Raw genomic sequence first — 50,849 nt, 5'->3', positions numbered from 1 at the left:
GCCGCCAGCGTTCAATCTGAGCCATGATCAAACTCTTCAATTTAAGATTTTGTTCGGCTCAATGAATACTGAACATTCCTTTCGCTAATAAATAGCAGAAGTAATGTTTGAATTGACTGTGCTGAATCTTTCGATTCAATGGTCACTTCGTATCATTGAAACCTAATTTGAAGCCTAAGCTTCTAATTGGATTATCATCAACGAGTGCCCACACAGATTGATAGGTCTATATTTTTAAAGAGCACACTTCGAAGTTCTCTTCAAAGTGGACGGCTATTTTAGCTAGATAACTTATCGTGTCAAACACTTTTTTAAGTTATTTATCTGCGAGTTAATTTTAACTCACTAACCGTAGTTGTTTAGGTTCCGCTTCACTTGCTTTCCCGTGACAACGGAGGCGCATTATAGGGAGTTCATTAAAGAACACAAGTGCATTTTTTAAAAAAACTCACCTTTTTAGTTTATTCGTATAGAAAACAGACAAAAGACTCTAAAAAACTATAGAAAAGGGGCCAAACGGCCCCTTTAGTGTGATTTTTATCTCAATTTTACTGTATCCATACAATTATTGATGAGCACAAATTTGGTCATTAGTAACAATTAGCTGCACTGTCTTGTCTGGAACGATTTCACCAGAAAGAATTGATTTGGCTAACGGGTTCTCGACATTCTGCTGAATTGCACGTTTTAAAGGACGCGCACCATACACAGGATCGAAACCAACTTGAGCGATCAAATCGAGTGCTTTGTCGGAAACTTCTAGTTGATAGCCTTTCTCCTCTAGTCGTTTCGCCAAACGTTCCAATTGAATAGAAGCAATGGACTTAATGTGCTCTTGACCAAGTGGATGGAACACCACGATTTCGTCAACACGGTTCAAGAACTCTGGGCGGAAGTGTTTGCTAACCACATCCATCACTTCACTCTTGATACCTTGATAGTCTAATGTTGCGAAATTCTCTTGGATACGAGATGAGCCCAAGTTCGATGTCATGATCACAACCGTATTACGGAAGTCAACAGTACGACCTTGACCATCCGTTAAACGCCCATCATCGAGAACTTGCAGCAGAATGTTAAATACATCCGGATGCGCTTTCTCTACTTCGTCTAACAAAATTACCGAATACGGCTTGCGACGAACCGCTTCAGTTAAGTAACCACCCTCTTCATATCCGACATAGCCTGGAGGAGCACCAACCAACCTTGCCACTGAGTGTTTCTCCATGAACTCAGACATATCGATACGGACCATCGCATCTTCACTGTCGAACATAAAGCTCGCAAGCGTCTTACAAAGCTCTGTTTTACCCACACCAGTTGGACCTAAGAATAAGAAGGAGCCAATTGGTCGGTTTGGATCAGAAAGCCCAGCTCGACTACGACGAATGGCATTCGATACAACAGAGACCGCTTCGCTTTGACCTACCACACGATTATGCAGCACGTCTTCCATGCGAAGTAGTTTCTCTTTTTCCGCTTCTAGCATCTTGGATACCGGAATACCGGTTTGCTTAGAAAGTACTTCTGCAATCTCGTTGTCGGTTACTTTATTACGCAATAGCGTCATTTCCTGCATTTCAGCTTGGGTTGCAAGATCTAACTGCTTCTCAAGTTCAGGAATACGACCATATTGAAGCTCCGACATGCGGTTTAGATCACCAGCTCGGCGAGCAAACTCCATGTCCATACGAGCTTGTTCAAGCTCAGACTTAATATGTTGAGTACCAGAAAGAGCTGCTTTTTCTGTATTCCAAACCTCTTCTAGTTCAGCGTACTCACGTTCTTTTTCATTGAGTTCTTCATTAAGCGCTTTCAAACGCTTTTCACTCGCTTCATCGTGCTCGTTACTTAGTGCTTGCTGCTCAATTTTGAGTTGGATGATTTTACGCTCAAGCTTATCCAAGGACTCCGGCTTAGAGTCAATTTGTAAACGAATGCTTGAAGCCGCTTCGTCGATTAAGTCGATCGCTTTATCCGGCAACTGACGGTCGGAGACATAGCGATGTGACAAACTCGCCGCAGCAACAATCGCTGGGTCGGTAATTTCGACGTGATGATGAAGCTCATAACGCTCCTTCAAGCCACGTAAAATCGCCACGGTATCCTCAACGGTCGGCTCATCCACCAGCACTTTTTGGAAACGACGTTCTAATGCTGCATCTTTTTCGATGTACTGACGATATTCATCCAATGTTGTTGCGCCAACACAGTGCAGCTCACCACGAGCTAATGCCGGTTTTAGCATGTTGCCCGCATCCATTGAGCCTTCACCTTTACCAGCACCGACCATAGTGTGTAGTTCATCAATGAAGAGGATGACGTTGCCTTCTTCTTTAGCAAGTTCATTCAATACTGATTTTAAACGCTCTTCAAATTCCCCACGGTATTTCGCGCCAGCAACCAGTGCGCCCATATCCAGTGATAGCACACGGCGACCACGCAGACCTTCAGGTACTTCATTGTTAACTATGCGCTGCGCTAAGCCTTCAACAATTGCTGTCTTACCTACGCCTGGTTCACCGATAATCACAGGGTTGTTTTTAGTACGACGCTGCAATACCTGGATAGTACGACGGATTTCATCATCACGGCCGATAACCGGATCCAATTTACCTTGCTCTGCACGTTCGGTAAGGTCTATGGTGAACTTTTCCAATGCTTGACGAAGCTCTTCTGCATTCGGATCATTGACCTTTTGACCACCTCTGATCTTTTCGATTGCCTGGCTGACTTTTTGCTCTGTTAAGCCGATCTCTTTGAGCAATTGCCCCAATGGTCCGCGATCTTCTAAAGCGGCAAGCAGGAAGACTTCAGACGAGATATAGGAGTCTTGACGCTTTTGCGCCACTTTGTCACACAGGTTAAACAATGTGCCCATCGAGCTAGAGAGCTGAACATCCCCACCGATGCCACTGACTTTTGGTAATCGATCTAACATTTCACTCAATTTAGAGCGTAAATGCGTTACGTCCACATCCAGCATAGTAAGCAATGGACGAATTGGACTGCCATTTTGATCAAGCAAAGCCACCATGAGGTGAACTGGCTCGATATATTGATGATCGCGCCCTAACGCTAGTGATTGAGCATCAGAGATAGCGATTTGAAACTTACTTGTGAATCGATCAAGACGCATATCTACCTTCCTAACCTCAACTAAAGGAAATTCTTTTGACAGTTAGAAAGATGGATACTCAGGAGGGGAATTTCAAGGGAGTGAATGAATAAAGATAGCTTTGCAAAAATAGTAGTATGCATCTTAGCACTTTGGTGCTTATAGCTAGTCTTCGATCCAAATAAAGGTTGCTTGTCGACCAGTCTTACCATCACGGCGATAAGAGTAAAAAGAGGCTTTATCTTGGTAAGTACAAAGTCCAGAATCAAACACTTGTGTCACACCAGCCCGGTTTAGACGTTGCGTTGCCAGCACCGACATGTCAGCAAACCATTTACCGTCGATATCGCGTGGAGCAAATGCTTGATTCGCCTGTGAATCAAAATCAACAAAAGCTTGCAGAACATCTTCACCCACTTCGAAGGCTTGAGGGCCAATGGCGGGGCCAAGCCACGCTATCACTTCACCAGAAAACAACGCTAACGCATTTTCGACAATGCCATTTGCTAAGCCGCGCCAACCTGCGTGAACAGCGGCTACTTGCGTACCTTGTGTATTAGTCAATAATACAGGTAAACAATCGGCGGTCATCGCTGAACAAACAACATGGCTTGAAGAAGTAAATACACCATCCGCATCAAGCACCTGTGTTGTTGGTTCATTTGCTTGAGCCACAACGGTTGAATGCGTTTGGTTTAACCAGATTGGCGCATTTGGCATGCTTGCCTGTTGCGCCAACCAAGCTCGGTTCTTCTCTACTAAAGACAAATCATCCCCAACGTGAGTACCTAAATTTAGCCCTTGGTAAGGGCCTGTCGAAAATCCGCCTATGCGTGTTGAGGCGAAAGCTTTGACATTTTTAGGCGCTGGCCAGTTCGGAATGATCGTCTTCATATTAGAATTCTTCCGGTAAGCCGTGCTCTTCTGTATCTTGACGAAGCGCTTCAGTCATCACAACCATGTCATCAGGCACTGGAGCATGAAACTCAAGAACTTCGCCCGTAATTGGGTGCTCAAAGCGCAGCATTACTGCGTGCAATGCTTGGCGATCGAAGCCCCGGATCATTGCCGTTAGCTCTTCAGACGCACCTGTCGGGATGCGAGCACGTCCACCATATGCAATATCACCGAGCAGCGGATGCTGAAGATAAGACATGTGCACACGAATCTGGTGCGTACGACCCGTTTCTAGACGCAAACGAATACGCGTGTGTTCGCGGAAGCGTTCAGCAACACGGTAGTGCGTTACTGCTGGTTTGCCCATTGGTGCCACCGCCATAAGCGTGCGCTTAGTAGAGTGACGACCAATAGGTTGATCCACTTTACCGCCCGCAGTCATACGACCAATAGCGATCGCTTCGTACTCACGAGTAATATTACGTTTTTGCAGTGCGCGAACCAGACGAGTTTGTGCAGGAACGGTTTTCGCCACCACCATCAAACCCGTTGTGTCTTTATCCAAACGGTGCACGATACCTGCACGAGGTACTTCTGCAATATCAGGGTAATGATGCAACAACGCATTAAGCACAGTGCCATCAGGCGTACCAGCGCCCGGATGAACCACAAAGTCACGAGGTTTGTTGATAACGATAATATCTTCATCTTCATAGACGATATCTAGCGGGATATCTTGCGCTTCCCAGCGTTCTTCATCTTCTAACTCGGCTTGCAATGTAATTTCCTCGCCACCCATTACTTTGGTACGAGGTTTAGTGACAACTTCACCATCAACTTGAACTTTCCCATCAAGCAGCCACTCTTTTAGGCGCGAGCGAGAGAAGTCCGCGAATAATTCGGCGATAGCTTGGTCTAAACGTTGACCTAACTGGCTATCTTTTACGGTATTTGTTAATACAATCTGCTGAGCCATATCGAACTTTTTTAAAAACTGTGAGACTAATGCTCACGACTGTGAAAAAATAGACTATTACGTCATTGTATCTGTTACTAGAAAGAAAGTAACGGCAGCTTAAGAAATATTTAGATTCAAGGAACAGACTCCTGATATGAAACGTCAGACTTTAACAGGCCTTTTAGCGGTATCCCTTCTGTTTGGATGTGCAAGCAAAGAAGAAATCGTTCCTGATGTGCCGCCTTCGGAACTGTATGCAGACGCACAGATTTCTCTTCAAAGTGGTAATTGGCTTTCTGCAATTGAGAAACTGGAAGCATTAGACTCACGTTACCCATTCGGTGCCTACTCTGAACAGGTGCAGCTTGACCTAATCTATGCGTACTACAAAAACGACGACCTTGCTTTGGGCTTGGCAACCATTTCTCGCTTTATGCGTTTAAACCCAACCCATGAAAAGATGGATTGGGTGCTGTACATGCGAGGTCTAAGCCACATGGCGCAAGATCGTAACTTTATGCATGATTTATTCAGCGTAGATCGAAGCGATCGCGATCCTGAACCGGTAAAAAAAGCGTTTGATGACTTCAAAAAACTACTTCAACGCTACCCGAATAGCCCATATGCAGAAGATTCACAAAAACGTATGGTTGCGCTGAAAAACCGTCTAGCGAACTATGATTTAGCGACTGCTGACTTCTACCTTCGCCGTGAAGCTTGGGTCGCTGCTATTAATCGCAGCCAAGAGCTACAAAAAGCGTATCCAGACACAGAAGCTGCACGTAAGTCACTGACTATCCAGCTAGAGGCCTACAAGCAACTTGGTTTGGAAGACGCCGTAGCAAGAACTGAAAAGCTTATAGAGCTCAACCCTGTGAAGTAATTGAACTTGCTTTAAACTGAACCGCCACCGTTTTTACCGTGGCGGTTTTTTATTACTCTCAATAGTATATTCAGCCCTTTCTTGATGATCTTCCTAGCTCCACATATGCTTAAAGTTCTCCTCCCCCTTTATAAAAAGGATGTGAACGTGACGATATCTAAGCTTTGCGCAGTTATGCTGCTCCTATTGTCTGCTTCCGTTTACGCACTGCAAATCTCGCCGCTCAAACAGCCTCCTTATACCGGAGACCTCGATGTCATCAAGGAGAAGAATGTACTGCGCGTCTTAGTTTCTGCTGATTTAGGCTTTTACTACATTGAGGGCGGCACACCAAAAGGCATAGGCGCGGAATTGCTGGCGCATTTCGAAAAAGACCTTCGTAAACTCAAACCAAAGCTTAACGTACAAATTATTCCTGTTGCCCGCGACCAGCTACTGCCAGCCTTAGAAAACGGTTCAGGTGACTTAGTTGTCGCCAACCTGACTATTACCGACACGCGCAAACAGAAAGTGGAGTTCAGTTCACCCATCCTCACTGGTATTCAAGAGTGGGTAGTGACAAACAAAAGCACACCAACGATGACGAAAATCGAACAATTGAGCGGCAAAGAGATTTGGGTGCGCGCCAGTTCTAGCTACTTTGAAAGCATTCAGACACTAAATAAGAAACTAAACAAAAAAGGCTTACCGCCTGTTATCGTGCACTTTATTGAAGAAACACTTCAAGATTATGAGCTGGTCGGAATGCTCAACAATGGTTACGTCAAAGCCATTGTTCTCGATAGCCATAAAGCCAAGCTTTGGCTGAAAGTGATGGATGATATTCGGGTGCACAAAAAAATCCCTATCCGCAAAAATGGCAAAATTGCTTGGGCAATGCGAGAAAATAGTCCCAAATTAAAAGCCGTCGTGAATAAGTTCATCCAGAAGTCTCGCTCTGGGACACTACTCGGTAACGTTATTTACGGCAAATACATCGATAACACGGGATGGTTGAACAGAGCTCTTAACCCTAAGAAAATTGCTCAACTAGAAAAACTCGCGGCGCTATTTTCACGCTATGGTGAGAAATACGATATCGACTATTTACTGATCGCTGCAATCGCTTACAAGGAATCAGGATTTAATAACGACCTAGTTGGAAGCCGAGGTGCCGTTGGCATAATGCAAGTCCTACCCAGCACCGCTCAAGATCCGAATATCAATATCAAAAATGTTCGACAATTAGAAAACAACATTCATGCTGGAGTGAAATACTTAGCTTTTTTGCGTAAGCAGTACTTCAGTGATCCTGATATTACTGCACAAAATAAACTCTACTTTACATTGGCGGCTTACAATGCGGGCCCCGGCAATGTAGAGCGTATTCGTAAGCGTGCAGCCCAACAAGGTTACGATCCTAATGTTTGGTTTAATAACGTGGAAGTCGTTATGCGGAAAAGTTTAAGCTCAACGGTTGGGTACGTCACAAGCATTAATCGCTACTACATAATATACAAACAACTAGAAAGTTTGGACCAAGTCAAAAGTTTAGAAGGGGTTTCACTAGCCCCAAAAGACCCCATTTTCATGATACCGCTACGAAAAGTCAGCCAAATGCCAGACAGTAAAAAGCCGCTTGTACAGCAAGCGGCTTTTTAAATGGATTCATTGGAGAGACTCAGTGATCGTCATCACACCTTACGTGTAGTTAAATTTTAACCACCTCAAATATTAGGCCGTAAAACTTCCCTAAAAACGAGGCCGTTTTCAGCTGAGTACTCTATCCAATCTACGGATTTACTAACCGATAACAAGCAATTTCACGATAAATCTCAGAAGTTCTTGAGTGAGATCACATTCATTTTTCATCATAAAAAACCCGAGCAAAATAATGATCTGAATCACATTTTTTTATGCTTAAAGCGGTAATCTGAACTCAACCCATGAGGGATGCAACAGAGGAAAAACACTTATGACAATGAATATCACTGGCAAAAACATCGAAATCACCTCTGCAATCCGAGCTCATATTGAGAGCAAATTTAAAAAACTGGAGAAATGGCAAGTAGACCTAATTGGTTGCCAAGCAACTTTCAGTGAGGAACCAAACAAACAGAAAAAATTCGAAGCGGTTATCAAAGTTCCTAAAGGCCAGCTCATTGCCTCAGCAACTCACGAAGATCTTTACGCAGCTATCAACGAAGTGGAGCAAAAACTAGAACGACAATTGAACAAGCTGACCCACAAACCTGAAGCTCGACGTGCAAGTAAGCCTGAGCTAGTGGAAGAAGAAGAGTAAACTGAACAGATTGAGGAAATAGCGCCGAAAGGCGCTATTTTTTTGCTTGACGCTCTCCCCAGCCTTGCTTATTGTGTTTAAACACTCATAAATTAAGCACTATTTATGCATTTAACCTCACTGTTTATTTTTGACTTCTTTTTCCTCCCATAGTTGGAGGGGCGAACTCGTTTGTGAAAGAAAAGTCAAAAACAAACAGAAAGCCTCCCAAATCGGGAGGCTTTTTTATAAGGAAAGAATTGATGACTGACCAACCTATTTCCCTCGAAGAAATTCGTTTACGCTTGAATGAGTTGGATGACCAACTTCTCAGCTTATTGTCTGAGCGCCGTAAACTCAGCATTGAAGTAGCCAAAAGCAAAGTACAAACCTCAAAGCCTGTTCGCGACGCCGTCCGTGAACAGCAATTATTGGTCAAGCTGATTTCTAATGGCCAAGATAAATACGAACTTGACGCGCAGTACATCACCAAACTTTTCCATACCATCATTGAAGACTCAGTTCTGCTTCAACAAAGTTATCTGCAAAATCTCGTTAACCCACAGCAAAGCCGTAAGCCACTTGCTCGCGTCGCTTTTTTAGGAGCCAAAGGCTCTTATTCGCACTTGGCAAGTCGCGAATACTTCAGTCGTAAAAATACGGAGCTTATCGAGCTCAACTGCGAGCACTTTAAAGAAGTGACTCAAACGGTTGAATCTGGCCATGCTGATTATGGCGTTCTGCCAATCGAAAACACCAGCTCTGGCTCTATTAATGAAGTGTATGACTTACTACAACACACGACGCTTTACATCGTTGGAGAGCTAACTCAACCAATCGAACACTGCTTGGTTGCGAAAAAAGACATTCGTCTGGAAGATATTAAAACGCTGTATTCTCACCCTCAGCCACACCAACAGTGCAGTGAGTTTTTAAGCCGTATGAAAGGGGTAAAGCTGGAATCCTGCGCGAGCACAGCAGATGCAATGCAGAAAGTCCAAGAGATGGATCGTGATGATGTGGCTGCAATTGGTAATGCATCAAGCGGTAAGCTATATGGCTTGCAAGCAATTCAAGGCAACATCGCAAACCAAACCGAAAACCATACTCGCTTTATCGTGGTTGCTCGTAAACCGGTTGAAGTTTCTACTCAGATTCCAGCAAAAACCACATTGATCATGTCGACCTCCCAAGAGGCAGGCTCATTGGTTGAAACACTATTAGTGCTGCAACGTTACGGCATCAATATGACCAAGCTGGAATCACGCCCAATTATGGGGAACCCGTGGGAAGAGATGTTCTACGTAGACTTGACATCACATCTTGCTTCGACAGAAATGCAACAGGCACTTGAAGAGCTAACAAAAATCACTAAGCACTTGAAAGTATTAGGCTGTTACCCGAGTGAGAACGTAAAGCCTACGCAAGTAAAATTGAGTTAATAGACACCAGTGAGTAAAAAGATCATGGCAACCCAAAAAGTCGTAATCGCATCGCTAAACCCAGCCAAAATTAATGCAGTTCAAAGTGCATTTCGTAATGCATTTCCGCATCAAGAGTTCAACTTCGTTGGCATCAGTGTACCGAGTGAGGTCGCAGATCAGCCCATGACGAATGAAGAAACTCATCGTGGTGCGCTAAACCGCGTTAAAAACGCAAAAGTAGAGATGCCAAACGCGGATTACTATGTCGGTCTCGAAGCGGGAATTGAAGCAAACGTGACGTTTGCTTGGATGGTGGTTGAGTCAGAGACTCACCGCGGTGAATCTCGTTCTGCAAGCTTAATGTTGCCGCCAAAAGTCTTGGAAAAACTCAAGGATGCGAATGAGTTGGGAGATGTAATGGACAAAGTGTTTGGTACTGATAACATCAAACAGAAAGGTGGCGCTATTAGCCTACTAACCCAAAACCAGCTAACTCGAAGCTCGGTCTATCACCAAGCCTTGATTCTGGCTTTGATTCCATTCACAAACCCTGAGCACTTTCCTTCAAATTTATAACACTCAGCCTATTCTCTAGATACGCAAAAGGGCGGATATTTCCGCCCTTTGTAATACGTTATCTTAGTCAATTGTAACACCAAGGCCTAAAAGCAAATTGGATATACTGTCTACTTAGATACCGCAACTTGTTCTAACAAGACTTTCAACTTGTCTTTTTCTTCATCAGATTTCGACTTTAGTTCGTTAGAGCCACGAGTAATGGTGGCAATGCCCACACCAAGCATCTGACTGATCTGACGTTGAGATAATTCTCCTTTAAGAAGTTCGTTAATTATATTAACGCGTGATATTAATGACTCTCTCTCATCACGTGACATCAGCATAGTTAACAGCATGTCATCTTGCTGGGTGCCCATACTTGTTCGAATTAGCTCAATAATCTGTTGCCAGTCTTTGTACTCGGGTTCGTGCGACATCAAGTTACCTCACTCAATACTTGGTATTGATCTCATGTTGATTCAAGAACGCGCCATCGATACCCAAAAGATCACGATAGTATGTTTCAAACATCAAGATGTTTTGTACATAACCGCGCGTCTCTTTAAATGGAATTGCCTCAATAAAGGCATAAGCATCCACTTTTCCTTGGGTACGCTCTCGCCACGTTTTTACTCTGTTAGGACCTGCATTATAAGCAGCAAGAGCAAAAATACGATTATTATCGTAATCCTCTAATAAACCTTGCAAATAATGGCTACCAATTTCGATATTTTTTCCTACATTGTAGAGATCCTGCGTACCTTGATAACTCAACTTATATTTACGTGCCGTGTACTTCGCCGTCGCAGGCATGATCTGCATAAGACCACGAGCGCCAACTGGAGAGCGGGCTTCAACATCTAACGCACTTTCCTGTCGAGCGAGAGACATCATCGTGACGGGATCAATGTTGTGCTTTTTCGCATAAAAGTTAAACCACCAGCGGTGTGCTATTGGGAACCTAAGTTCGATATTATCCCACATCTGCGCTTGAATGCTCGCGGTCACCGTTAGGTGATGCCAACGTTTAAATGATGCATAAGCCGCCAACATCGCCTTTTCATCTTTTCCTACGCGGCGCAGTAAGTGTGCCCATTCACTCTTCGCTGCTGCGATTTTATCCGTCGCGATCAACTCTTCGATACGAGCTAACGAGTCTTGATAGGGTTGAACAACTTTCTTATCCAACTTAACCGTATGCGTTGGGTATTTGATTGATTGTCCGATTGCATTGGCGGCAGCCACACTGTAGAAGTTTCGTTGCCCAAGCAGAGTTGCTAAACGCTGTTTCCCCGCGATGTCATCACCTAACGCTATTTCACTTCTTCCAAGCCAATATTGCCAGCGTAGCGTGGCTTGTTCTTCTTTATTTAGAACAGCAATCCACTCTTGTACGCCTTTCCAATCTGCATTTTGAATCGCTAAGCGGATGCGCGTTTCAATCAACGGTAAGTACTGACTGGTTTTCGTTTTATCATCGCGCCATTTAGCTAATGACTCAGACTCCGTACGAGTCAATCGAAATGCAATATAGTCGGCAAGTTCTTGCGCTTTTTCTGGAGAAAACTTCTGTCCTTTAATGACGGCATCGTACGCACCTTGTGCTTGGCTAGTGTTCATACGAGCCAACTTTTCTAACGCATATTCACTTTGCGCTCGATTAAAATCATTCGCAGGTTTTTTCTTCGCGAATTCCGCAACACTTGAAGGATTATCAAACAACGCTTTCATTTCTTTGGCTTGTTGCTTTGCCTGCGCTGATTTAGGCAGTTTGAGCAAGTAACTCATCAAACCGCCATTACGAGCATCAAACGCCAGTAACATACGCTGTAGAATCAGTTCATCGGTACGCTCACCCGCCTTGTCCCATGCCGCAAATAATGGGTCACACTCATCAGCAATGCTGATGCCACGTAACCACATATGTTCAGCCCCTTTAAATGCCGCGACTTTCTTGCCTTGCTTTAACTGGGCGACGTAGAAAATACATTGGTAACGCTCACCACTAGGAATGACTTTTTGAAACTCAGTAATAGTTTTCCAATCTTTTTGCTTATAAAGATGATTGAGGTATGGAGCGCGAACTCGACGAGAAAATGGAAAAGACTCGTGCTCAGAAATAAACTCGTTTACCTGTTGTGGTGACTTTTCCGGTAACTGTCTAATAAAAGTGCGGTAATCCACATAAGGCGTTAGTGGATAGTCAGAAATTTTAGGACGAATCGAAAGGTATCCATCGATGTCATTTTTATCTAATAAATCTTGAGCTTGCTCATATACTTCGCGCTGCTTTTCCAAACTCAGCGCAGCATTAGCACTCAAACTCATAGCACACAACGCGGCGGCGCAGCATACGTTTTTAGCCAATTCAGATACGTTGAATCTCATTTGTGTCATTTTCCCCAGACATATACTGCCCTAAAGCCTAGTTTTGTTAGAGTTCATGTGATGTTAAGGCAATTTTCACACATGCATCTATTTACACAGAATGCAGATGTCCATGTAAAGCAACTTAGTGTATTAAAAATTGTACTCGTCAAACTTTTAAGACGATGGAGACAAAGCGTTTCTAACTCGCATAGAAAACACTTCGTCATTCTTAACGAATAACAAAAGTGTATACCCTAACCGTGTAAGTTTCCGGTCAGCTCAAAATAAGAAATCCATTCGTTAGGGAAATTCTTGCAATGCGGTAACAAAAACAAAGCAGTTGGTATAAAATGATGGGTTTGAATGACAGTTAATTTAGGAACGATCGGCAATGGCTGAATACGTATATACCATGTCGCGGGTGAGCAAAATTGTGCCACCTAAGCGTCAAATTCTTAAAGACATCTCTCTGAGCTTCTTCCCTGGTGCGAAAATCGGTGTTTTAGGTCTGAACGGTGCAGGTAAATCCACACTGCTACGTATCATGGCAGGTATCGACACGGATATCGACGGTGAAGCGCGTCCACAACCTGGTCTAAACGTAGGTTACCTACCTCAGGAACCAGTATTAGACGAATCAAAAACCGTTCGTGAAGTTGTTGAAGAAGCGGTTGCTGACGTTGCTGACGCTCTGAAACGTTTGGACGCAGTCTACGCAGCTTACGCTGAACCAGATGCAGACTTCGACGCACTTGCAAAAGAGCAAGGCGAGCTAGAAGCCCTTATCCAAGCGAAAGATGGTCATAACCTAGAAAATGCGCTTGAGCGTGCAGCAAACGCACTACGTTTACCTGAATGGGACCAAAAAATTGCGCACCTATCAGGTGGTGAACGCCGCCGTGTGGCTATTTGTCGCTTGCTACTTTCTAAGCCAGACATGCTATTGCTTGATGAACCTACCAACCACCTAGATGCAGAATCAGTTGCTTGGCTAGAGCGCTTCTTAGTGGATTACACAGGTACCGTAGTGGCCATCACCCACGACCGTTACTTCCTAGATAACGCTGCGGGCTGGATCTTAGAACTGGACCGTGGTGAAGGTATCCCATGGGAAGGCAACTACACCTCATGGCTGGAGCAAAAAGACGCTCGTCTACAACAAGAAGCCTCCCAAGAGAGTGCTCGCCAAAAGACTATCGAGAAAGAGCTTGAGTGGGTACGTAAAAACCCTAAAGGTCGTCAAGCGAAGTCAAAAGCACGTATGGCTCGCTTTGAAGAACTGCAAAGCTCTGATCACCAAAAACGTAATGAAACCAATGAACTGTTTATCCCACCAGGTGAGCGTCTAGGTGATAAGGTTATTGAAGTGAAGAACCTGACCAAGTCATTTGACGGTCGTGTTCTGATTGATGACCTGTCATTCAGCATCCCTAAAGGTGCGATTGTTGGTATCATCGGTGCGAACGGCGCAGGTAAATCGACGCTATTCAAGATGTTAAGTGGTACTGAACAACCAGACTCGGGCACAATTGAGATGGGCGATACAGTAAAACTGGCATCGGTCGATCAGTTCCGTGACAGCATGGACGATTCTAAAACCGTATTCCAAGAGATCTCTGAAGGTGCTGATATCATTAAGATCAACAACTTCGAAATCCCAGCTCGCGCATACTGTTCACGCTTTAACTTTAAAGGCAGTGACCAACAAAAGATTATTGGTGAACTATCGGGTGGTGAGCGTAACCGTGTCCACCTTGCGAAGCTGCTTAAAGCGGGCGGTAACGTGTTGCTACTCGACGAACCAACCAACGACCTTGACGTTGAAACACTGCGTGCTCTAGAAGAAGCATTACTAGAGTTCCCTGGTTGTGCAATGGTTATCTCGCACGACCGTTGGTTCCTTGACCGTATCGCAACCCACATCATTGACTACCGTGACGAAGGCCAAGTTAACTTCTACGAAGGTAACTACACAGAGTACATGGATTGGTTGAAGAAAACATTGGGTCCTGAAGCCGCAGAACCACACCGTATCAAATACAAGCGCATTGCGAAGTAATCGCAACCCACAAAGTTTGATTGTAATTTGTACAAAGGCCGCTATCATAGCGGCCTTTGTTTTCTTTGTTATAAAAAGAGCTCATTAGCCCGTCTCGTTCGTTAAGAACATGACATAGCACTTACGTCACTCTGTAGCGATCTCGACACTTTTCAAACAACAATCGAACATTTTTTGTTCGTATTGATATACTATTCAATTCTGTTTGACGACCTGACGAGAATATTCATATGACAGAGAGACGACGCTTTTCACGTATTCTCCATCAAGCTCCAGCTAAGATAGAACAACGTGACTTGGCAATTGAAGCTAGGATTCAAGATCTTTCCTAGCATGGTTTACTCATGAAAGTGGAAGAGACTGAGGCTTTGGATCCAACCCTTCCAGTCCATGTGACTTTTTCATTTGATCAATCCGAACAAGTGATTACGTTAAAAGCGCAAATTGTGAATGTCTCTAAGTGTGAGATTAGGTTGAAGATCGCTAAGATAGACATCGAAAGCATTAGCCAACTAAAACGATTTATAGAATTGAATGTAGGCAATAACGACCTTCTGAATCGAGAGTTAGAGCACCTCTCAGGTTTTTAGGAGAAAAATAAATGAACGCCTATTTAAGTAACAATAACTATGTCTAAAAAAATCATCATGCAGATCCCGACGAAAGACGGCGATCAGCAGTTCTATTTGGGCCGCAGTTCGGTCCTAGCAGTATTTGCTTCAGTATTGGCATTACCCGCCGTCGTTGGTGGCGCGTGGTACCTTAATCAGCAGCAGATGCACAATAAAGACGAACTAACACAAATCATCGCCAAACTGGAAAGTGAAAAGGCCGAAGTGACGGCTCTTTACGAAGAGCAGCTTGATACCAATCATTCACTTTCCCAGTCTTTGACTGACAAAAACAATCAAATTCAGCTATTGGGCAAACGGGTATTCGACGTTGAATCGGTTTTAGGTCTCGCAGACGAAGAGTTGATGATCGATGAGAACAGCATGGGGTTAGAGGAGCGAATTGACGCAGCCGCTATCGATTCTGCTGTTCGAGCGACGATGTTCCGTTTGATACCAAATGACAGTCCAGTCACATACCAACGTATTTCTTCTTCTTACGGCAGTCGTATTAATCCGATTTCAGGTAAGAGGCATGTTCATACTGGTATCGATCTGACTTGTAAAAGAGGAGAAGAGATCCTGGCACCGGCTGACGGTGTGGTGGAAACCGTTCGCCCGAGCAATCGTGGTTATGGTAACTATGTCACCATTCGTCACTCATTTGGCTTTATGAGCTCCTTTGCTCATCTACAACGCTTCAAAGTGAAAAGCGGTCAGTTTGTTAGTAAAGGCGACATCATTGCTCAATGCGGTAACTCTGGCAACTCCACAGGGCCACACTTGCACTATGAAGTACGCTTCCTCGGACGAGCACTCAACCCTCAATACTTAATGGAGTGGACGCCAGAAAACTTCAATGACGTCTTTGAAAAAGAGAAAAAAGTGAAATGGGGACCTTTGGTTCAATTGATTGATAACGTTGTACGTCTACAAGTCAATTTAACCAATTCACCCTATCGCGATACCAGTATCAACACAGTATCAAGTGAAGATACGAGTAATACTGCGACGAACTGATTTGTCCATCAACACGAAAAAGAGCAGCTTACGCTGCTCTTTTTGTTTCGGACTCTGCACGGCTAAATGACCCGTGATTAGCCGCGATGAATATTATCATTCGCCTGTTTGAGTAAGTTTTGGCTCTCATTCATAAATTGTTGAGAATAAGTACCAAACCAATCACTCACCTGCTTAAAGCTTTCGATGAATCGCGCTTTGTCTCTGCTATCCAGAATCGCTACCGCATCACCTAAACGCTGATGGAATCGCTTGATCATATCGATATTCTCTTGAGAAGAGAAAATGATATCACCGTACAAATTCGGATCCTGACCAAACAGTCGTCCCACCATCGCCAATTCAAGGCGGTAGATTGGCGAGCTTAACTTCAACAACTGATCGATGTTCGGGTTCTCTTTGCTTAGGTGCATACCGTAAGCAAACGACGTGAAGTGGCGCAACGCCTGAATCAACGTCATGCCATGATCGTGCTCTTGTGCATCGATTTGGCACAAGCTTGCGCCCCAAATTCCAAACTGTTGCAATAGCCATTGGTAATGCTCGTGACCACGACCATCACAGTACACAATAACCTGCTTGGCAAGGCTCGGAACATCTGGGCCAAACATTGGGTGTAAACCAACTACAGGACCTTGGTGCACATTCAACATTGCTTGCAGAGGCTTCGACTTGATAGAAGTCAGGTCACACAGAATACAGTCTTGCGGCAAGTTCGCCAGTTTTTCGATCACCCCTTCCGTTAGATGAATCGGCACCGTGACCACGACTAAACCCGCGTTGTCTAGAATCTCATCCGCATGATCCCAGTCTTTACTGCCGAGAACTTTGACCTGGTAGCCCGACAATTTGAACATACGCCCAAACAGGCCACCCAATTGACCATTACCACCAATAATAACAACTGAGCGTAAATCAGGGTTCAAACACTTAAAACCGGAATCTTTCTCGCTGGCATAAGACTCACGCATTGTTCGACGCAGAATATCTTCAATAAGCTGTGGAGGAATTCCCATTTTTTCAGCTTCAGCGCGACGAGAAGCTAACATCGCCGCTTCGCGGTCTGGAGCATAAATTGGCAAACCATGTTCGCTTTTTACTTCCCCAACTTTCTCTACGAGCGCTAAACGCTGAGCCAATAGCTCCAACATTTGCTTGTCGACTGCATCAATCTGATCGCGTAATGCGTTAAGTTCAACTGCCATTGATGTTCCTTAAATCCTGTATTAATTAGCCTTTAGACGATTTTCTAAGAAAGGCACTAGCTCTTCATGTGCATGACGTAATAGTGCCTCAGTTGAATCCCAATTGATACATGCGTCAGTGATAGATACACCGTATTTCATCTCTTCAAGAGCTAAGTCAGAAGATTGATTTCCTTCATTGATATGGCTTTCAATCATAAGACCGATAATAGATTTATTGCCTTCACGGATTTGATGAATCACATCCTCCGCGACTAATGGCTGGCGACGGTAATCTTTACGTGAGTTGGCGTGACTGCAATCCACCATTAATGAAGCATCAAGACCAGATTTCGCCATCTCTTGCTCACACTCAGTGACGGATACCGAATCGTAGTTAGTTTGCTTGCCGCCACGTAAGATCACATGTCCATTAGCATTGCCCTGGGTGGTTAATAGTGCGACTTGTCCCTCACGATTAATTCCCATAAAACGGTGGCTAGAGGACGCAGCTTGCATCGCGTTAATTGCGGTTGCCAAACTGCCATCCGTGCCATTCTTAAAACCGATTGGCATAGACAGGCCGCTTGCCATTTCACGGTGAGTTTGTGACTCCGTCGTACGAGCACCGATGGCTGCCCAGCTAAAAGTATCCGCCAAGTATTGTGGGCTAATTGGGTCTAGAGCCTCAGTCGCGAGCGGGATTTCCATCTCTGCCAGCTCCACCAGAAGTTCGCGTCCAACATGCAGACCGTGTTCAATATCGAAACTGCCGTCTAGGTGTGGGTCATTGATCAGGCCTTTCCAGCCGACCGTGGTGCGCGGCTTCTCAAAGTAAACACGCATAACAATATACAGTTGGTCACTTAGTTGTTCAGAGAGTGCTTTAAGGCGCTTTGCGTAATCCTTCGCCGCTTCTACGTCGTGGATAGAACATGGACCGCATACAACAAGCAGGCGGTGATCCTTCTTGTGAATAATATTAGCGATAGTTTGACGAGACTCTTGAATAAAGCGACGTGCTTTTTCACTCAAAGGAAGCTTGGTTTTTAGTTCCTCCGGAGTAATAAGAACCTGTTCTTCGATAATATTAATATTGCTCAACTCACTTTTCTGCATAACTCTAACCTGTATATTTATTTTTACACCCAACCAAACCCTTGGTGAGACAACTAAGCTTTAACGACAAGATAACAGGCTAAAAAAGAAAAACAAGCGTACATAATAAAAAACATTTAGTGTAAACTAAAGTTTACAGCTAAATAAAAAGCCAAAGCATAATTAACTTTGGCTTCTCATCGCCGTTTTGAATCTTTTACAAGAGGTTTAGCTAGTCAAGCGTTTCATCGCTTCACTCGCCGCTTTCCACTCTTGAGATAGCTTAAGTTCGCTTGGAGAAAATGACTGTTTTTTCAGTAATGCATCCGCGAGTGGCACGGTTGAAACCGGTAAGTTGTCTAATACTTCAACGTGCGCTTCTCGTTTATTACACATTAACAACATATCGCAGCCAGCTCTCAATGCTTGAGCACCTCGCTCGGCTGGGCTGCCCATAATCGCAGCGCCTTCCATGGTCAAGTCATCCGAAAAAACCAAACCTTTAAAACCCAATTGCTGACGCAGAACCTGTTTTAACCAGTATTCAGAACCGCTGGCTGGTTGAGCATCATAATGTGGGAAAATCACGTGAGCAGGCATCATGGCATCTAAAATACCGGCATCAATTTGCGCTTTGAAGATCGCCATATCTTGTTCAAAAATATCACTGCGCTCGTCGTATGGTGTTTCTAGATGTGAGTCTGCAATCACGCCACCATGTCCAGGGAAGTGTTTGCCTGTCGTTGCCATGCCAACACTCTTCATTCCTTGCATATAAGCAGTGCTATAGCGAAGAATGGTATCGGCATCTTCACCGAATGCACGGTTACCGATCGCTTTACATTGATGGCCTTGGTCAAGTACCGGGGCAAAGCTTAAATCAATATCATGGGCAATCAGCTCTGCTGCCATTAACCAACCGCCCATACGAGCAAGCTCTTCACCATTTTGATGTTTAGCGTACTCATCAGCAGCAGGAATTAATGAGAAACCTTCACGAAAGCGCTGCACTCGGCCGCCTTCTTGATCCACACCGATCAAAAACGGGCGCTTAGCCGCCTTTCGGATGGATTGAGTAAGTGCTTGAAGCTGTTCGCTATCATGATAGTTGCGAGCAAATAGAATTAAGCCACCAACCGTAGGATGCTCCAAGATTTCTTTGTCTTCAGCGGTCAGTTCATACCCCGCAACGTCAACCCATAACGGTCCCATGTTTTCTCCTCAAAATCGGCTGAATATCTCGTATTCGATGAGGTTATTCGCTTCAGATTTGCTTTACAATAAGTGAATGAAGAATTGACGAGATCGGCTATGAAATTTAACGAACTGTACATTGGTGTGATGTCTGGAACGAGTATGGATGGTGTTGATACCGCTCTAGTTGAAATAAGCGATGAGCACGTTCGCCTGATTGCGCACGACGACTACCCAATGCCCGCAGCGCTAAAAGACATGCTGTTATCTGTTTGTACCGGTCAAGGAACAAATTTAAAAACCATAGGTGAACTTGACCACCAGCTCGGCCACCTATTTGCAGATGCCGTGTTACAGCTGCTCAATAAGTCTGGTTACGTCGCAGAGCAAATTCGTGCGATTGGTAATCACGGTCAAACAGTGTTCCATCAGCCTACCGGAAACTTGCCGTTTACCACTCAATTGGGCGATGCCAACATTATCGCGGTCAAGACAGGCATTGATACGGTAGCGGATTTTCGTCGTAAAGACATGGCGCTAGGTGGACAAGGTGCCCCACTCGTCCCTGCTTTCCATAAATGCATTTTTGCGATGCAGGATTCCACAACTGTGGTGCTTAACATTGGAGGCATTGCCAATATCTCGGTACTGCATCCAGAACAACCAGTCATTGGCTATGACACAGGCCCGGGCAATATGTTGATGGACGCATGGTGTGCGCTGCATACTGGGCAAAGCTTCGACGAAGATGCACAATTTGCACTTAAAGGAACGGTAAACGCTACTTTGTTGACTCAATTACTCAAAGAAGCTTACCTCGCCATGCCAGCCCCTAAAAGTACCGGACGAGAACTGTTCAATATTGACTGGCTGCATCAACAACTGGCCCATCACAATTTACCAATCGAAGACGTACAACGTACACTTTGCGAGTATTCTGCAATTACCATTGCCAACGAAGTCGACAAGTTTTCTCATGGCATCACACCTCAACTATTGGTCTGTGGCGGTGGAGCAAGAAACCCACTTTTGATGCAGCGACTAGCTAAGTTATTGCCACAATGGAGCGTTGCGACAACGGCAGAAAAAGGCGTTGATGGCGACTACATGGAAGCAATGGCGTTTGCTTGGCTTGCGCAGCGCCATATTCACGGCCTCCCTAGCAACTTACCGGAAGTTACGGGGGCAAGTCGTCTCGCTTCACTGGGTGTACTCTATTCAAAAAATTAAGGGCAATAGATCCTAAACAAAAAGGCTTAATTCATTATGACGAACGATGCACTTATCGCAGCTTTATCCCATCTGGTATCTGAAGGGCGAAATCCAGACACCATGGACATCGACTTGCTGCCTTCTCTCGATATTGTTCAACGCATCAACCAACAGGACAAACTCGTTCCTCTTGCCGTTGAAAAAGTATTGCCTGAGATCGCTGAAGCCGTTGATAAGATCACGGAAGCATTTAAGGTCGGAGGTCGGTTGTTTTACATCGGTGCGGGTACCAGTGGTCGACTTGGCGTTTTGGACGCTTCAGAATGCCCACCAACTTTTGGCACAGATCCAGAGATGGTCGTTGGTATTATTGCCGGTGGAAAAGAGGCAATGTTCCGTGCAAAAGAAGGGGCGGAGGACGACCCAGCATTGGGCGAGCAAGATCTTAAAGAGAATACGCTAACACAACGCGATGTCGTCGTTGGTATTGCGGCAAGTGGACGAACACCTTACGTGATTGGTGGCTTAGAGTATGCGAACGAGCTTGGTGCCACCACTGTAGCACTATCTTGTAACCCTGACTCTCCGATTGCAGATATTGCTGATATTGCGATTAGCCCCGTTGTTGGACCTGAAGCGTTAACGGGATCCACTCGCTTAAAATCAGGGACGGCACAAAAACTCGTACTAAACATGCTCACTACCGCAAGCATGATTCGCCTGGGCAAAAGTTATCAGAACTTAATGGTAGATGTGAAAGCGACGAATGCAAAGCTAGTTGCAAGAGCGGCTCGTATTGTTATGCAAGCAACAGATTGTACTAACCAAGAGGCTAAAACGGCGCTCAAAGAAACGAACTACGACGCCAAGTTAGCGATTTTGATGATTTTAACCGGGCTGGATAGAGAAAGCGCGACTGAGCAACTGAACGCCAAGCAAGGATATTTAAGAAAAGTCGTGATCGCGCAAACTAATCAATCTTAATCAATAAAGCGCCTCACTTATTTAAAAGTCAGGCGCCTTTTATGGCTTAATTTAGTAGTTCAATCGTTCAATGTGAGTAATACCGACTTTACCTTCAAGGTCACTGAACATATGAACCATTGCTGGGTATGGTTGTGCTCCAGGGTAGACAACTTCTGCATTACAGAAAAACGCATAGTTTTGTCCGGCTACGACTTGAGTAGCCACAACCAAAGGGGAGTATTTGACACCGACAAACCCCTCGATACCTTTAGCAAATACTTCTTTATTCTCTGCTGTGAGTTCATGAAATGGACTCCAGCCACCAGCCATTTGCGTTGACATAATGTGATTCCTTTTTTTGCTGTGCTCACTATCAAGCAATATGAACATAGTTTAATAAGGAAGATTTTGCCACATTTATGTGATGCAGACAGTGTAACAACGGCTTTATTGACTATTAATTTGAGTATTCATTCCAACCACGTTGCCATTCCATGCGGAATTTTTGCGCTTGCTCAGTACCTTCACAAACCCCTTCGTAATACTGACCAGATAACCCCATTTGATACGCAAAAGCAGGATTACAGTACTCACGTAAACCTTCTAAATAACCTTGGTCGTAGTCACTTTGCTTAACACTACCCAACTCACGAAGCTCGCTCATCGTGCGCGATGTGTGTCCGGTTATGCCATCTTGATATCCGATCTGATGCCAATCTCCCGACTTGGCAAGATCTGCTGTCGTTGCTGTGCATCCTGCAAGTAAAGCCAGTGCCAGACCTACCGTTACCTTTTTCATGGTTCTTCCTTAAGTAATTGTTTTCAAAAATAAGCTTACCACTAATTATTGGCGCTTGCCGCTGAGCTTGCAGATTTAACCACTGATGACTCAAATCAGCCGCTCAAGACTGTCATCAACCTTTCGCCATTTTTAAAAACCGCTCAAGCAGCATATCGACCACTCAGTGCTCTATTCGACCACTCATCTACTAACCGAATGCATTTAACACAAGTGACGCATAACATGCATCCTGAGATTAAAAAATTACCCTACCCAACTAAGACCAAGGACAATTGCTATGATGTGGTTTCTAACCTGTGTCGCAGCCCTAATCGGCGGATACTTCATCTACGGCGCTTTCGTCGAGAAGATTTTCGGCATCAATGAAAAACGCCAAACGCCAGCTCACACCAAATCGGACGGTGTTGACTTCGTTCCAATGTCAACAAAGAAAGTTTACCTAGTTCAACTACTTAACATCGCAGGTGTTGGTCCAATTTTTGGCCCGATCATGGGGGCACTATACGGTCCTGCGGCGATGCTTTGGATTGTAGTCGGTTGTATTTTTGCTGGTGCAGTACACGATTACTTCTCAGGCATGCTTTCAGTGCGTAACGGCGGTGCATCTGTACCTACCATTACAGGTCGCTACCTAGGTAATGGCGCAAAACACTTTATGAATATTTTTGCCATTGTCCTATTACTTCTAGTTGGCGTAGTGTTCGTTTCAGCCCCTGCTGGCATGATTACTAACCTCATCAATGATCAAACAAGCTTGAGCGTAAGCATGACTACAATGGTTATTGCTATATTTGCTTACTACATCATTGCGACGATTGTTCCTGTCGATAAAATCATTGGTCGTTTCTACCCACTGTTTGGCGCCCTACTTATCTTTATGTCTGTTGGCCTAATGACAGCCGTTGCTTTCTCTAGCGAACACACAGTAATGGGTGACTTCCAAGTTTCGGACATGTTCTCTAACCTCAACCCAAATGACATGCCGTTATGGCCTGCATTGTTCATCACTATCGCATGTGGCGCTATCTCTGGCTTCCACGCAACTCAGTCTCCACTGATGGCGCGTTGTATGGAAAATGAGAAAAACGGTCGCTTCGTATTCTACGGTGCAATGATTGGTGAAGGTGTTATCGCGCTAATTTGGTGTGCTATCGCTCTGTCTTTCTTCGGCTCTCTAGACGCTCTATCCGAAGCTGTGAAAAACGGTGGTCCTGGTAACGTGGTATACAGCGCATCATTTGGTCTGCTAGGTGTGTTCGGTGGTATCCTTGCGTTCCTGGGGGTGGTTATCCTACCAATTACGTCTGGCGATACAGCGTTCCGTTCAAGCCGCTTGATCCTTGCTGAATACTTCAACATGGAACAAAAAACGCTACGTAACCGTCTACTGATGGCACTTCCACTGTTCGTTATCGGCGGTATCTTAACTCAAGTAGACTTCGGCATTATCTGGCGCTACTTCGGTTTTGCAAACCAAACAACAGCGGTAATGATGCTTTGGACTGCGTCCGCTTACCTACTGCGTCACAACAAGCTGCACTGGATTACCACTATCCCAGCTATCTTCATGACCACGGTATGTGTCACGTTCATCTTAAACAACAGCTCGCTAGGTTTTGGTCTGCCAATGCAACTATCAACTATCGTAGGTATTGTGTTTGCCCTAGCTGTGACAGGTTACGTTATCAAAACCTCTAAGGGTAAAGGTGAAACTGAACTGGCTGACGAAGAGAAACCACAAGCCGTATCAGAAACAGCGTAATACTCGTCACATCTGAGTGACTAAGATAGGAGCCTGCCAATTGCAGGCTCTTTTTGTTTTATACCCAAGTCACTTTAAGACTCAGAAAGCACAGCGCAGCATCATTTACTTAGCTGTTCTTATCTATCTGAGCCAAGCATCTTGAGGTTACTTAGGTATACAATAACAACATTGATTCTAGGTTAGGTTCACTATGGAACTGGTCATCTCCCTTTTACAACAGATGTGTGTGTACTTAGTTTTGGCTTACATGCTAAGTAAAACGCCAATCATCTTACCTTTGCTGAGTATTTCTTCGCGCTTAAGCCACCGCCTAATTTGTTACGTACTCTTCTCTGGCTTTTGTATTCTCGGCACCTATTTCGGTCTGCACATCAACGATGCTATTGCCAATACTCGTGCGATCGGCGCAGTTATGGGCGGGCTGTTTGGTGGACCTGTTGTAGGTTTCGCCGTCGGATTTACTGGTGGCATCCATCGATACTCTCTTGGTGGTTTTACCGACCTAGCCTGTGCAATTTCAACCACCGCCGAGGGCGTAATTGGTGGTTTGCTCCACGTTTACCTTATCAAGCGAAATAAAGGTGCATTGCTGTTTAATCCAAGCGTTGTATTCAGCGTCACGTTTGTTGCAGAAGTGGTGCAAATGATTTTGCTGCTCGCCGTCGCGAAACCTTTTGATCAAGCCTATGAACTGGTGTCCGCTATTGCAGCGCCTATGATCATCGCGAACTCATTTGGTGCGGCGTTGTTCATGAGTATCCTGCAAGACAGAAAAGCAATCTTTGAAAAGTTTTCTGCGACGTTTTCGCGTCGAGCGCTCACCATTGCTGATCGCTCAGTGGGAATTCTAAGCAACGGCTTCAACACCGAAAACGCAGAGAAAATCGCACGTATTATTTACGAAGAAACCAAAGTGGGCGCTGTCGCGATTACTGACCAAGAAAAAATCTTAGCGTTTGTGGGCATTGGCGATGATCACCATAAACCAAACACGCCGATTTCATCGCAAAGCACATTAGACTCCATGGAGAAAAACGACATCATTTATCTTGATGGCGCGGAGCGTCCATACCAATGCTCCATTGCAAAAGATTGCAAGCTCGGATCTGCGCTGATCATCCCACTGCGTGCAGGGAAAGAGGTCATTGGTACCATAAAGCTGTATGAACCGAAGCGTAAATTGTTCTCGACGGCCAACATGTCGATGGCGGAAGGAATAGCCCAGCTTCTATCTAGCCAAATCCTTTATGGCGATTACCAACAACAACAAGCCTTACTCGCCCAAGCAGAAATAAAATTGCTTCACGCTCAGGTGAATCCACACTTTTTGTTTAATGCCCTCAATACTATTAGTGCGATTACTCGTCGTGACCCTGACAAAGCGCGCGAGCTAATCCAAAATCTATCGCACTTCTTCCGCAGCAATTTAAAGCAGAACATTAATACCGTGACGTTAAAGGAAGAGCTTGCACATGTGAACTCGTACTTGAGCATCGAAAAAGCGCGTTTTACGGACCGCTTAGAGGTTGAAATCGATATTCAACCTGAATTGCTGGACATCAAATTACCAAGCTTTACACTCCAGCCTTTGGTTGAGAATGCCATTAAGCATGGCATTTCAAACATGCTTGAAGGTGGTAAAGTTCATATATACAGCGAAGCACACCCACAAGGTCACTTGATTACCGTCGAAGACAACGCAGGCAGTTTTGAGGCGCCAAAAGAAAACCACTCAGGGCTAGGTTTAGAAATTGTGGACAAGCGTCTCACTAATCAATTTGGACGTGATGCAGCGCTAAAAATTACGTGCGAGCCACATCAATTTACTAAAATGAGCTTTATCATTCCCCCAAAATCATAAAAGCACGCTGAAGCAATAAAGGTAATGTTGGATGTTAACCGCACTCGTCATTGATGATGAACAGTTTGCTCGTGAAGAGCTAGCAGAGTTACTGGATGAAACAGGCCAAGTTGAGGTCGTGGGCGATGCCTCAAACGCAATCCTCGGCCTAAAAAAAATCAATGAACTTAAGCCTGATGTGGTGTTTCTCGATATCCAAATGCCTCAAGTCACGGGGATTGAACTACTTGGGATGCTTGATCCAGAAACCATGCCTTATGTGGTTTTTGTCACGGCTTATGATCAGTATGCGATTCAAGCATTTGAAGACAATGCCTTTGATTACTTGCTCAAACCTGTCGACCCATGCCGGCTAACTAAAACGGTAAAACGACTAAACAAAGTCATTAGCCAATCCGCCCTAACGCAACAACTGTCTGCTATTACACCTGACACGTTGGATCAGATACCGTGCATCGGACACAACCGCATCGTTATCATGGCCACCGACACGGTGGAATGTGCTTACAGTGATATCAGCGGCGTGCATGTACGCTCCACCAGCCAAACCGCGAGCACCCAACTGACATTAAAAACGTTGGAAGAGAAAACCCCTCTAGTCCGCTGCCATCGTCAATACTTAGTCAGTATTAAAGCGATTAGCGAAATCAAGTTACTGGAAAATGGGTTAGCGGAAATCATCACCAAAACAGGCTTTGAGATACCAGTAAGCCGCCGCTACTTAAAGGTGCTCAAAGAGATGCTCGGCATTAGCCACTAACACAAAAACTTCACACATCATCGCTGAGTTTCCGCTAGCGTATAAATAGGACGCTCTGAAAAGACGAGGCGATGATGTATAAAGTTTTATTCATATGTAAGCACAACGCTGGACGAAGCGTCCTCGCGGAGTCAATCGCAACCAATATCCTGTCAGCGGATTTTAGTGTCACCAGTGGAGGCTCACATCCCACAGGCAAGGTGCACCCAGTGGTGCAAAAATATTTAGATGACCACCAACTCCCCATTCCGCATATCCACACACATTCATGGGAGGAGCGAACTCAGTTTCTTCCCGACATCGTTATTATTCTCTGTGATTCTTTACATCAAGAAACCGCTCCTCAGTGGCTTGCGGGGGGCGTTCGAGTAAACTGGCAAGTTGATGCTTTTCCGACCTATGGTTCTGATGAAGACATGTACGCACATTGCGAAAAGGTTGCTCAATCGCTTGAGCGAAGAATCACGAAGATGTCTGATATGATTATCGATGGTTTAGGAAAAGACCAAATTCGTGATTACCTAAATGAGTTAAGAGAGATGTAAAAAAGGCGACCCACAGGTCGCCTTTTGAATATTCGATAAATGGAGACTAATCCACTTGCTTGATTTGCAATTCTTTAGGTACTTCAAAGAACATATTCTCTTCACGGCCAAGTACTTCATCAACCGCTTCGGCACCAACGAGTTCTTTGATTCGCTCTAGAATCTGATTAACGAGCTCTTCCGGAGCAGATGCTCCCGCAGTCACGCCGACCTTTGTTTTGCCTTCGAACCACTCAGGTTTGATATCTTCCGGACAGTCGGTTAAGTAGCCAGGTGTCCCTAGCTTTTCAGCTAGCTCTTTAAGACGTGTAGAGTTTGATGAGTTTTTAGAACCCACCACAACCATCACATCTACGTCACCAGCTAATTCACGTACGGCATCTTGGCGGTTTTGTGTCGCATAACAGATATCGTCTTTACGTGGACCTTGGATATCTGGGAACACGCGGCGTAGCTCTTCGATAACATCGGCAGTTTCATCGACAGAAAGCGTCGTTTGGCTTACGTAATGAAGATCGGATGGATCTTTCACAATCGCCTTCAGTTTCTCAACATCGGCTGGAGTTTCAACCAAGTACATACCACCGGTTTCACTGGCGTATTGCCCCATCGTACCTTCGACTTCAGGGTGACCTGCGTGACCAATCAGAACCACTTCCATATTACGACGGCTCGCACGCGCCACTTCCATATGCACTTTGGTTACCAAAGGACACGTTGCGTCAAATACGGTCAAATCACGCTGCTTGGCTTCCTGACGAACCGCCTGCGATACACCATGAGCGGAGAAAATCACAATGTTGTTGTCTGGCACTTCGTGCAGTTCTTCAACGAAGATAGCACCACGCTGTTTGAGACCTTCAACCACAAAACGGTTATGCACCACTTCATGACGCACATAAATCGGTGGCTGATACATCTCTAGCGCACGCTCTACGATGCTAATCGCGCGGTCAACACCAGCACAGAAACCACGTGGGTTAGCTAACAGGATTTTCATTTCATTGCTCATGGAAGTTATCTTTTATTTGGTTCGCTATTCTACTGACAAAATTTCAACTTCGAAAGTCACGTCTTGTCCCGCTAGAGGATGGTTGAAGTCCACAGTGACTGAATCGCCTGCAATCTCTGTAATAATGCCCGGGATTTCCATGCCATCAGGGCCACTGAAGGCCATGATTGTACCAACTTCCACTTCTGCATCACCTACAAATTTAGTGCGATCCATATAGTGAATATGATCAGGGTTTGGCATACCAAACGCGTCTTCTGCCTTTAGCTCAATCGCTTTTTGTGCGCCTGTTTCGAGGCCGATCAAGCATTGCTCAAAGTTTTCACTCAAGCTGCCATCACCCATAACAAACTTCGCTGGTTTACCCATGTTATGAGTACTATCTGCAACCGATCCGTCTTTCATTTTAATCGTAAAGTGAAGGGTTACTACCGATTCATTGGTTATTGTTGTCACGTTAATGCTTCCTTGTTCTTGGGTTATTACGCTGTCAGCTTGGTCTTTTTATACATTGATATGCTGATTGGCGCTCCAACATAATAAAAAGCGTCGCTCGAATCAACGGACGACGCTTAGGGTTATTCGATATACCGCAAAAGATTACTTGTCAGCGTCTTTTTTACGGAAGCCATCCAGAATAATCATTGCCGCACCAATACAGATCGCCATGTCAGCAAGGTTGAATGCTGGCCAGTGGTAGTTACCCCAGAAGAAGTCTAGGTAATCAACAACAAAGCCATGAACGACGCGGTCAAACACGTTGCCCACTGCACCACCAATAATCAGTGCATAAGCAATGTTGTTCCATTTTTCTTTTGCTGGAAGCTTACTCATCCAGTAGGTCAAAAGACCCGTCACAACAAACGCGATACCTGTAAATAACCAGCGCTGCCAACCAGCTTGATCGCTCAAGAAGCTGAAAGCGGCACCGTAGTTATGAACGTAAAGTAGGTTGAAGAATGGCAACACCTCAATTCGGTTTGCCCATCCGTAGCCCATGTTGTCCATCACCACCAATTTGATGCCAATATCTGCAATAAATACCAGAATTGCTAACCACAGCCAGCGAACTCCAGATTGCTTTAACGTCAGTGCTTTTTCACTCATTACTTTACCTACAAACAGCCCCAGTAAATACTGGGGCTGTTAATTTTAAAAAAAGTTCAGTCGTTCTAGGCAATTACGCGAATTTACGTACTTCACCTTCGCCGTCTACGTTAGACACACAACGACCACAGATTTTCTCGTGACCTTCGATTGTGCCTACGTCTGGCGTGTGGTGCCAACAACGGTCACACTTCTCGCCTTCAGCTGCTGCTACTTCAACAAACAAGCCTTCGATATCTGTCGCTTGTGCTGCATCAGTCTTCTCACCTAGAGGCTTAACTTTCGCCGCAGAGGTTAGTAGAACAAAGCGCAGTTCATCTTCAAGTTTGTTGATCTTCGCCGCTAGTGCGTCATCAGCAAATAGAGTCACTTCAGCTTGTAGTGCACCACCAATGGTTTTCTCTTTACGCGCATCTTCTAGAAGTTTGTTAACCGCACCACGAACCGCTTGGATCTCAGTCCAGAATTCGTTGTTCAGCTCTTCACCTTCAGCAAGACCGAATAGGCCGTCGAACCACTCACCAGTGAATACGAACTTGTCGCGTTGACCTGGCATTTCGTTCCAGATTTCATCTGCAGTGAACGACATGATTGGCGCCATCCAACGAACTAGCGCTTCTACGATGTAGTAAAGTGCTGTCTGACAGCTACGTTGAGCGTTGCCGCCACGTTTTGCTGTGTACTGACGGTCTTTAATTACGTCTAGGTAGAAAGAGCCCATTTCGATTGAACAGAATTGCATTAGACGCTGAGTTACACCGTGTGTGTTGTACTCTTCGTATGCTTTAACGATCTCTTCTTGTGCTGCTAGTGCACGACCAACCGCCCAGCGATCTAGCGCAACCATCTCTTCAACAGGAACGATGTCTGTTTCAGGGTTGAAGCCGCTTAGGTTAGCAAGGAAGAAACGCGCTGTGTTACGGATACGACGGTACGCATCTGCACTACGTTTTAGAATTTCATCAGAAACCGCAACTTCACCAGTGTAGTCTGTAGAAGCAACCCATAGACGAAGAATGTCAGCACCTAGCTTGTTAGTTACGTCTTTTGGCGCAACCACGTTACCGATAGATTTAGACATCTTACGGCCGTGACCGTCAACCACGAAACCGTGTGTCAGTACTTGTTTGTAAGGTGCTTCGTCTTTCATCGCAATAGATGAAATTAAAGAAGACTGGAACCAACCGCGGTGTTGGTCAGAACCTTCTAGGTATAGGTCTGCACTGTTGCCGTTGTACTCTTCACGAGCATCAACAACAGAGAAGTGAGTGACACCTGAATCGAACCATACGTCTAGCGTATCTAGTACTTTTTCGTATTGGTCCGCGTCAGCACCTAGTAGTTCAGCTGCATCGACATCCCACCATGCTTGAATGCCTTTCTCTTCAACCAGCTTCGCGACTTTCTCGATCAGCTCTAGCGTGTTTGGATGAAGTTCTGCTGTTTCTTTATGAACAAACAGAGCAATTGGCACACCCCAAGTACGTTGACGAGAGATACACCACTCAGGGCGACCTTCGATCATACCTTCGATGCGGCTTTGACCCCACTCAGGCATCCACTCTACATTCTTGATTGACTCTAATGCTTTAGCACGTAGGCCAGCTTGGTCCATAGAAACGAACCATTGAGGTGTAGCACGGAAGATGATTGGAGTCTTATGACGCCAACAGTGTGGGTAGCTGTGCTCGTAAGCGTGGTGGTGTAGTAGTGCACCTTTTTCTTTTAGTACTTCTACTACTGCATCGTTCGCTTTAAATACGTGCTGACCAGCAAATAGCTCTGTATCTGGTAGGTAAACACCGTTTGAGCCAACTGGGTTTGCTACTTCTAGGTTGTACTTGTTACCAACCGCGAAGTCTTCTTGACCGTGACCAGGAGCAGTGTGAACAACACCAGTACCTGAATCAGTCGTAACGTGATCGCCAAGGATCGCCGGTACAGTGAAATCGTAGAATGGGTGTTGGAATTGAGAAAGCTCTAGGTCCGCACCTTTAGCAAAGCCAAGGTTGTGGAAGTGCTCGATACCCGCACGGTCCATTACGTCTTTCGCTAGCTCAGCAGCAACGATGATACGCTCAGCGTTGTCGCCTTCTGTTTGGATAAGCACGTACTCTAGATCATCACGTAGACATACTGCGCGGTTTGCAGGCAGTGTCCAAGGTGTTGTTGTCCAGATAACGATAGATACGTCACCGTGACCTTCATGACCTTCTGTCAGTTCAAATTTAGATAGCAGTGCCGCTTCGTCAGCCGCTTTAAAACGAACGTCGATAGATGGCGATACTTTATCTTTGTATTCTACTTCCGCTTCAGCAAGAGCAGAACCACAGTCTGTACACCAGTGAACAGGTTTGAAACCTTTTAGCAGGTGACCATTGCTTGCGATCTTACCAAGAGCACGAATAATGTTCGCTTCAGTTGCGAAATCCATAGTGCGGTATGGCTTGTCCCACTCACCCATGATACCAAGGCGTTTGAAGCTCTCTTTCTGACCTTCAACCTGACCTGCTGCGTATTCACGACATTTCTCGCGGAATTCCGCTGCTGTCACTTTTTGGCCTGGCTTACCTACTTTCTTCTCTACCATTAATTCGATTGGTAGACCGTGGCAGTCCCAGCCTGGGATGTAAGGTGCGTCAAAACCTGAAAGTGTTTTGGATTTAATAATAATGTCTTTAAGAATCTTGTTTAGTGCGTGACCAATATGAATGTCACCATTTGCGTAAGGAGGGCCATCGTGCAATACGAATGACTTTTTGCCTTTCTTAGCTTTACGGATTTCACCGTAAAGATCTTCTTTGTACCAACGCTTAAGCATTTCTGGCTCACGATTGGCCAGGTTGCCGCGCATTGGAAACCCTGTTTCAGGTAAGTTCAGGGTATCTTTATACTCACTCATCGATTCTTAATTCCGTTATATTGGGCGAAAATTAGACATTATGTTGAACGGTGGAATAAACCGCTCAACGCTTAAGCTGACGCAGCCACACCCTTGCTGCTTCAGCATCCAATTCGATTTGTTGTTTAAGTGCTTCAAACGACTCAAACTTTTGCTCATCTCGAAGTTTATGCAAAAGTTCCACTTCTAGTTGCTTGCCATATAAATTGGCATGAAAGTCGAATAAGTGCACTTCTAACTGTTGGCGAACACCATTGACGGTTGGTCTTTGACCAATATTAGCAACACCACCAACTGGCTTATTTCCTAAGCCAAGCGCTTGAACAACATAGACTCCGGAAACCGGAGAAACACAGCGTTTCAAAGGAATATTTGCAGTAGGGAACCCAATGGTTCGACCTAGCTTTCTTCCGTGAGAAACACGACCGCTGATGCTGTAGTTTCTTCCCAGCATCTGTTGCGCGGAATGCAAATCGTCACGCGCCAGCGCTTGACGGATAGCCGTACTGCTGACACGTAATTGTTGTAAACAAAAGCTCTGGGTACTTACGACATCAAAGCCGTATTTTTCCCCTGCTTCCTGCAGCATTGCAAAGTTACCTGTACGGCCTTTGCCAAAGCAGAAATCATCACCAACGACAAGAAACTTAACACCCAAACGCTCGACCAACAAGTCACGGATAAACTCTTCCGCGGTTAAACTTGCAAAATGGCGATTGAAATTGACACACAGTAAGCGGTCAATATCGAGCTTACTCAATTGCACGAACTTATCGCGTAATCGCGTCAACCTTGCAGGTGCCTTGTCTTTGGCAAACAGCTCCATCGGCTGAGGTTCAAAGGTCATCACAACAGAAGGCAAGGATAGCCTGTCCGCTTGCTCAGACACTTGCTGCAATACTTGTTGATGGCCTTTATGGACACCATCGAAATTGCCAATAGTCAGCACACAACCATGATGTCGCGGGTTGATATTGTGAATGCCTCTAATCAGTTCCATTGGATACTGCTTTCTGCCTCTGTTTTACTTTACACTGTGTGAAACTGACGGATTATATACTAATCACCCTCAGTCTGTCCCAGCTTTTAGGTCTTTTAAACGCGCACCAGTTAAAAATAGAACCACTAGGTAAACTACGGCTCCTAAACCGATCAACATCCCTAGCACCGCGCTTCGGTGAGCAAAGCTCCAGCCCAGCCATACTGACATATCTTCCAGTTGCCATAAGATTGCCGCCACCATCGCCGCGCCAGCAATAGCTAAACGTATAATAAAGAAGACGGTTCGCTTAGTGATTTGGTATACCTCTGCGATGTGCAGGCCACGATACAGCAGTGCCATATTCACAAATGCCGATAGTGCCGTCGCGATAGCCAAGCCAACGTAGCCATAGAAGTACGCAAAAATTGCATTAAATACCATGTTGGTCACCATCGCAATGATGCCGTATTTCACTGGCGTTTTAGTGTCTTGACGCGAGTAATAACCCGGAGCGAGCACTTTAATCAGCATAAAGTTCAACAAGCCTGAAGCGTAAGCAAAGAGTGACAATGATGCTTGATGTACGTCTTGTGGCGAAAACTCACCTCGCATGAATAACACCATCAACATAGGTTTTGCCAGTACCATCAAACCAAGCATTGCAGGAAGGCCAAGTAAGATCACCATGCGCACCCCCCAGTCCATGGTTTGTGCGAATCCTTCATTTTGTGCGTCAACATGTTTGCGTGATAATGCTGGTAAAATCACCGTTGCAATAGCAATACCAAACAGACCTAACGGGAATTCCAACAAGCGATCTGAATAGTACAACCAACTGATCGAACCGGTTTGCAGAAAGCTGGCAATAAAAGTATCAAACAACAAGTTGATTTGGCTTACCGACACACCGAACAAAGCAGGAATCATTAAGGTTCGGATCTTCACCACGCCCGGATCGCGCCAGCCCCATTTTGGCTTAACCATAACCCCCGCTTTAATAAGGAAAGGGATTTGAAATAAGAACTGAACCAAACCACCAAGGAAAACACCGATGGCAAGACCAATCTCTGGCTGTGACATCTGCGGCGAGATAAACCATGCTGCCAAAATGATCATTACGTTGAGGAAGACGGGAGTAAACGAAGAAACCGCAAACTTACCTAGTGTATTAAGAATGGCTCCCGATAGGGCAACAAAAGTGATGAACCATAAATAAGGAAAGGTAATCTTGAGCATCACGCTAGCAAGTTCGAACTTCTCAGCCGCGGGACCACCATGCATCCAGTCTAGGAACCAACCAAAACCAAACAGTGCAGTCACCACTCCGGAACCTAGAACACCTAAGATGGTAACAATTGAGACTATCACCCCTAATGTACCCGCCGCACGAGCAATGAGCTCCCGAGTTTTATCCATGTCGCCTTGAGCATGGCTTTCCGTTAAAACAGGTACAAACGCTTGGGAAAAAGCACCTTCAGCAAACAAACGTCGTAAAAAATTAGGAATTTTATTGGCGAAGAAAAAGACGTCTGCGCTTGCTCCTGCCCCCATTAAATTTGCCACTACAACATCACGAACTAGGCCAAGAACGCGGGAAATAAATGTCATAGCACTGACGATCATGCCAGACTTGAGTAGTCGTTTACTCACTGTAACCTCGGAATATCACCATAAGACAGCTAACTCTATACTGTTTCTCTGACAGGTGCTGTAAATAGACGTCAAAAATCTATCCGCGGGTTGTAAGGAATAAGTGTGCCTTTCGCGGATAATTATTAGCATTGGTATAAAAATGCTGTTAGAATCCCCGCCATCTTAACCGCGATAACCTCTCTTACCAAAATTTGTTTTGGCTTAGATCGGTTTTTGCACAAATCATTTGACATTTAAGCGCAAATGAGGGATATTCCTCGCCCTTAAATTGTCACAGAACTAAGTTTTTGGGAGTTAGACCCTTGGCAAATAGTAAATCTGCTAAGAAGCGCGCTATCCAAGCTGAGAAACGTCGTCAGCACAATGCTAGCCGTCGCTCAATGATGCGTACTTACATGAAGAAAACTGTTGCTGCTATCGAAGCAGGCGACAAAGAAGCTGCAACTGCTGCATTCGCTGTAGTTACACCTATCCTAGACCGCATGGCAACTAAAGGCCTTATTCACAAGAATAAAGCAGCTCGCCATAAGTCTCGTTTCGCTGCACAAATCAAAGCTCTTTAATAGAGTCCTGATTTTACAGTGAAGAAAAAACCGACCTTGTGTCGGTTTTTTTATATCTACAAAGTTTTCTTAATAAAAAAAGCTGGCAATGCCAGCTTTTCTTTTTCTGAATGTCCCATTTAAAGACATCAGCTTATTCATTACCCATATAACGCTCAAACTAGAAAGCACTAATAAAACACTTGAGAACAAAGCAAATTGGTCGATGAGTAGTACCCTATCATCAAAAGTTTAACGCCACTCTCAAATATTCCAACAAGTTAGATTCACACTCTAAGATGAGCAGTATATTAGGACTATTTAATTAATGTTGAGCACTCTCAGCACAATAAAGACTATGCAGTGTTTTTATTAACGCTTTCACTTCATCACTCTTTAATGTGTAGTACACCGTCTGTGCTTCTTTCCTTGTCGTGACTAACTCATCACGGCGAAGCCAAGCAAGATGCTGAGATAATGCCGACTGGCTTAGCTCTAACTTTGCACACAGCTCTCCCACGGACAGCTCTTGGTTATGCAGCATACAAAGGATTTGTAGGCGTCTCTCGTTTGCCATCGCTTTGAGCAACACGACGGCTTTTGCGGAGTTCTGCTCCATTTCTTGTAGATTCATGTGTTGGACCTCTAGCTACAACTTACTTATTCCAACCCTGGCCAGCTTGTTGTGTTGCACTGATTTATATATCTAAGAAAATCAAGATACACTTCCAGAGTCTTCATTATTAGAACCTCTAATTTAGTTGTTAGTGATACACCAATATTATCCACCAAGGATTTTAATTGGTGCGCCATCAATAATTAATAGTTTTGCTCACTAAAACAAGTATCTTGCTTACTTAGATATTATTTAGAATTATATTTTTATTGATAGTAATCTATTTATTTACGCAACGATACGGGTTTACTCAAACATTTGACTGAAATCAGCATCACAAACATTTTTTACCGCGGGGTGTTGGATCATTCGTTCCGCAAAAATCACGTAGTACTCTTCTTTTAGCCCATCGACATGGCCAATTAGCTGTAAATTTCGGTCGTCTTCAATCTCCGACATGTATACGGTCGGTGCCAAGAAAATCACATCATCGTGGTACCGAGCAAAAGCTTTCATCAACGCAACATCATCAAACTCCCCTAGCACATTGGGTTGAAGGCCTTGACGATCAAACCATTGAATAACTTTACGCCCCATAGCCGTTCGGCTCGCGGGAATCAGAAGTTTTTTTTGTTCCAAGATCTCAGGGAATCGCACATTTTCAATTTCAGAAGAAGCAAAAAAGCTCATGCTACTTTCACCCAACTTTTTGCTATAAAGGCCAGGACTTTGAGTAGAATCAACGGGACAATCCGAAAGGATCATATCTAGCTTGTGCTGAGAAAGGCGTTCAAGTAGCAGTTCGTGGGTCGATTCATAACAGCGTAAATGAATACTGTTATCTTCCGGGACGGTCGTCATCAGTACTTTACTGACCAAGCGTTTAGATAATGCATCGGCTACACCAACTTCAAATAGAATGTTCGAGTGCTGGCTGTAATTGACGATATCTAACATCTCATAGCTCAAACCGAACATCCGGTCGGCGTACTTAAACACAAGCTGACCTAACTCAGTGGGCTCAACTGTACGACCATTGCGCTTGGTTAACTTTCCTTTCATGCGCTCTTCAAGCGCTTTAATCTGTCCTGTCACGGTTTGCGGTGTCAGGAAGAGCGCGTCAGCCGCCTTAGTTACAGAGCCCTGTTTGCACACCATCCAGAAATAATAGAGATGGTTGTAGTTTAGATGTGACATGATCGAGTCCCGAAAAGAAAGTGATACTTTTTATACCAAATGTGACAGAGACAAACAATAAACTCGACAAAACCATACAATACCTTACAAAAGCATAAGTTTTACCGAAAGTATAAAGTCAATACTGTCATAAAAGTTGAACTGAGGCGCATTTTCTCTACAAAAAAAACGCAAAAACCAAACAAAACGAAACCAAAATTTAACCACTAAAATCAACAAGTTAAAAATTAATTTTCTTCTTCTTTTACGCCATTATCAAAAAGAACAATAAAAATCTCTCACAGCAAGAAATCTGTAATATTACTGAAATATTTGTTCTCTAACATCGCCCGCAGATTCAACTACAGACCGAAAAATGAACTGAAAGGTCAACGGAGAAAATTATGATGAACCAAGCTACTTCAACAGTGGCACCAATTTCGAGCACAGCTCGTTGGTTACGCTGGGCTAACTTGGCATTCATGTTATATCTGCTTCTTCTAGCAGTATCTATGGTTGGTAGTGGCTTTAAATGGGCAACTGGCGATCAAGCTAAGGTGCTATTTGAATTTGCCGCACACCCAGTTGCAGGTCTAATGATCGGCTTGGTGGCAACAGCCTTAATTCAGTCTTCAAGTACTGTAACGTCTATTATTGTAGGCTTGGTTGCAGGTGGCTTACCTGTAGAAACCGCTATCCCTATGGTGATGGGTGCTAACATTGGTACCACAGTGACCAATACGCTTGTATCTCTTGGCCACGTGCGCTGTAAAGAAGAGTTCAAACGTGCATTTGCAAGTGCAACCATTCACGACTTCTTCAACTTGCTTGCTGTCGCTATTTTCCTTCCGTTGGAAATGATGTTCGGCATTTTAGAGAAAGTTTCTCACTGGCTTGTTTCTCCACTGCTTGCTACTGGTGATATGAGCATTAAAGGCTTCAACTTTATTAAACCAATTACAAAGCCAGTCGTAGGCGCAATTAAAGAGCCACTTTCTACCTTCGGTGATACTGTTGGCGGCGTCATGCTTATTGCTTTGGGTATTGCGACTATCTTCGTTGCAATCACAGTGATGGGTAAATTAATGAAGAGCCTAATGGTTGGTCGCGCACGTGAAATTTTGAAAAACGCCATCGGTCGTGGTCCTATTCACGGCATCGTATCAGGCTCAATCGTGACCGTTCTAGTACAATCTTCCTCAACCACGACAAGTTTAATGGTTCCGTTGGTTGGTACTGGCGTGTTGAAAGTACGAGATATCTACCCTTTCACTCTGGGTGCTAACATTGGTACTTGTATTACGGCACTACTAGCAGCGACAGCGGTATCTGGAGAGTTCGCAGTATTCGCACTTCAAATCGCTCTAGTCCACTTAGTATTTAACATCATGGCGACGCTGTTTATCTTTGGAATTCCATTCCTACGTGAGATTCCGGTTAAAGGCGCTGAGATGATTTCTGAAATGGCTATTAAGAATAAAGCTGTTGTTGGTGGCTACCTAATGTCAGTATTCGTTATTCTACCAGGTGCGATTCTAGCCCTAACAACGTAACAACAACGACATACCATCGCTTATTGTTTAGGCTCCACATCGTGGAGCCTTTTTTATGATAATTAAACTGTTCAAATCGATTGTCCGGTGATAATTTGAGCCACATCAGCATGCTTATGCTGAGCTATCTCATTTGGAGTCGACAACATGACGCAGCTTAATGACGCTATTTCTGATCAGCTACTCGCAATAGACGAAAACCTAACCCAACTGGTTGCTGATATTGATATCCTCAGTAGCGTGAATCCTCTTAATTATGCTCAAGAAAGAGAACGTTTCATTAAAAACAAATATTCTCAAGAGCCTAATTTTCAATATTCAATTACTAATGTAGATACTCACAGCGCAAAGCGACGTCTATATGAGCTACCTCTAGAAAACATTCAAGACACCCAATTGCAGAGGCTGTACGCAGATGTAATTCAGTCTTATGCAGATAAACTGGATCAAGTGAATACCATAGGCACGCAAGAGTTTCTTTATAACTCCTTACGCTATTATGGGGAACCGAGCGCCAAAGATATTGCCAACGCCCATTTCATATTGCACCTTCCTACAGAAGAAGAAAAAGAACCTCAGCACGATAGCCGTGCAATAGCACGTTTCATGCAAAATTTTGCTCAACGCAATGGGTATGAATGTGAAATACAGGTGTTGGACGGGATGTTAGCAAACGCACTAGTTTCAGGATCTCGAGTCAAAATTAACCACGCGGCGTACATCACCACTGATGAGCTGGAGGCTCTTGCACATCATGAAATGGGAGTACATCTCCTGACTACGCTTAACGGTCGTCAACAACCGCTAAAAGTCCTGAGCTTAGGTTGTCCTGCCAATACCAACACTCAAGAAGGGCTGGCTATATTATGTGAGTATCTGTCAGGACATTTCAGTATCAAGCGCCTAAGAACCTTAGCCTTACGAGTTCTGGCAGTAGAGTCGATGATCAAGGATCGCGATTTCCGCCATACGTTCATGCTATTAAAAGAACAGTATAAAGCTTCTGATCTTCAAGCATTTACAACGACTGCCCGAGTCTATCGAGGTGGAGGTTTAACGAAGGATTACTTGTATCTTAGAGGATTCCGAGAGGTGCTCAATGCCTATGATAAATTGGGCGATGACTTTTCACTATTGTTGTGCGGGAAAACGGAGCTGAAGTATTTTGAGCTTATCCGCTCATTAGTGAGTAAAGAAATATTCACTCAACCTAAGTTTATTAGCCCGGCACTGTCCACACCGATGCAGACCAACCCAATTCACCGTTATATTGTCAGTGCACTAAAATAATACCTTCTAAGTACAAAAAAGAAAAAAGCTCCATTCGGAGCTTTTTCTATATCTTGAAGAACGATACTCGTTACACTGAGAATGGGTAACGAATAGGATCGTGATGCTCGTACCCTTCAACCCAAAAGTCATCCAGTGTGACCCATGTTTCCAAATCTTCTAGAGATTTAATCTCTGGGTTGATATGGAACGTCGGCGCTTTTAATGGCTCACGTTTCAACTGAACATCGCGCATCAGTTCAAGCTGATCTTCATAAATGTGAGCATTCACAATCTTATGAAATGCCTGACCAGGTTTCTTGCCCGTAATTTGCGCCATAATCACCAAGAACACGTAAACTTGAACCATATTGAAGTTTAAGCCAAGCGGTACATCACACGAACGCTGAGTACTATTCAGGTAAAGCGTATCATCCAGCAATGAAAAATGGTGACTGTACATACAAGGACGCAAGCACCCCATGTGGAACTCACCCGGATTGTAGAAGTTCAAGATTTCACCGCGGTCATCAACACCACGCGTTAAGTCATCCACTATCTTACGTAGCTGGTCAACATGACCACCATCAGGTTTCGCCCAGGCGCGCCCTTGAACTCCATAGACACGGCCCATGTCGTCTTCGCCTTTACGGTATGGGTTATTCAACCAGGCATCATTTAGGTTGGCATTGGCATCCCAGGTTTTCGTGCCCAGCTTACGAAAATCTTCCGCATTATCGTAACCACGAATGTACCCTAGTAGCTCTGCAACAGCTGCTTTCCAAAAACTTTTACGTGTGGTGACCAACGGAAATTGATTGTTCGCAACATCGTAGGTTAAATCCGCGTTGATTACGGTCAGGCAGCGCTTGCCTGTACGCTCATTTTCAACCCAAACACCTTGGTCAACGATGCGTTGACACAAATCTAAATACTGTTTCACACCAATACCTTACTTCGTCTTTTGTGGTAATTCGTCTTTGTAATGACCACGTTTGTATGCCCAAACCATCATGAGGACACCGATAACCACCATTGGCAGAGATAAAATCTGTCCCATGGAAATAAAGCCACCGAATAAACCCAAATGAGCGTCTGGTTCGCGCACGTATTCTACTAGGAAACGGAAGGTTCCGTAACCCGCAAGAAAGAGTCCTGAAACAGAACCTAGAGGACGAGGTTTCTTGATGAACCAATTCAAAATGAAGAAAAGGACGATGCCTTCAAGCGCCATTTCATAAAGCTGTGATGGATGACGTGGCAGTGGACCGCCATTTGGGAAAACGATCGCCCAAGGCACATCCGTTACTCGGCCCCACAACTCGCTGTTCATGAAGTTACCTAAACGCCCCATACCCAAACCAAATGGCACAAGCGGCGCGATAAAGTCAGCAACACCGAAGAAAGTTCGCCCGTTTTTGTGTGCATACCAGAACATCGCAGTAATCACACCCAGTAAGCCCCCGTGGAAAGACATACCACCAGTCCACACTTTAAATAGATACAAAGGGTCAGCCAGGAAGAGCTCAAAATTGTAGAAAAGCACGTAGCCTACACGGCCACCAATCACCACGCCAAGGAAGCCTGCGAACAACAAATCAGAAACCTGCTCTCGTGTCCAACCACTTCCAGGCTTATCCGCACGTCGGTTCGCTAACCATAGAGCAAACATAAAGCCAACAAGGTACATCAAACCGTACCAACGAACCGAAACAGGACCAATAGAGATTAAAACCGGATCAATATTGGGAAATTCAATATATCCCTGAGACATAAATCATTCTCTTCTTATCACAACAAAATAAATATACCCAAGTAACCTCTAGATGCTTGGTTCAGCGAGAATGACTTGGGTACAAACTTAGAGCAGCATGGTCGCTGCAACAAACATTAAGAACACCGCGAATATCTTTTTTAATACCGCTGTTGGAAGGTTAGTTGCGAGCTTCGCACCCACTTTTGTTGTGAGCATCGAGGCCATAGCAATCGCTAATAAAGCGGGAAGATAAACATAGCCAATACTGTATGAAGGTAAGCCTTCCACTTTATAGCCATGTAAGATGAAGCCGATCATACCAGAAATAGCAATCACGCAACCACAAACGGAGGATGAGCCCACCGCTTTACGCATCTCTATCCCATGTTTATTTAAAAATGGTACCGACAGTGAGCCACCACCAATACCAGCAAGGCTTGATACGACACCAATTCCCGTGCCGTAAACTACAGTCACAGGGCTGCTCGGCATAGGTTTACTGCTCGTAACTTTAATGGAACGAAACATTTGTACTGACAGGCAAAGAACAATGACACCAAACACTTTCGGCAAATAGTGTGTAGGGATCCACTCAGCAATATTGGCACCAACAAAGCCACCAATGACCACACCAGGCATCAACCATTTTACGACAAACATATCGACATTGCCGAGCTTAAGGTGATTCATCGCCGATGAGCCAGACGTGACAATAATACTCGCTAACGAAGTGGCTAAGGCCATGTGCATACTCATTTCTGGAGAGATCCCAGCAAGAGGAAGCAAATACAACAAGGCAGGAACAACAATCAAACCACCACCGATACCGAGTAACCCCGCCATCACACCCACAAAAGCGCCTAGCGCCAACAATAACAAAAATAAAGAGACGGTCACGATTTCCTACTTTTTACCTGCACGGATAAAGCCCGCAAAGCCCTGTTGAATGAAGAAGTCATGCATCATTTGATGAATGTCCTCCCCATAGGACTTTGTCATTGCTTGCTCCGCTAATTTTTCTAATTCTTCTTGTTGACTATGACGAATCAAATATTTCACCTTAGCCACGTTGGAGGTGTTCATACTCAAACTGGTATACCCTAACCCAAGTAAGAGAAGAGCGCCAAATGGATCACCCGCTAGCTCACCACAAATACACACGGGCACCTGATATTTATCACACACCTCATGGATTTGCTTAAGCGCTAACAGTACCGCAGGATGCATAGATTCATAGACATCCGCTACGCGCGAATTGTTCCTATCTACCGCTAATAAATACTGAGTTAAATCGTTTGTCCCGACAGAAACAAAATCAACACGGTGAGCAATCGTTGGCAACAGATACACCATCGATGGTACTTCAATCATGACCCCAATTTGTGGGAATTGAATTCTATCATCAAGCAAAACGGCTTCGCTGTGAGCTTGATTAATCAAGCTAATGGCATCGTCTAGCTCTTTTACCCCTGACACCATTGGCAATAAGATACTTAAGTTTCCGCTTTCTGCACTCGCTCTTAACATTGCACGCAGCTGGATCAAGAAAATGTCTGGATGATCCAATGTAAAACGAATGCCACGCCAGCCTAGAAACGGATTATCTTCTTCGATGGGCAAATACGGCAAAGGTTTGTCACCACCAATATCCAAAGTACGCATCACTACTCGTTGATTCGGATAGCTGTTAAGTATTGCTTGGTATTGATGATACTGCTCATCTTCCGAAGGAAAGTGATGCTGAAGTAAAAATGCAATCTCAGTTCGGTACAACCCAACACCATCAACACCTGTGTTGATGGCAATATTACTGTCTGCACTGAGTCCCGCATTCAGCATAATTTCGATATGGTGATTATCTTGCGTAACCGCAGGGAGTGCGAGGTCCTTGTTTACCATGGCAAACAGTTCAGACTCTTCGCTTACTAAGCTGCGATACTCTCGCAACAACTGGCGGTTTGGCTCTAAGAAGATCTCACCCGTATAGCCGTCGACTATCCCGAGTTTGCCATTCACCACATCCGGATTAATGTTGGCGCCCATGACTGCAGGGACCCCAAGAGCTCGAGATAAAATGGCAGCGTGAGAGTTTGCGCCTCCCTCTAATGATACGACGGCTAACAAAAACTCTTTAGGTACAGAAGCGAGCAAGGTGGCAGTGAGTTCGTTCGCCACCAAAATAATGGGACGATCAATTGCAGAATTTTCTTGCTCACTGTTGTGCAGAAAATAGAGCAGCCTTTGCCCTAACTCTCGGATATCTTGCGCTCTTTCACGCATGTATACATCCGACATTCTTGCAAATCGATTCGAGTATGACTCTACAACTTGGCGTAACGCCCAGTCTGCCCTATCTCCTTTTTCAATCTGCTTCTTCAAATCACCGCGAAGCATCGGATCATTCAGTAAGTGAGTAAACAGATCGAAGATCGCCAGCGCATCTTTGTTGATTTCACTGTCCAGCTTTTTCCGCATACGGCGAAAGTCATTTAACGCTCGCTCTATGGCCACCAGTAATGTCTCGTGCTCGCGTTCCTTATCTAACGTGGACGAAGGGAAAACATCCGATAAACTCGGCTGGGTATTGTCGAACCAAAACTCTCCAATCGCGACACCAGTAGACGCAGGCAAACCTTTTAATACCGTGGGTTTAGATGCTAACTGCCAATGCCCAAGATTCTGCGCATGTGCAATGAGCACCGCTAACTGAGCGGATAAGGTAACAAGAAACGATTCTTCCATTTCACTAAACAAGCGCGGCGTTTTTTGTTGGATCACCAACACACCTAAAACTTGTTTACGATGAATGATTGGAGTAGCTAAAAAAGAGTGGTAAATCTGTTCGCCGAGTTGAGGAAAGAATTTGAACTCGGGGTGTTTTGAGGCTTCGGCAAGGTTAAGGGGTTCAGCGCTTCGTTTTACCAACCCAACCAAGCCTTCATTGAAGTTGATATGAATACTATCACCTTCAAAAATAAGGCCTTGAGTTGCCATTAACTCAAGGCGCTGCATTTCTTCATTAGCAAGATAGATAGTACAGCACTCAGTACTAAGGGCAGCACAAGTCTCTTTCACCAATATATCGAGTGCCAGATGCACATCATCGACCCTGGAGACTTTCTCAACTATTTCCCTTAGCTGACTGAGCATGATTATCCTCTACGTTGCTTTTTTCTTTTCCCTTTCGCTTTTCTCTCTCGAAAAGGCATGGCTAAGGATGCAAATTCTTTCATCGCTCGTCGATAAACATCTCGCTTGAAAGAAACAACTTGCCTAACTGGATACCAGTAACTTACCCAGCGCCAACCATCAAATTCAGGGGATTTTCCGCGTTGCATATTAATGCGAGACTCATCGCATTCTAATCTCAGCAGAAACCATTTCTGTTTTTGGCCGATACAAACAGGCTTGGAGTCCCAACGCACCAATCGCTTTGGTAGCTTATATCTTAACCAATGACGACTTGTTGCAATGATCTTAACGTCTTTTTTCGTTAAACCGACTTCTTCGTATAACTCCCTGAACATGGCTTGTTCAGGGGTTTCACCTTCGTCAATCCCACCTTGTGGAAATTGCCATGAGTGTTGCCCGTATCGTTTAGCCCAGAAGACCTGACCATGGTTATTACATATCACAATACCAACATTAAGTCGGTAACCATCGCCATCTATCACTGGCTAACCTCTATGAATAAATTTTTTATTACCGTGATTTTTCCACATATCCCCATTACTAGCAAACTTACTGATGTGATATGAGCAAGATTTATTACCTTTTCACCATTTTTGGATATCTTTTAATCAAACCATACCTTATCAACACAAGAGTGAGACATTGCCCACATTTATTCACCTTTTCTGTGAATAACTTTGTGAAGAATTCAATTCAAATGAGTAATTCAGTTCAATCCCATCAAAAGCAAAACAGATGAAGAAACAAAAAAATAAACATAAAACATTGATAAAAAAGTATTTATTTTTAAAAACAACGATAATTCGATCTTCAGTTTCTTGATGATCTTTTCACCAAACTCAGATCGGTCAAAGATCCACCAACAGGCTATTTATCCACACTCACCTGCTATTCGTTTAGATGATTACAACAAAATCAACCCCAAAAATGCATTTTAACCCCTGTTTATTCATACAGACCCCGCCAGGATCTTATCAATACCTCCTCCACCTGTGGATAAGTTATGAATTGATCGTTCTTACACCGCCTCGGTGAAATCTTAAACAGTAGATTTGGTCGGAGTTTGATAAACTATATTTTTTGTAATACCACCTTGTAACTATGAAACCAGAACCACAAACAGAAGCAGAGCTATTGGAACGAGCGCATGATATGGCAGGACTCTGTTTTGCTGAGTTGGCCGCCGAGGCGAATATGATTGTTCCTGAAAACTTAAAACGTGATAAAGGTTGGGTGGGTCAATTACTCGAATGGCACTTGGGCGCTCCAGCTGGCAGTAAACCTCAACAAGATTTCGCAAAACTAGGGATCGAGTTGAAAAGTATTCCGATCAGTTACTCTGGCAAACCTTTAGAAACAACCTTTGTTTCTGTGGCCCCCCTCACTGGTGTTCATGGTCTTACATGGGAAACAAGTCATGTTCGAAACAAGCTATCTCGTGTGCTTTGGGTACCCGTAGAAGGAGAACGAGAAATCCCACTCGCTGAAAGACGTGTGGGCAGTCCACTCATTTGGTCACCAGATGAAGAAGAAGAACGGATTTTGCGAAATGACTGGGAAGAGTTAATGGAGATGATCGTCTTGGGAAGATTTGATCAAATTTCCGCCAGACACGGAGAAGCGCTGCATCTTCGCCCTAAAGCCGCAAATGCAAAAGCGCTCACCGAAGCATATAACTCAAATGGTAAGCCGATGAAAACTCTGCCCCGAGGCTTTTACCTTAGAACACAGTTTACTGAACAGATCTTACTCAAGCACTACATTAACACTCAACCAGAATAAAACTATATCAGCTATTTAGTGCGTCACGAGCGATAACTCAATATCGCAGTACGAGGCTGCCTCTTCAGTGCCACATTCGTCATACGCATTACGCAGCCTTAAATACGCTTTATCGACCCCTAGCCTCAATAATTCTTCTTTTACTAAGTCTAGAGAGCCAAAATGTATCGGGTCTTCACCGTCTTTAATCGGCTCAAGTTGATGCTTGTACTCCACAGCTAAAAGATAGTCAGAGACATCAGAACACCCAATCACAAATACTTTGGGAGTTTTATAAGTATCTTTATGTGGACCATGTAGCCACATGTCCAATTGATGCTTCTGCATAACATACCTCCTTCACACGATTATTTAAGTGTAGTTAGGCTAACTGTAGCTTTCGAGTTTGCTCTCCCTTTATACGTAAATCATTTGCGATTGCGGCTAAAAATCCCCTATATTGGAGTCACTTATTTAGTCGGTAACTCTTCAAGGACGTGATATGCAATACACAAAACTACCGCACTCATCACTTGAGATCAGTAAAATCTGCCTCGGCACTATGACGTTTGGCGAGCAAAACACAGAAAAGGACGCCTTTGAACAGCTCGACTTTGCCCTCGATCATGGGGTGAACTTCATCGATACCGCAGAGATGTACCCTGTACCGCCAAACTCGGAAACACAAGGGCTCACCGAGCAATACATCGGTAATTGGTTAGCAAAAAGCGGCAAAAGAGAGAAAGTAGTACTGGCAACAAAAGTGGCAGGCCCTCGCAATGTTCCTCACATTAGAGACAACATGAGCCTTAATCGTCGCCACATCCATACAGCAATTGATGACAGCCTTAATCGTCTACAAACCGATTATGTCGATTTGTACCAACTACATTGGCCGCAGCGTCAAACCAACTGCTTTGGTCAACTCAACTACCCATACCCTGACAAACAAGAAGAAGTCACGTTAATTGAAACGTTGGAAGCGCTTACTGAATTAGTGAATGCAGGTAAAGTGCGCTATATCGGCGTATCCAACGAGACGCCGTGGGGTGTGATGTCGCTATTGCGTTTGGCAGAAAAACACGATTTGCCAAGAATTGTCTCCATTCAAAACCCATATAACTTATTGAACCGCAGCTTCGAAGTTGGCTTGTCTGAAATCAGCCATTACGAAGGCGTTCAGTTACTTGCCTACTCTCCTTTGGCATTTGGCTGCCTGAGTGGTAAATACCTAAACGGGGCAAAACCTGAAGGCGCTCGATGCACTAAGTGGGAGCGTTTTGCGCGCTACTTCACTCCGCAAGGTGTTAAAGCGACCGAAGCTTACGTCAATTTAGCTCAAGAGCATGGTCTAAACCCTGCACAAATGGCGCTCGCGTTTGTCAATCAGCGTCCATTTGTTGCTTCTAACATTATCGGAGCAACAAACCTAGACCAATTAAAAGCCAATATCGACAGTATTGATTTGCAACTTAGCGACGAACTACTTACTGAAATTCAAGCAATAGGTACAACTTACTCGAATCCTTGCCCTTAACAGTACCACCTTCAAACGAAAACAGCTGATCTTCAAGATCAGCTGTTTATCCAATGAAGTCATACTTCATATAAAAAGTTAAGCGTGTTGAATGACTCGTTAGCAACTCAGTCAGCCCAACACGCTAACGATTACGTCATTATTCGCGACGTTAAGACTCGACGAAGGTGACGAACTCGACGTTCAACTTTTACTGCATCCGGAACATTGGCACGTGTAGAACGACCATCGCGATCTAAACCAATATCTCTCAATAGATGAACATTCGTCCATGGAATATCATGAGCAGTTCGGCGTATGGTGCGCTGCCATTGCTTTTCTTCGCGTTTAAGGTCTGCTTTCAATAGCAAAGTGGCCAATTGTAGGTAAATAGAGTGACGCATAATATTTTCTCCGATTATCGATGTATTCGACTGGGAAAAATAGTGCGTAAAATGAACAGAAATATTCTGTTGATACTAAGCCGCTACTTTTCCGCAGCCTAGTAATAAATATGATAGGTTACGGATTAATTTTTATCTTGTGAGCCAGTGGTATTGGTATCATCCGATTTAAGGGTTATCGGAGCGATAGGCATACGATCAGCGCAAGCAGTGGTGTTAACAACGTAATGTTTCATCTTGCGCCTCCTAGCTAAAAATTAATCCGTTTATGAAAGGTATAACTCATTGAGTTACGGTTAAATTGTAAGCTTTGATGGATATATATCAAACATTTTTTGCCTTTTTGATTAAAAACAAATCAATACACCGCAATTTAGTTTCATATACTTTTACGTATAACATATTCACCTGAGGAATATATAAATTTGCGGATTTTATAAATCAAACCAAACAAAAATAAAAAGAGCGGCTCTGTGGCCACTCTCTTTTATTGTATTTATTCGCCTATTTAACACAGGGAAAGGCCAACTACATGGCTTGTTCGGAAATCAAGTTATGTTTATTAAGTAGTCGATACATGGTTGCACGCGAAACTCCGAGCTCTTTCGCCGCATTTGAAACTTGACCAGAATGAGATTCCAAAACAACCAGCAACGCATCACGTTCACTCTTCTCTCGGATTGATTTCAAGCTGCGCTTTGAGTCATTACGTTGAGGTAAATCTAAGTGATGCTCTTCAATCATTACGCTGTCGGACATTAATACCGCTCGCTTCACTTGGTTCATCAGCTCACGCACATTTCCAGGCCAGAAATAACGTGTCAGTGCCTTGAATGCATCCTCAGAAAAGCTTTTTGCTTGCGAGTTGTACTCTTTTGAGAACTCTTGTAAGTAGAAACGAGCCAGCAATGCGATGTCACTCGCACGTTCTTTCAAGCTAGGGACATTGATGCGCAAAACGTTGATGTAATGGTAAAGCTCTTCATTGAAGTCACCGTCAATCAAAGCTTTTTCAACATCTGACGAGTTAGCAGCAAGAATACGCACGTTAACCGCTTTTACGCCATCTTTGGTATCAATGGTGCCTTCTTGCAAGAATCTCAGCAGATTCATTTGCTGCTCTTTTGAAATGGTAAGAATGTCGTTAAACAACACGGTGCCGCCATCTGCTTGTTCAAGCAGGCATGCTTCCATATCTTCATCGGCGTTAATACCAAATACTTCAGCTTGGAAACGTTGTTCATTGAGTGCGCGACAGTTAATTGCCATAAACGGTTTATGAGAGCGTGAAGAGACTTTATGGATGGCCCTAGCAACCGCCTCTTTACCAGTCCCACTTTCCCCAGAAATCAGAATACTGACGTCCGTTGGACCAATGCGCTTCACTTGATCGCGTAAACGTTTCATCGGGATAGATTCACCGATCAAACCCATATCTAAACTGCTACCAAAACTAGGCCAAACTTTTTTCTCCAACTTAAGCATGCCAAGCTGGTGACCTATTGTGCTTAATAACTGTGCATCTGGGATCGGCGCTGTGAAAAAATCGATACAAAAGTTAACAATGAACTGGCATATGGTGTCAGTGCCAAGCTGAGATTCACGAATAAACGCTAACCAACGTACGTGTTTGTGAGAGCTGACTAAGTTCGCCAAACCATTCAAGCTGAACTCGTCATGGCTGAGATCAACAATACCGATACATGGACCAATATCTTCTAACAGCGTATTAGCTTTGCGTAAGTCACCTACTTGGTGACACTTCCAGCCCACTTGCTCCAGTACCGATAACCAAGGCTCATAAGTACCGCCAACTACCACAAGCGATCCCGGGATGGAGTCCATCTTAAACTGCCCAGCCAT

44 protein-coding genes, 1 pseudogene and 1 other annotated feature are annotated in these 50,849 nt (G+C 44.4%); of the genes and pseudogenes, 19 read left to right on the top strand and 26 right to left on the bottom strand.

The window, feature by feature from the left end; all coding sequences use genetic code 11:
- Positions 1-565: 565 nt before the first annotated feature.
- The 3 genes from clpB to rluD all read right to left on the bottom strand — a co-directional run bounded on the left by clpB (position 566) and on the right by rluD (position 4,991).
- The gene (gene clpB / locus R7P35_RS21015) at positions 566-3,139 is read right to left on the bottom strand and encodes an ATP-dependent chaperone ClpB (RefSeq protein ID WP_005381873.1); all 2,574 of its coding nucleotides are present in this window, start codon (positions 3,137-3,139) and stop codon (positions 566-568) included.
- A 144-nt stretch (positions 3,140-3,283) separates the two neighbouring features.
- On the bottom strand, positions 3,284-4,012 hold the full coding sequence (gene pgeF, locus R7P35_RS21010) for a peptidoglycan editing factor PgeF (protein ID WP_005381874.1): 729 nt from the start codon (positions 4,010-4,012) through the stop codon (positions 3,284-3,286).
- A 1-nt stretch (position 4,013) separates the two neighbouring features.
- Positions 4,014-4,991, bottom strand: a complete 978-nt coding sequence (rluD, locus tag R7P35_RS21005; protein ID WP_005381875.1) for a 23S rRNA pseudouridine(1911/1915/1917) synthase RluD — start codon at positions 4,989-4,991, stop codon at positions 4,014-4,016.
- Between the two features lie 136 nt (positions 4,992-5,127).
- Between rluD and bamD the strand changes: the two genes are divergently transcribed.
- From bamD to yjjX, 5 genes are all read left to right on the top strand, one after another.
- Positions 5,128-5,856, top strand: coding sequence for an outer membrane protein assembly factor BamD (gene bamD, locus R7P35_RS21000; protein WP_005381876.1), 729 nt, complete (start codon positions 5,128-5,130; stop codon positions 5,854-5,856).
- 147 nt (positions 5,857-6,003) lie between these two features.
- Positions 6,004-7,497 carry a transglycosylase SLT domain-containing protein gene (locus tag R7P35_RS20995; RefSeq protein ID WP_025768442.1) on the top strand — a complete coding sequence of 498 codons (1,494 nt, stop codon included), beginning with the start codon at positions 6,004-6,006 and terminating at the stop codon, positions 7,495-7,497.
- A 313-nt stretch (positions 7,498-7,810) separates the two neighbouring features.
- Positions 7,811-8,137 carry a ribosome hibernation-promoting factor, HPF/YfiA family gene (gene hpf, locus R7P35_RS20990; protein ID WP_005381889.1) on the top strand — a complete coding sequence of 109 codons (327 nt, stop codon included), beginning with the start codon at positions 7,811-7,813 and terminating at the stop codon, positions 8,135-8,137.
- A gap of 108 nt (positions 8,138-8,245) precedes the next feature.
- Positions 8,246-8,367 (top strand) — a sequence feature (Phe leader region).
- A gap of 12 nt (positions 8,368-8,379) precedes the next feature.
- A complete protein-coding gene (gene pheA, locus R7P35_RS20985) occupies positions 8,380-9,558 on the top strand; it encodes a prephenate dehydratase (RefSeq protein WP_017636154.1) in 1,179 nt (392 codons plus the stop codon).
- A 24-nt stretch (positions 9,559-9,582) separates the two neighbouring features.
- Positions 9,583-10,116, top strand: coding sequence for an inosine/xanthosine triphosphatase (gene yjjX / locus R7P35_RS20980; protein ID WP_025768441.1), 534 nt, complete (start codon positions 9,583-9,585; stop codon positions 10,114-10,116).
- A gap of 110 nt (positions 10,117-10,226) precedes the next feature.
- Here yjjX and trpR read toward each other — a convergent pair whose 3' ends face one another.
- Both trpR and sltY read right to left on the bottom strand, forming a co-directional pair.
- Positions 10,227-10,535: a trp operon repressor gene (gene trpR / locus R7P35_RS20975; protein WP_005381892.1), complete on the bottom strand. Its 309-nt coding sequence runs from the start codon at positions 10,533-10,535 to the stop codon at positions 10,227-10,229.
- A gap of 13 nt (positions 10,536-10,548) precedes the next feature.
- Positions 10,549-12,495 carry a murein transglycosylase gene (gene sltY, locus R7P35_RS20970; RefSeq protein ID WP_042521869.1) on the bottom strand — a complete coding sequence of 649 codons (1,947 nt, stop codon included), beginning with the start codon at positions 12,493-12,495 and terminating at the stop codon, positions 10,549-10,551.
- Between the two features lie 364 nt (positions 12,496-12,859).
- Between sltY and ettA the strand changes: the two genes are divergently transcribed.
- From ettA to R7P35_RS20955, 3 genes and pseudogenes are all read left to right on the top strand, one after another.
- The gene (gene ettA / locus R7P35_RS20965) at positions 12,860-14,527 is read left to right on the top strand and encodes an energy-dependent translational throttle protein EttA (protein ID WP_005381894.1); all 1,668 of its coding nucleotides are present in this window, start codon (positions 12,860-12,862) and stop codon (positions 14,525-14,527) included.
- A gap of 344 nt (positions 14,528-14,871) precedes the next feature.
- Positions 14,872-15,128, top strand: a pseudogene (locus R7P35_RS20960) (PilZ domain-containing protein).
- 28 nt (positions 15,129-15,156) lie between these two features.
- A complete protein-coding gene (locus R7P35_RS20955) occupies positions 15,157-16,158 on the top strand; it encodes a M23 family metallopeptidase (RefSeq protein ID WP_005381900.1) in 1,002 nt (333 codons plus the stop codon).
- Between the two features lie 77 nt (positions 16,159-16,235).
- Here the strand turns inward: R7P35_RS20955 and tyrA are convergent, their stop codons facing one another.
- From tyrA to nagZ, 3 genes are all read right to left on the bottom strand, one after another.
- Positions 16,236-17,363, bottom strand: coding sequence for a bifunctional chorismate mutase/prephenate dehydrogenase (gene tyrA, locus R7P35_RS20950; RefSeq protein WP_176311279.1), 1,128 nt, complete (start codon positions 17,361-17,363; stop codon positions 16,236-16,238).
- 21 nt (positions 17,364-17,384) lie between these two features.
- A complete protein-coding gene (locus tag R7P35_RS20945) occupies positions 17,385-18,461 on the bottom strand; it encodes a 3-deoxy-7-phosphoheptulonate synthase (protein ID WP_005381904.1) in 1,077 nt (358 codons plus the stop codon).
- A gap of 207 nt (positions 18,462-18,668) precedes the next feature.
- On the bottom strand, positions 18,669-19,652 hold the full coding sequence (gene nagZ, locus R7P35_RS20940; protein ID WP_064369000.1) for a beta-N-acetylhexosaminidase: 984 nt from the start codon (positions 19,650-19,652) through the stop codon (positions 18,669-18,671).
- A 99-nt stretch (positions 19,653-19,751) separates the two neighbouring features.
- Here nagZ and R7P35_RS20935 point away from each other — a divergent pair, with 99 nt between their 5' ends.
- Together R7P35_RS20935 and murQ are read left to right on the top strand one after the other, a co-directional pair.
- Positions 19,752-20,864 (top strand): anhydro-N-acetylmuramic acid kinase, encoded by a 1,113-nt coding sequence (locus tag R7P35_RS20935; protein WP_042521865.1) that lies wholly within the window; start codon positions 19,752-19,754, stop codon positions 20,862-20,864.
- Between the two features lie 36 nt (positions 20,865-20,900).
- Positions 20,901-21,830, top strand: coding sequence for an N-acetylmuramic acid 6-phosphate etherase (gene murQ / locus R7P35_RS20930; RefSeq protein WP_318092552.1), 930 nt, complete (start codon positions 20,901-20,903; stop codon positions 21,828-21,830).
- A gap of 51 nt (positions 21,831-21,881) precedes the next feature.
- On the opposite strand, the gene R7P35_RS20925 is transcribed toward murQ, so the two are convergent.
- Positions 21,882-22,154, bottom strand: a complete 273-nt coding sequence (locus R7P35_RS20925) for a hypothetical protein (RefSeq protein ID WP_005381911.1) — start codon at positions 22,152-22,154, stop codon at positions 21,882-21,884.
- Between the two features lie 115 nt (positions 22,155-22,269).
- On the bottom strand, positions 22,270-22,611 hold the full coding sequence (locus R7P35_RS20920) for a DUF2799 domain-containing protein (RefSeq protein ID WP_005381912.1): 342 nt from the start codon (positions 22,609-22,611) through the stop codon (positions 22,270-22,272).
- Positions 22,612-22,891: 280 nt separating this feature from the next.
- Between R7P35_RS20920 and R7P35_RS20915 the strand changes: the two genes are divergently transcribed.
- From R7P35_RS20915 to R7P35_RS20900, 4 genes are all read left to right on the top strand, one after another.
- Positions 22,892-24,376: a carbon starvation protein A gene (locus R7P35_RS20915; protein WP_005381914.1), complete on the top strand. Its 1,485-nt coding sequence runs from the start codon at positions 22,892-22,894 to the stop codon at positions 24,374-24,376.
- 193 nt (positions 24,377-24,569) lie between these two features.
- Positions 24,570-26,240: a sensor histidine kinase gene (locus R7P35_RS20910; RefSeq protein WP_170893690.1), complete on the top strand. Its 1,671-nt coding sequence runs from the start codon at positions 24,570-24,572 to the stop codon at positions 26,238-26,240.
- 31 nt (positions 26,241-26,271) lie between these two features.
- Entirely contained in the window at positions 26,272-27,000 is a 729-nt protein-coding gene (gene btsR / locus R7P35_RS20905) for a two-component system response regulator BtsR (protein WP_005381917.1), read from the top strand.
- Positions 27,001-27,071: 71 nt separating this feature from the next.
- Complete coding sequence (locus R7P35_RS20900; protein WP_064377040.1) at positions 27,072-27,545, top strand: low molecular weight phosphatase family protein; 474 nt, start codon at positions 27,072-27,074, stop codon at positions 27,543-27,545.
- A 46-nt stretch (positions 27,546-27,591) separates the two neighbouring features.
- On the opposite strand, the gene ispH is transcribed toward R7P35_RS20900, so the two are convergent.
- From ispH to murJ, 6 genes are all read right to left on the bottom strand, one after another.
- On the bottom strand, positions 27,592-28,557 hold the full coding sequence (gene ispH, locus R7P35_RS20895; protein ID WP_005381920.1) for a 4-hydroxy-3-methylbut-2-enyl diphosphate reductase: 966 nt from the start codon (positions 28,555-28,557) through the stop codon (positions 27,592-27,594).
- Positions 28,558-28,581: 24 nt separating this feature from the next.
- Complete coding sequence (gene fkpB, locus R7P35_RS20890) at positions 28,582-29,013, bottom strand: FKBP-type peptidyl-prolyl cis-trans isomerase (RefSeq protein ID WP_005381922.1); 432 nt, start codon at positions 29,011-29,013, stop codon at positions 28,582-28,584.
- A gap of 144 nt (positions 29,014-29,157) precedes the next feature.
- Entirely contained in the window at positions 29,158-29,664 is a 507-nt protein-coding gene (gene lspA / locus R7P35_RS20885; RefSeq protein WP_005385948.1) for a signal peptidase II, read from the bottom strand.
- 73 nt (positions 29,665-29,737) lie between these two features.
- A complete protein-coding gene (ileS, locus tag R7P35_RS20880) occupies positions 29,738-32,566 on the bottom strand; it encodes an isoleucine--tRNA ligase (RefSeq protein ID WP_138938945.1) in 2,829 nt (942 codons plus the stop codon).
- 64 nt (positions 32,567-32,630) lie between these two features.
- Positions 32,631-33,566 carry a bifunctional riboflavin kinase/FAD synthetase gene (ribF, locus tag R7P35_RS20875; protein WP_005381933.1) on the bottom strand — a complete coding sequence of 312 codons (936 nt, stop codon included), beginning with the start codon at positions 33,564-33,566 and terminating at the stop codon, positions 32,631-32,633.
- A gap of 69 nt (positions 33,567-33,635) precedes the next feature.
- The gene (murJ, locus tag R7P35_RS20870) at positions 33,636-35,198 is read right to left on the bottom strand and encodes a murein biosynthesis integral membrane protein MurJ (RefSeq protein WP_005381936.1); all 1,563 of its coding nucleotides are present in this window, start codon (positions 35,196-35,198) and stop codon (positions 33,636-33,638) included.
- Between the two features lie 305 nt (positions 35,199-35,503).
- On the opposite strand from murJ, the gene rpsT reads away from it, so the two are divergent.
- Positions 35,504-35,764 (top strand): 30S ribosomal protein S20, encoded by a 261-nt coding sequence (gene rpsT / locus R7P35_RS20865; RefSeq protein WP_005381938.1) that lies wholly within the window; start codon positions 35,504-35,506, stop codon positions 35,762-35,764.
- Between the two features lie 304 nt (positions 35,765-36,068).
- On the opposite strand, the gene R7P35_RS20860 is transcribed toward rpsT, so the two are convergent.
- Positions 36,069-36,377 (bottom strand): ArsR/SmtB family transcription factor, encoded by a 309-nt coding sequence (locus R7P35_RS20860; protein ID WP_005381940.1) that lies wholly within the window; start codon positions 36,375-36,377, stop codon positions 36,069-36,071.
- 288 nt (positions 36,378-36,665) lie between these two features.
- Positions 36,666-37,556: a transcriptional activator NhaR gene (gene nhaR, locus R7P35_RS20855; RefSeq protein WP_005381942.1), complete on the bottom strand. Its 891-nt coding sequence runs from the start codon at positions 37,554-37,556 to the stop codon at positions 36,666-36,668.
- Positions 37,557-37,942: 386 nt separating this feature from the next.
- On the opposite strand from nhaR, the gene R7P35_RS20850 reads away from it, so the two are divergent.
- The gene (locus tag R7P35_RS20850; protein ID WP_025768431.1) at positions 37,943-39,088 is read left to right on the top strand and encodes a Na/Pi symporter; all 1,146 of its coding nucleotides are present in this window, start codon (positions 37,943-37,945) and stop codon (positions 39,086-39,088) included.
- A gap of 147 nt (positions 39,089-39,235) precedes the next feature.
- A complete protein-coding gene (locus R7P35_RS20845) occupies positions 39,236-40,378 on the top strand; it encodes a flavohemoglobin expression-modulating QEGLA motif protein (RefSeq protein WP_053306894.1) in 1,143 nt (380 codons plus the stop codon).
- Between the two features lie 70 nt (positions 40,379-40,448).
- On the opposite strand, the gene R7P35_RS20840 is transcribed toward R7P35_RS20845, so the two are convergent.
- From R7P35_RS20840 to rppH, 5 genes are all read right to left on the bottom strand, one after another.
- On the bottom strand, positions 40,449-41,300 hold the full coding sequence (locus R7P35_RS20840) for a thymidylate synthase (RefSeq protein WP_025768429.1): 852 nt from the start codon (positions 41,298-41,300) through the stop codon (positions 40,449-40,451).
- A 9-nt stretch (positions 41,301-41,309) separates the two neighbouring features.
- Positions 41,310-42,131 (bottom strand): prolipoprotein diacylglyceryl transferase, encoded by an 822-nt coding sequence (gene lgt, locus R7P35_RS20835; protein WP_005381948.1) that lies wholly within the window; start codon positions 42,129-42,131, stop codon positions 41,310-41,312.
- A gap of 87 nt (positions 42,132-42,218) precedes the next feature.
- Positions 42,219-43,010: a sulfite exporter TauE/SafE family protein gene (locus tag R7P35_RS20830; protein WP_005385965.1), complete on the bottom strand. Its 792-nt coding sequence runs from the start codon at positions 43,008-43,010 to the stop codon at positions 42,219-42,221.
- Positions 43,011-43,016: 6 nt separating this feature from the next.
- The gene (gene ptsP, locus R7P35_RS20825) at positions 43,017-45,263 is read right to left on the bottom strand and encodes a phosphoenolpyruvate--protein phosphotransferase (RefSeq protein ID WP_005385966.1); all 2,247 of its coding nucleotides are present in this window, start codon (positions 45,261-45,263) and stop codon (positions 43,017-43,019) included.
- 2 nt (positions 45,264-45,265) lie between these two features.
- Positions 45,266-45,787: an RNA pyrophosphohydrolase gene (rppH, locus tag R7P35_RS20820; RefSeq protein WP_005381953.1), complete on the bottom strand. Its 522-nt coding sequence runs from the start codon at positions 45,785-45,787 to the stop codon at positions 45,266-45,268.
- A 619-nt stretch (positions 45,788-46,406) separates the two neighbouring features.
- Between rppH and mutH the strand changes: the two genes are divergently transcribed.
- Positions 46,407-47,087 (top strand): DNA mismatch repair endonuclease MutH, encoded by a 681-nt coding sequence (gene mutH / locus R7P35_RS20815; RefSeq protein WP_206953692.1) that lies wholly within the window; start codon positions 46,407-46,409, stop codon positions 47,085-47,087.
- Positions 47,088-47,102: 15 nt separating this feature from the next.
- Here the strand turns inward: mutH and R7P35_RS20810 are convergent, their stop codons facing one another.
- Positions 47,103-47,414, bottom strand: a complete 312-nt coding sequence (locus tag R7P35_RS20810; protein ID WP_005381772.1) for a DUF6482 family protein — start codon at positions 47,412-47,414, stop codon at positions 47,103-47,105.
- A gap of 154 nt (positions 47,415-47,568) precedes the next feature.
- Here R7P35_RS20810 and R7P35_RS20805 point away from each other — a divergent pair, with 154 nt between their 5' ends.
- Complete coding sequence (locus R7P35_RS20805) at positions 47,569-48,603, top strand: NADP(H)-dependent aldo-keto reductase (protein ID WP_005381774.1); 1,035 nt, start codon at positions 47,569-47,571, stop codon at positions 48,601-48,603.
- Between the two features lie 131 nt (positions 48,604-48,734).
- On the opposite strand, the gene R7P35_RS20800 is transcribed toward R7P35_RS20805, so the two are convergent.
- Both R7P35_RS20800 and vpsR read right to left on the bottom strand, forming a co-directional pair.
- A complete protein-coding gene (locus R7P35_RS20800; protein WP_005381776.1) occupies positions 48,735-48,986 on the bottom strand; it encodes a hypothetical protein in 252 nt (83 codons plus the stop codon).
- A 528-nt stretch (positions 48,987-49,514) separates the two neighbouring features.
- On the bottom strand, positions 49,515-50,849 hold the full coding sequence (gene vpsR / locus R7P35_RS20795; protein ID WP_017635067.1) for a cyclic-di-GMP-binding transcriptional regulator VpsR: 1,335 nt from the start codon (positions 50,847-50,849) through the stop codon (positions 49,515-49,517).

This window comes from Vibrio sp. Vb0304 (assembly GCF_033338995.1).
GTDB lineage: Bacteria > Pseudomonadota > Gammaproteobacteria > Enterobacterales > Vibrionaceae > Vibrio > Vibrio alginolyticus.
The sequence above is the reverse complement of the archived record's forward strand: the minus strand, read 5'-3'. Positions and strand labels throughout refer to the sequence as shown.

Coding starts and splice junctions, on each gene's coding strand:
- R7P35_RS20945 (WP_005381904.1), bottom strand. CDS start 18,461: ATGCAGAAAAGTGAGTTGAGCAATATTAATATTATCGAAGAACAGGTT.
- ettA (WP_005381894.1), top strand. CDS start 12,860: ATGGCTGAATACGTATATACCATGTCGCGGGTGAGCAAAATTGTGCCA.
- R7P35_RS20860 (WP_005381940.1), bottom strand. CDS start 36,377: ATGAATCTACAAGAAATGGAGCAGAACTCCGCAAAAGCCGTCGTGTTG.
- trpR (WP_005381892.1), bottom strand. CDS start 10,535: ATGTCGCACGAACCCGAGTACAAAGACTGGCAACAGATTATTGAGCTA.
- R7P35_RS20900 (WP_064377040.1), top strand. CDS start 27,072: ATGATGTATAAAGTTTTATTCATATGTAAGCACAACGCTGGACGAAGC.
- R7P35_RS20910 (WP_170893690.1), top strand. CDS start 24,570: ATGGAACTGGTCATCTCCCTTTTACAACAGATGTGTGTGTACTTAGTT.
- R7P35_RS20925 (WP_005381911.1), bottom strand. CDS start 22,154: ATGTCAACGCAAATGGCTGGTGGCTGGAGTCCATTTCATGAACTCACA.
- sltY (WP_042521869.1), bottom strand. CDS start 12,495: ATGACACAAATGAGATTCAACGTATCTGAATTGGCTAAAAACGTATGC.
- R7P35_RS20935 (WP_042521865.1), top strand. CDS start 19,752: ATGAAATTTAACGAACTGTACATTGGTGTGATGTCTGGAACGAGTATG.
- R7P35_RS20955 (WP_005381900.1), top strand. CDS start 15,157: ATGTCTAAAAAAATCATCATGCAGATCCCGACGAAAGACGGCGATCAG.
- R7P35_RS20920 (WP_005381912.1), bottom strand. CDS start 22,611: ATGAAAAAGGTAACGGTAGGTCTGGCACTGGCTTTACTTGCAGGATGC.
- ispH (WP_005381920.1), bottom strand. CDS start 28,557: ATGAGCAATGAAATGAAAATCCTGTTAGCTAACCCACGTGGTTTCTGT.
- R7P35_RS20850 (WP_025768431.1), top strand. CDS start 37,943: ATGAACCAAGCTACTTCAACAGTGGCACCAATTTCGAGCACAGCTCGT.
- clpB (WP_005381873.1), bottom strand. CDS start 3,139: ATGCGTCTTGATCGATTCACAAGTAAGTTTCAAATCGCTATCTCTGAT.
- mutH (WP_206953692.1), top strand. CDS start 46,407: ATGAAACCAGAACCACAAACAGAAGCAGAGCTATTGGAACGAGCGCAT.
- R7P35_RS20915 (WP_005381914.1), top strand. CDS start 22,892: ATGATGTGGTTTCTAACCTGTGTCGCAGCCCTAATCGGCGGATACTTC.
- rluD (WP_005381875.1), bottom strand. CDS start 4,991: ATGGCTCAGCAGATTGTATTAACAAATACCGTAAAAGATAGCCAGTTA.
- R7P35_RS20800 (WP_005381776.1), bottom strand. CDS start 48,986: ATGCGTCACTCTATTTACCTACAATTGGCCACTTTGCTATTGAAAGCA.
- nagZ (WP_064369000.1), bottom strand. CDS start 19,652: ATGGGACCGTTATGGGTTGACGTTGCGGGGTATGAACTGACCGCTGAA.
- pheA (WP_017636154.1), top strand. CDS start 8,380: ATGACTGACCAACCTATTTCCCTCGAAGAAATTCGTTTACGCTTGAAT.
- yjjX (WP_025768441.1), top strand. CDS start 9,583: ATGGCAACCCAAAAAGTCGTAATCGCATCGCTAAACCCAGCCAAAATT.
- R7P35_RS20805 (WP_005381774.1), top strand. CDS start 47,569: ATGCAATACACAAAACTACCGCACTCATCACTTGAGATCAGTAAAATC.
- pgeF (WP_005381874.1), bottom strand. CDS start 4,012: ATGAAGACGATCATTCCGAACTGGCCAGCGCCTAAAAATGTCAAAGCT.
- nhaR (WP_005381942.1), bottom strand. CDS start 37,556: ATGTCACATCTAAACTACAACCATCTCTATTATTTCTGGATGGTGTGC.
- lgt (WP_005381948.1), bottom strand. CDS start 42,131: ATGTCTCAGGGATATATTGAATTTCCCAATATTGATCCGGTTTTAATC.
- R7P35_RS20810 (WP_005381772.1), bottom strand. CDS start 47,414: ATGCAGAAGCATCAATTGGACATGTGGCTACATGGTCCACATAAAGAT.
- ribF (WP_005381933.1), bottom strand. CDS start 33,566: ATGGAACTGATTAGAGGCATTCACAATATCAACCCGCGACATCATGGT.
- lspA (WP_005385948.1), bottom strand. CDS start 29,664: ATGAGTGAAAAAGCACTGACGTTAAAGCAATCTGGAGTTCGCTGGCTG.
- vpsR (WP_017635067.1), bottom strand. CDS start 50,849: ATGGCTGGGCAGTTTAAGATGGACTCCATCCCGGGATCGCTTGTGGTA.
- hpf (WP_005381889.1), top strand. CDS start 7,811: ATGACAATGAATATCACTGGCAAAAACATCGAAATCACCTCTGCAATC.
- R7P35_RS20845 (WP_053306894.1), top strand. CDS start 39,236: ATGACGCAGCTTAATGACGCTATTTCTGATCAGCTACTCGCAATAGAC.
- murQ (WP_318092552.1), top strand. CDS start 20,901: ATGACGAACGATGCACTTATCGCAGCTTTATCCCATCTGGTATCTGAA.
- ileS (WP_138938945.1), bottom strand. CDS start 32,566: ATGAGTGAGTATAAAGATACCCTGAACTTACCTGAAACAGGGTTTCCA.
- bamD (WP_005381876.1), top strand. CDS start 5,128: ATGAAACGTCAGACTTTAACAGGCCTTTTAGCGGTATCCCTTCTGTTT.
- tyrA (WP_176311279.1), bottom strand. CDS start 17,363: ATGGCAGTTGAACTTAACGCATTACGCGATCAGATTGATGCAGTCGAC.
- ptsP (WP_005385966.1), bottom strand. CDS start 45,263: ATGCTCAGTCAGCTAAGGGAAATAGTTGAGAAAGTCTCCAGGGTCGAT.
- btsR (WP_005381917.1), top strand. CDS start 26,272: ATGTTAACCGCACTCGTCATTGATGATGAACAGTTTGCTCGTGAAGAG.